The sequence below is a fragment of the Limnoglobus sp. genome (assembly GCF_059499385.1).
Map to the genome: position 1 here is coordinate 1 of NZ_JCABYM010000043.1, position 43,899 is coordinate 43,899.

Genomic DNA, 43,899 nt, shown 5'->3' on the forward strand with positions numbered 1-43,899 from the left:
GCTCACCCCCCTCCCTAACCCTCCCCCCCAAGGGGGGAGGGAACAAAGCCAAGACGCGGCCCGCCGCGGCGACCACCAACATCGCCACCAGCAACAGCGCGAGAAAATAGGCAACATACACCGTGCAGTAAACCTGCCCCACCCACCCGAGGACGACGCCGAGTAGCCGCCTTGCCGTCGGCGCGTGGAGGAGCTGCCAGAACAGCACGACCACGACCGGCACGAAGTACCGCGGCGCGAGTTGCGCGTGGTTCGCGCACGCCATCTGCGCCGGGCCGAACGTGAACGCCACGGCCGCGACCGTCGCCCCGAGCCACGTCGCGTCGAGCCGCCGCATCGCCCAGAGCGTCGCCGCGTAGGTCAGCGCGAACGTCGTCAGCCACCAGAGCTGGAAGGACCGTTCCGGCCCGGCCCCGGCGAGCCGGAAGGCCGTGTAGATCGGAAGGTTCCCCAAATGATTGTCGGACGAAGCCGTGAACCACCGTGCCGGGTAGCAGAACGGCGCGTGCCAGAAGCTCACCTCTTGCCCGGTGAGGTAGCGGAAGCCGTGTTCGAGCATCACGACGTTCAGCCGCGCGTCTACAAGGTCGCCGGGCATGTGAGAGAGGTCGCCGCCGACGAACGGCCTCACCGCCACGGCGAACCCGAGCCAGAAGCCGACGAGCGGGAGCAAGTATTCTCGGCGCAGCATGTCTGAACTGTCCCGGCGAACGCCGCCCGCCGTCAAGGGCAACCGCTACAACAACCGCACCCGTTCCCCCCGAGGTTCCGACCATGCGCTCCCTCCTCCTTCTGCTACTCCTGGCCGTGCCGGTATTCGCCGACCACAAGCCGCTGTTCGACGGCAAGACGTTCGACGGCTGGGAGGGCGACACCGCGAAGACGTGGCGGATCGAGGACGGCGCGATCGTCGGCGGGTCGCTGGAGGCGGCCGTGCCGCGGAACGAGTTCCTCTGCACGACGAAGACCTACGGCGACTTCGAGCTGAAGGTCACGTTTAAGCTCCTCGGCGACAAGGCGAAGGCGAACGCCGGCATCCAGTTCCGCACGAAGCGGATCCCGAACCACCACGAGGTCAGCGGCTACCAGGCCGACATGGGCCAGCAGTACTGGGGCGCGCTGTACGACGAGTCGCGGCGGAAGAAGGTACTCGCCCAGCCGGAGAAGGGCGCGGTCGAGAAGGTGGTGAAGCTCGACGACTGGAACGAGTACACGATCCGGTGCGAGGGGCCGAAGGTTCAACTGTGGCTCAACGGCACGCAGACTGTGGACTACACGGAAGCGGACGAGAAGATCGAGCGGGACGGGGTCGTCGCCCTCCAGGTCCACGGCGGCGGGAAGACGAAGGTGCTGTACAAGAGCGTGACGATTGACGAGTTGCCGGCGAAGAAGTGAGGGTTGCCCGTGCCGTCGAAGCCGAAGAAGACGCTGATCGTCCTCGACGCCCCGCCGGGCGAACGCGCCGCCGCCGCCGTATCGCTGTTCGCCGGCGTCGCGGGCAAGATGGGGCTGCCGTGGGCCGCCGTCGCGCGCGGGTTCGACGTTCCGCCGACGGAACTGGACGCGGCCACGCGGATCGTCTCCGTCGCGGAGGTGCCGTCGCAGGTCCCGGCGGACCGCGTCGAGCAGTGGCCCACGTCCGGCCCGCTGGACGAAACCGTGAACACGTTCGTCGCCACGCTCCTCGGCGGCGGGTTCGTCGCCGTGCCGCCGCCGGCCCCGCCCCCGCCGCCGGCGGCGAAGAAGCTCGGCACGGCGAAGGTCGGCCGCGAGACGGCCGGCCGCAAGGGGAAGGGCGTTACCGTCGTCTGGGACCTGGGGCTGTCAGAGGATGAGCTTCAACAGTTGGCGACGACGTTGAAAACGAAGTGCGGGACCGGCGGCACCGCGAAGGACGGTCGGATCGAGATTCAGGGCGACCACCGCGACCGGGTCGTGACGGAGTTGGAGAAGATCGGGTACAAGGTGAAGCGGGCCGGCGGGTAAGGGGTAGCCTCGCCCCCGGGACCGCGGGCGTCCCGCCCGCCACGGCCCCAGCCGCGAAAGATTGATCCCGGCGTCTGGAAGGTGGGCGGGCGGGACGCCCGCGGTCCCAGATCGCAAACGAAAGCGGGGCGGCCGGGAGGCCGCCCCGCCCGGAATCACTTCGCGGTTACTTCTTCAGCAGGCAGCAGTCCGGGCCGGTGCAGCAGTCCGAACCGGGGAAGCAGCAGTCCGGCGTGGCGGCGGCGGCGGCGTCCGATTGGAACACGCCCACCTTCAGGCAGCAGTCGTCCCCGGCGCAGCAGTCCGACCCGGCGAAGCAGCAGTCGGGCACGCTCGCCGAAGCGACGGCGTCGCCGGGGCAGTTCGCGGCCGACATCGCGCAGCAGCTCGACTTGGCCGAGCAGCCGTCCGTGTCCTGCGACGTGAGGCCGAGTGCCGCCAGCGGGCAGCAACTGCCGGACTTCGCGGACCCGGCGTAGAACGTGTACCCGCCGATGCCGACGGCGACGACCGCGACCAGGGCGGCGAGAGCTTTCGCGAACATGGAATCATCCTTTCGGAATGGGAATGAAGTTCGAGTCATGCGCCGGGAGTTTTCCGGCGCGGCGATTACAGTTTAGGCGACCCGCCGGGCCGATTAACAGCGCAAAACGTGGTGAACGCGGAGTCGGGTTTCCGCCGTCAGGAACGGCATCTCATTCACCCGCGGCCCGACGACGACCGGGGTGGAGACGAGCGGGACGGTTTCGCCGAGAATCTGGAAGTCGGTGTTGATCGCGTCGATGGCGTCGCCGGTGTCGGAAGCCGGCGGGACGGTCAGCGGGGCGAACGCCAGCCGCTCCTGCCACGGGCACGGCTTCGGCGGGGCAGTCGGCGACGAAGTCTTCGCCGCGTCCTCGGCCTCTTCCTGGCAGTGCGGGCACGTCACCGTACAAGTGGTCGCGGTCGGGACGGCCGCCGTCGCCGGCTTCGCGGACCCGAGCACGGCCGCGACGCCGCAGCAGCACAGCCACGGGCCGGCCGCGTTGGCGAGGGCAGCGATGACGGCGAGCGCGAAACGCAACGGACTGCTCCGGAGGAATTGCTACATATTCTATCGACAGGATACCCGAACCCTTACACCGAATCCAGTTCAAAGATGACCATCGACCCATTAACCCTGCTCCGCCCCCGCCGCCGGATCACCGGCATCTCGGCGATCTTGTTGCCGTTCCACGCGGACGGGTCGATCGACTGGCCGGCGTTCGCCGCCCACGTCCGTCGCACGGCCGACGCGGGACTGGCCCCGGCCGTGAACATGGACACCGGGTTCGGCAACCTCCTCGACGACGCCACGAAGTTGGCCGTCCTCGAACGGACAAAGGCGGAACTCGGTGGCCGGCCGTTCGTCGCCGGGGCGTTCGTGAAAGACGCGCCGGGGGCGAAGTTCGCATTCGACGCCTACGCCCGCGCGATGGAGCCGGTCGCGGCGCACGGCGGCACGCCGGTCATCTTCCAGAGCTACGGCCTGACCGGACAGCCGGACGACGCGATCGTCGCCAGCTACGCGAAGCTGGGAACGGTGTCGCCGTTCATCGGGTTCGAGTTGGGGACGATGTTCGCCCCGTTCGGCAAGATTTATTCGCTCGACGTGTACCGCGGCCTCCTCGGCGTGACGGCGTGCCTGGGGGCGAAGCACTCGTCCTTGAACCGCGAACTCGAGTGGCAGCGGATCGTCCTGCGGGACCAGACGCGGGAAGACTTCAAGGTCTACACCGGCAACGACCTGGCCATCGACATGGTGATGTACGGCAGCGACTACCTGCTCGGCCTGAGCACGTTCGCCCCGGACCTGTTCGCGAAGCGGGACGCCTACTGGCTGGCCGGCGACCCGCGGTTCTACGAGCTGAACGACCAGTTGCAGTACCTCGGGTTCTTCGCGTTCCGCGGCCCGGTCCCGGCGTACAAGCACTCGGCGGCGATGTTCCTGAAGCTCCGCGGCTGGCTGGCGTGCGACGACACGCACCCGCGGTCCCCGACGCGGCCGGACAGCGACCGGGCCGTACTGGACGGGATTCTGGGAATGATGGGTGCGACAAAGTAGTAGGCACACGGAGTGTGCCGTCGGCTGAGCGCCGCGGCGGCTCGGACGAACTCCCCGCGGCCGATCATAGTAGTAGGCACACTCCGTGTGCCGTCTGCTGTCGGTCGCAGCGACTCGGGCGAACTCGCCGACGCGCCGAGGAAACGGCACACGGAGTGTGCCTACTACTATGATCGGCCGCGGCGACTCAGACGAACTCACCGCGACGAGGAGGGGACGGCACACGGAGTGTGCCTACTACTTTGGTTTTGATGCTGCATTTCCCCGCGCCCCACGCTACACTTCAACTACCTGCCGACCCGGTTCCCCCGCGAACCGTCCCGCCGACCCGCCGACATGAAATTCGCACTCCCACTCCTCCTGCTGTTGTCCGCCGTCGCGTCCGCGGCCCCGCCGACGTTCGAGCGGCACGTCGAGCCGATCCTCACCCGGTACGGGTGCAACCAGGGGGCGTGCCACGGCAAGGCCCGCGGGCAGAACGGGTTCGCCCTGTCGCTGCTCGGGTTCGACCCGGACTTCGACTACGCCGCCATCGTCACCGAGGGCCGCGGCCGCCGGCTGTTCGCCGCCGACGTGGACTTCAGCCTGTTCCTGCGGAAAGCCGCCGGCGAAGTTCCCCACGGCGGCGGCAAGAAACTGCCGAAGGATTCGGCCGAGTACCAGTTGCTCAAGGCGTGGATCGTCGCCGGCACGCCGCGGACGCCGAAGGACGCGCCGACGCTCGCGAAGATCACCGTCGCGCCGACCGAGAAGCTGCTCAAGTTTAACGAGGCCGTTCGACTGACGGTGACGGCCCACTTCACCGACGGCAGCACCGAGGACGTGACGAAGTTGGCCGCGTTCCAGTCGAACGACGCCGGGTACGCGGCCGTGGACGCGAACGGCGTCATCACCGCCGGCCCCATCGCCGGGGAGGCCGCGGTCACCGCCCGGTTCATGGACAAGTTTTCCGTCGCGAGCGTCCTCATCCCGCTGCCCGGCGCGGTGGACCCGAAGCTCTACGAGAAGCTGCCGCGCAAGAATTTCATCGACGGCCACGTCTGGGCGAAGCTCAAGCAACTCGGGCTGACGCCCTCCGAATCGGCCAGCGATGCCACGTTCCACCGCCGGGCCTTCTTGGACATCATCGGCCGACTGCCGACGCCGGACGAGACGCGCGAGTTTTTGAAGAACCCAGACCGTGAGAAGCTGATCGACCGCCTCCTCGACCGGCCGGAGTACGGCGACTTCTGGGCGAACAAGTGGGCCGACCTGCTGCGGCCGAACCCGTACCACGTCGGCATCAAGGCGACGTTCAACTTCGACTCGTGGATCCGCGAGTCGTTCCGCAAGAACAAGCCCTACGACCAGTTCGTGCGGGAAATCATCACCGCGTCCGGCAGCACGTTCAAGGACGGGGCGACGGTCTTCTACCGCAACCGCCGCGAGCCGGAGGAACTCGCGCCGATGGTCAGCCAGCTCTTCCTCGGCGTGCGGCTCGACTGCGCGAAGTGCCACCAGCACCCGTCCGAGAAGTGGGGCCAGACCGACTTCTACAGCTTCGCCGCGTTCTTCGGCCGGATCGGGCGGAAGGGGACGGGCATCTCCGCCCCCATCTCCGGCAGCGAGGAGATCGTCTACGCGGCGGAGGCCCCGCCGACCGGCGGCCGTCGCCGTCGCGGGGGGCCGGTCAAGCACCCGCTCACCGGCGAGGAGATGACGCCGACGCCGCTGCTCGGCCAGCCGATGGAGATCCCGCCGGAGGTCGATCCGCGGGCGGAACTGGCGAAGTGGGTGACGTCGAAGGGGAACCCGTTCTTCGCGAAGGTGATCGTCAACCGCGTCTGGGCGGACCTGATGGCCCGCGGCCTCGTCGATCCCGTGGATGATTTGCGGGACACGAACCCGCCGACGAACCCGGCCCTGCTCGACGCGCTGGCCGCCGACTTCCGGGCGAGCGGCCACGACCTGAAGAAGCTGATCCGCCGCATCGCGACGAGCCACGTTTACGGGCTGTCGTCGTTGCCGACCGACCGGAACGTCGGCGACACGCGGAACTACTCCCGGCACTACCGGCAGCGGCTGCGGGCCGAGGTGCTGCTGGACGCCGTGACGGACGTGACCGGCGTGGCCGAGAAGTTCGACGCGATGCCGGCCGGGTCGCGGGCGATGGAGGCGTGGACGGTCCGCGGGGAGTCGAAGTTCCTGGACAGCTTCGGCCGCCCGGACCCGAACCAGGACCCGCCGTGCGAGCGGACGACGGACACGACCGTGGTGCAGGCCCTGCACCTGATGAACGCGCCGAACCTGAGCCGGAAGATCACCGCCGACGACGGCCGCGCCGCGAAGCTCGCCGCCGGCAAGCTCTCGAGCGCCGAGGTCGTGGAGGAACTGTACCTGCTAGCGTACTGCCGCCCGCCGACGGACGCGGAGAAGGCGGCGTGCGTGTCACGGTTCGAGAAGGTTGGCGCGAAGCGGCGGGAGGCGGTCGAGGACCTGATGTGGGGCCTGCTGAACACGCCGGAGTTCGTGTTCGGGGATTGAGATATGATAAGGGTGGAGGGCTTGACATGAACGGAACAAAGAGAATCGTGCATTCCGACCCGGAGATCATGGGCGGGACGCCAGTGTTCGTCGGCACACGAGTGCCACTCAAGAATCTGCTGGACTATATCGAGGGGGGTGAAACACTCGACGAGTTCTTGGATGACTTCCCGAGTGTACAACGCACCCAAGCGGTGGCCGCCTTGAAGGCCGCAGGTGAACTCTTGGTGGCCGATGCGTGTACTCCTTGACGAGTGCGTGCCGCGAAAACTGCGGCGAGAGTTGCCCGGCCACGAGGTTCATACCGTGACCGGCATGGGGTGGGCCGGCAAGAAGAACGGCACGCTCCTGTCGGCAATGGCCGCCGCCGGCTTCGAGGTGCTACTGACCGTTGATCAGAACCTGCGGCATCAGCAGAATTTGGCAGTTCACGGAGTAGCCGTTATCGTGTTGATCGCGAGCAGTAACCGCCTGGGCGACTTGACGCCCCTGATGCCTACGACACTTGCTGCCCTGGTCAGCGTTCAACCGGGAGACGTGATAGAGATTACAAGCTGAGAGTTCCATCTTACCTAATGGGAATTGGCTATGACGTTCGACAGCTTCGACCAACTCGGGTTAGCCGTCAAGAAAGAGGCTCGCGCACATCCGGAGTGCGTTCGACTCAACGGACTTACTGGCGAGGAGCGGTCTGGGGACCAAAATGCTTGGGCGTTCTTCAAACACAACAACGTCGTGTGGAAAATCGACGCCGATACGAAACTGTTGCTTCTGATCGAAGCTCACAACTACTACCAACGCACCGGCCAGGATCCGTTTAACCAAACTGGCACCGAAAAACGCGACTGCCTTGTCGTTGTGCCCGCCGTAACGGAAGCTTTGGTTCAACATGACCCCAAGTATCGCCGGTACAAATACCACTACATCTATTCCGATAAGTAGGGGCCTATAAGCTTTTGCCTTTTCGACATTCGCGCCACCAGCGTTGAGGTCATAGGATGATGAATCGTCAAACCAACTGCGCCGGCGTCACCCGCCGGGACTGCCTGCAACTCGGGCTGACCACGCTCCTCGGCGGCGGCCTCGCCAACGCCCTACGGGCGTCGCCGACCTCGCCGAAGGCGGCCGCCAAGTCCGTCATCCTTATCTGGATGGACGGCGGGCCGACGCACTTCGAGACGTTCGACCCGAAGCCGGACGCGCCGGCCGAGTACCGCGGCGACTTCAAGACCACCGCCGCCAAGACGCCGGGCGTCTTCTTCTCCGAACACATGAAGCGGCTGGCCGGGATGTCCGACAAGCTCGCCGTCGTCCGGTCGATCCGCCACGACCAGGGGAACCACGGGGCCGGCAACCACTACATGATGACCGGCGCGCCGCCGCGGATCCCGGTCGGGTGCGGGGCGTTCGTCAGCTTCCACCCCAGCCTCGGGTCGGTCGTGTCGCACCAGAAGCCGGCCCCGGTCGGGCTGCCGTCGTACTTCACCATGCCGAGCATGTCGCGGTCCGGCGGGCCGAACTTCCTCGGCGCGCGGCACGCCCCGTTCGTCTCGGACGGCGACCCGAACAGCGCGAGCTTCCGCGTCCGCGACGTGGCCCTGCCGAGCGGCATGACCGAGGGCCGGTTCGCCGACCGGACCGACGTGCGGGCCGAGGTCGATCGCTTCCAGCGGCTGCTCGACAAGACCGCCGGCGACCCGGCCGTCGCGCTCGACGACCACTACAAGCAGGCGGCGGACCTGATGCGGTCGAAGGAGGCGCAGGCGGCGTTCGACATCAACCGGGAGCCGCAGAAGGTCCGCGACGCCTACGGCCGCAACGGGTTCGGACAGCGGTTGCTGCTCGCCCGCCGGCTGGTCGAGGCCGGCGTGCCGTTCGTCACCATCAACGACGGCGGCTGGGACCACCACTCGGACCTGTTCGACGCCTGCCGCAAGCGGCTGCCGAACTGGGACAACTCCGTCGCGACGCTCATCGCCGACCTCGACCAGCGCGGGCTGCTCGACAGCACGCTCGTGATCGCACTCGGCGAGTTCGGCCGCACGCCGAAGATTTCCACGCTCGCCGGGCAGTCGAAGGCCGGCCGCGACCACTGGGCGAACGCGATGAGCGTGCTGTTCGCGGGCGGGAAAATCCCCGGCGGGCAGGTCGTCGGCGCGACCGACCGCAACGGGTTCGCGGCCGTCGAGCGGGTACTGTCGCCGGAGAACTTCGCGAGCACGATCTACACGAAGCTCGGCATCGACCCGAACACGATGCTGTACACCCCGCAGGGCCGCCCGACGCACATCGTCAGCGACGCCACGCCGATCAAGGAACTGATGGGGTAAAGCAGAAAACCGATTTCACCGCAGAGGGCACGTGAGAGCACATGAGAAAAGACATGAAGAAGAGACTTCAGTTCTTGGTTTTTTCTCTCGTGCTCTCATGTGCCCTCTGCGGTGAATCGTTTTCGGCTCCCCCTTCCATGACTTCTCTCTTCCCCGCCGGCGGGCAGGTCGGCACGACGGTCGAAGTGACCGCGGCCGGCAGCTTCGACAAGTGGCCGGTGACGGCGTGGGCCAGCGACAAGGCCGTCACCGTCGCGGCCGGGAAGGACAAGGGGAAACTCAACGTCACGATTGCGGCCGGCGCGACGCCCGGCGTCGTGTGGTTGCGGATGGCCGACGAGAGCGGCGCGAGTCCGCTGCGGCCGTTCGTCGGCGGCGTGCTGCCGGAGGCGATGGAGAAGGAGCCGAACGACGAGGCGGCGAAGCCGCAGGCGGTGGCGGGGTCGTGCGTCGTCAACGGCAAGCTCGCGAAGGGCGGCGATGTCGATGTGTTCGCCGTCACGCTGGCGAAGGGGCAAACGCTCGTCGCGTCGCTGGAGGCGAACCACCGGCTGCGGTCGCCGATGGACGCGGTGCTGCAAGTCGCGTCGGCCGACGGGTTCGTCCTCGACCAGGACCACGACCACCACGGCCTCGACCCGCAGGTCGCGTTCACCGCGCCGAAGGCCGGGACGTTCCTCGTGCGCATCTTCGCGTTCCCGTCCCAGCCGGACAGCAGCATCCGGTTCTTCGGGTCCGAGGCGTGCGTCTACCGGCTCACACTCACGACCGCCGGGTTTGCCGACTTCCCCGCCGTGCTGGCGAAAAAGAAGGGCGAGAAGTTGAAGGTGGAAACGGTCGGCTGGAACCTCTCGACCAAGCCCGTCGTGCCGAGTCGGGTCGCGGTCCGGGAAGAAGACCACCCGTGCTTCGACTTCACGAACACAACCGCTGACAGCCCGCTGTCACCGCCGTTCACGCTGACCGGACGGGTGAAGGAGCCGCAGGCCGCGAACACGTTCCCGATGAAGGTGACGAAGGGGAAGCCGGTCACACTCCAGGTCGAGAGCCGGGCGCTGGAACTGCCGCTGACGCCGGTGCTGCGGGTCGTGGACGAGGCCGGGAAGCAGCTGGCCCGCGCGGAGCCGGCGAAGCCGAACGCGGACTGCGAGCTGACGCTCGCCCCGACGAAGGACGAGACGGTCCGCGTCGAGGTCCGCGACCTGTACCACGCCGGCGGGCCGCGGTTCGTCTACCGGCTGCGGGCCGTTCACGCCGAGCCGGACATCGAGGCGACGGTGGCGAGCGACCGGTTCGCGCTGACGCCCGGCACGCCGCTGGAACTGCTGGTCACGGTCAACGTCAAGGGCGGCCTGCTCGCGGTGCTGGCGGGCGACTACGAGTTGAAGGCCGAGGGCCTGCCGCCGGAGGTGAAGCTCGAACTCGTCCCGCAGGACGCGAAGGCGAAAATCCCGGCGAAGGTCCGGCTGACGACCACTGCCGCCAACCTCTCGACGGCCTTCCGGCTGAACGTCGTCGGCACGTTCAAGGACGGCACGAAGTTGGTCCGCCCGGTGCGGGCGGCGCTCGCGGACTTCGAGACGGCGACCGCCGACCTGTGGCTGACCGTCGGCGCGGACGCGAAGGTCGCCCCGCCGATGCCGAAGAAGAAGAAATAGCCGCAGCCGATCCCCTGGGACCGCGGGCGTCCCGCCCGCCACGCTCCCAGCCGGTTGAGACGGATCCCCGTGCGGGGAAGGTGGGCGGGCGGGACGCCCGCGGTCCTAGGACCGGCTCCGCTCAACCGATCCTTCTACCCGCAACCCACCCTTATATTGACAGAATGGCTACCCCCGTCACCGCCGTGCCTCGGCTGCCGCCGCGCGACCCCGACTCGCACAAGGGGACCTACGGCCGCGTCCTCGTCGTCGCCGGCAGCCTCGGCATGAGCGGGGCCGCCGTCCTCGCGGGCAGCGCGGCTCTCCGCGGCGGCGCGGGGTTGGTCACGGTCTTGTGCCCGGAAGAGATTCTGGCCGTCGTCGCGGCCGGGAACCCGTGCTACATGACGCGGGGCTACGGCGACCCGAAAGAGGTCGCCGACGCGACCCCGAACTCCGACGCGATCGCCGTCGGGCCGGGGCTGGGGCAAAGTCCCGACACGGCCGGCCTCGTTCGCTCGCTGCTCGCGGTCGCGGAGCCGACCGTCCTTGACGCCGACGGGTTGAACAACCTGCAACCCGGCCTTCCCGAACTGCGGGGCCGCACGGCCCCGCTCGTGATGACGCCGCACCCCGGCGAGTTCGCGCGGCTCGTCGGCAAGACCACGGCCGAGGTACAGGCGAACCGCGAACAACTCGCCGTCACCTTCGCCAAGACGCACGGCGTCGTCCTGCTCCTGAAGGGCCATCGCACGATCGTCACGGACGGCGACCGCGTGTACACGAACGCCACCGGCAACCCCGGCATGGCGACCGGCGGCTGCGGGGATGTACTCACCGGGATCATCGCCGCGCTCGTGGCCCGGAAGCTGCCCGCGTTCGACGCCGCATGCCTCGGGGCGTGGGCCCACGGCCGGGCCGGCGACCTCGCGGCCGCCGACATCGGGCAAACCGCGCTCGTCGCCGGCGACCTGCTCGACTATCTGGGCAAGGCGTTCCAAGAAGTCGGCGGCTGACGCGAACGCCCCTTCATACCGTCGGTAAAGTTCGTACCATTCCCGCGACCCCCAACCGAGGCTCGCACGTGAAACAGCTCTGTCCCGAGTGCCTGAAGACCGTCGAAGTGCCGGACACGGCCGCGGGAACCGACTTCCCGTGCCCGGTGTGCGGCAGCCCGATCGCGGTGCCGAAGAACTACGCCCCGAGCGTCGCCCCCGCGCCGCCGATGGTCGTGGACCGGCCGCCGCCGCCGCCCGGCCTCGCCCCGCCGGGCGGGACGCCGACGCTCCCGCCGGTGTCGGCGTCGCATGGGGACGGCAAGGAGGTCGGGTTCGGCCTCTCGTCCCGCGTCGTGGACTGGGTCGCGCCGGTGTGCCTGACGCTCGCGTTCGTCCTCACGTTCTTCTTCTGGGTCGGCTCCTACCCCGGCGGCCACCGGCTGTTCGCGCAGTCCGCGTGGGACGCGCTCGGCGGGAACGTCGAGCCGAACCTCGTGCCGGCCGAGTTGGGCGACGTGGAGACGAGGCTGCCGGCCCTGACCGGCTGGGACTGGCCGATGCTGCCGTACATCGTCCTACTGATCGCGACCGTGATGCTCGCCTGGGGGGAGCGGTTCGTCCACGAGATCGACCCGGTTCGGTCGCCCGGCGCGTTCGCGTGGCTGTCGTCCATCTGGCCGCAGCGGTTCCAAATCCTGACGGCCCTTAGCGTGGTCCTGCTCGTGCTATTCATGCTCCAGGCGTGGCGGGGGTTCGGGCTGGAGCGGGCCGTCTACCGGTACGCGGCCGAGAAGCACGTGGAGGAGGCGAAGGCGGCCGACACGCAGGCGAAGAAGGTAGCCGTGCAGGTGAAGGCCGGGCAGGAGGTAGGGAAGTTCGCGGTGCAGGGGACGACGTGGTTCCGGCTCGCGTTCCTGGCCCACCTGCTGGCGGTGCTGGCCCTGCTCGTCCGGCTGTGGCTGACGGCCCGCAAGAGGAAGCCGGCCCCGCGGTTCGTCCTGCGGTATTGAGACAGTGGGGCACTCGCTCCGCGCGTGCCCTGGACTTCACTGCCCGGCAAACGCTCCGGGCACTCGCGGAGCGAGTGCCCCACTTTCATTTCCCTCGCCCGATTGTTTGTGTTTCCGCCGGCCGTCGGCTATCATCTCTTCACCACGCGACTCGCGGCGTGGTGCCCACGTCGCCCGCCCATTTCTCCCGTTGGAGGGCTTGCCATGTCGATTTCGGTCAACAGCCCGGCGTTCGCCGAGGGGCAGACCATCCCGAGACACTTCACCGGCGACGGGATGGACGTGTCGCCGCCGCTGAACTGGAGCGCCCCGCCCCGCGGCACGAAGAGCATCGCCGTCCTCTGCGACGACCCGGACGCCCCGCGGGGAAACTGGGTCCACTGGCTGCTGTACGACCTACCGCCCGTCACCCGCGAGTTGCCGGAGGCGCTGCCCGCGGACCCGGACCTGAACGACGGCAGCCGGCACGGGGTCAACGACTTCGGGTACGTCGGGTACGGCGGCCCGGCCCCGCCGCGGGGCACGCCGCACCGGTACTGCTTCAAGGTGTTCGCGCTCGACGCCGAGTTGGGGCTGCCGTCCGGCGCGACGCGGAAGGAACTGCTGGACGCGATGCACGGGCACGTGCTGGAAGAGGGGCAGCTCGTCGGCGTCTACGCCCGCTGAGCGGCGGGCGGCCGGTACCAGGCCATCGGCGTGCCGGGGTCCACGGTCACGAACGGCACGCCCGTCTGCCGTCGCAGCTCGCCGGCCAGCGGGCTGTTCGGCCGCGAGCTGACGAGGATGCGGGCGCACCGGTTGCTCCGCCGGCGGAAGGCGTCGGCCGGCAGTGCCGCGGTGTCCGCCGTCGGCTCGGCTTCCGCGAGTAACGCCAGCGCCGCCCGCCCGAACCCCTCGGTCGCGCGGCCGGTCCGCGCCGCCGCGGACCCGGCGACGATCAGTGTCGCCTCCGGCATCTCGTCCCCGTGGCACCACGACCAGAACACGGACGCCGCCAGCCGGAACGTCGCCTCGACGGTTTCGAGTTCCTGTTCCGACGGGTACTTCGGAACCCACGGCTCCACGACCATGAGCAGGTCGAGCGGCTCGGTGCTGTCGTACTCGCGGACCATGAGTTCGCCGTGCTTGGCCGTCGTCCGCCAGTGGATGTCCCGCGGCGAGTCGCCCGGCCGGTAGCCGCGGACGCCCCGCACGTCGGCCGCCTGGTTCGACTGCCGGCGGACCGGCCGGCGGTTGAAGTTGTCCCCCGCCCCGACGCGGATGAGCCACCGGCGGAGCATCGACCCGTCCACCGTGCCGAGCGTCGGCAGCACGACGAGCACGTCCGCCGGTTCCGCCGGCACGGTGTAGTTGACGAGGCCGAACGGGTAACCCGCCGTGACGAACATCGGCGTCGTCGGGTACCGGCCGCGTTTCTCGGGACGGATCGTCGCCAGCACGTTGCGGCCCTCGCCGGGGGCCAGCACGGGAACGAACACCTCGACCCGGTGCGCGTCCGACGTTTCCAGCACGGTCACGGACGCATTCCGGTGGGCCGTGTTCGTGACGGTGACGAGCCGCCCGGCCTCCGCCCCGGCGAAGACGGGTTCGCTTCGCCCCCGTTGCAACCGCACCCGGTACGCCGACCGCCGCGCAAGCCACGCGTTGATGGCGATCATGACGAGCATGAAGTAGCCGAGCAGGATGAGTAGGTTGATGAGCTTGTACGACCCGGCGAACACCATCGCGAGCGCCGCGGCGGCCCAGAGGACGCCCTCGCGGGTGGGGCGGAAGCGGAACGCGGATCGCGGATCGCGGACCTCAAGACCGGGCTGTCGGGCGTGTCCATGCTTGCGTTCCGCGATCCGAGTTCCGCGATCCGGGTTACACACGAACCTTCGTCTTCGCCAGGATGTCGCGGATGATCGGCGTCGCGTCGTCCCGGCCGCCCTGGTCCCACGCCTTCGTCATGATCCGGTGGGCGAGGACCGGCACGGCCAGCTCCTTCGCGTCGTCCGGGCGGACGTGGTCGCGGCCGCTCACCTTCGCCAGCGCCTGGCACGCGCGGTAGAACGCCAGCGCCCCGCGGGTGCTGGACCCGAGCTTCACGTCCGGGTGTTCCCGCGTCGCCGTGACGATGTCCAGGAGGTACTCCGTCACCGGCTCGGACACGGTCACGTTCCGCGTCGCCCGCTGGAGGGCGACCACGTCCGAAGGGGAAAGGACCGCCGACAGGTTCTCGACCGGCTCGCCGGCGCGGTGCTGTACCAGGATGTCCCGCTCCGCGGTACGTTCGGGGTAGCCGATCTTCAACCGCAGCAGGAACCGGTCGAGCTGGCTCTCCGGCAGCGGGTACGTCCCCTCGTACTCGTAGGGGTTCTGCGTCGCGAGGACGAGGAACGGCGGGCCGAGCTTGAACGTCTCGCGGTCCACCGTCACCTGCCGCTCGCTCATCGCTTCGAGGAGGGCGGACTGCGTTCGCGGCGTGGCCCGGTTGATCTCGTCCGCGAGGACGATCTGCGACATGAGCGGGCCGGGGTGGAACGTGAACGTGCCGTCCTTCTGGTTGAAAATGTTCGTGCCGATGAGGTCGCCGGGGAGCAGGTCCGGCGTGGCCTGGATGCGGTGGAACGAGCAGCCGAGGCTGAGGGCGAGGGCCTTCGCGAGGAGCGTCTTGCCGACGCCGGGCACGTCTTCCAGTAGCAAGTGCCCCTCGGCGAGGAGGGCGACGAGCGCGAGCCGGGTCACGTCCGGCTTGCCGAGGAACACGGTCGCGACGTTGTCCCGCAGCTTGGCGAGCAGCGAGGCCAGGTCCTCGGTCGGGCGCACAGGCGGTGCGGTCATGCGGCGTGCTTCTCTCTGGGAGGGAAGTTGTTCTATGGGCATACGAATCGGCCGGGGACCGGGTTCGGGCGTTTTCCCGGCACGGTGCTTGCAGGAGGAAAGGGTTCCAACACTCGAAGGAGGCGCACCCATGCTGTACGCACATAGCGAGCCGCCGCACCGCCAACGGAGTGCCCGGACCGACCCGACGATGCGGGACGGCGACTCCGGGCACGGCAACCCCGGCGAGCCGGCCGGCGACCTGTTCGCCGTCGATTCCGACACCGACGTGGGCGACACGGAGGAATTCGACCGCGGCCTCGACGAGGAGCAGGAACTGTCCGGCGTGAACAAGGAGTCGCTGAAGGAGTTCCGCGAGTTGCAGGAAGAGGTCGCGGACAACGACAAGTATTCGGACGACGCGGCCGTGGACGCGACGATCCTCAGCCAGGAGCGGGAGGCGCTAGGCGACACGAAGGAAGACGCCGGCGGCGTGACCCAGCCGACGACCGAGGCCGCGCTGCCCCTGACCGACTACGGCAACCTGACGGTCAAGGACATTCTCGACCGCGTCCGCGAGATGTCGCCGACCGACGTGTCGGCGGTCTTGGAGTACGAGCGGGCGAACCGCAACCGCAAGACGCTGGTGGCGGGATTGGAGCGGCAGATGGAAGGCCGCACGCGACCGCGGCGGCAACACGCCTGATGTTCAAATATATAGCCGCCGGCTTGCCGGCGGGGTTTGGCGGTATCCAAAACCCCGCCGGCAAGCCGGCGGCTATATAAATCGTTCACCCAATCTCGAACCGCACGGCCCCGCCGCCGATGCCGCCGCGGAGGTTGCCGGTCGGCTTGCGGTTCGCCAGCCGCTCGGCCGCGGCCGCCTTGTCGGCCTCCGCTTCCGCCGTCGCCGCCGCGTCCTCGGCCGCTTCCGCCTCGGCGACCATCGCCTTCAGCGACAGCGCGATCCGCCGGGCCTCCGTGTCGATGCTCAGAATCTGCACCGTCACGTCCTGCCCTTCCTTGATGACATCGCGCACGCGGTTCACCCGGCCGGTGGACAGCTCCGAGACGTGGATCAGTCCCTCGATGCCGGGGGCGATCTCGACGAACGCGCCGAACTCCATGACGCGGGTGACCTTCCCCGGAACCCGCAGGCCGGGCCGGTGCTCGGCCGCGAACGTCTCCCACGGGCTGGTCTGCATCGCCCGCAGACTCAGGCCGATCTTGCGGGCCTCCGGGTCGAGCCGGGCGACCTTCACCTCCACCAACTGCCCGACCTTCAGCACCTCCTCGACCGTGCCGACGCGGGACCAACTCAACTCGCCGATGGGGATGAGGCCGTCGGCCCCGCCGAGGTCCACGAACGCGCCGAACGGCTTGATCGACTTCACGATCCCCTTGTGAACGTCCCCCTCCTTGATCGTCGCCCAGAACTCGACGGCCTTCCGCTCGCGTTCCGCCTCCTGGATCGTGCGGCGGCTGACGATCAGGTTCCGTTCTTGCGGGTCGAGTTCGATGACCTGCACCTTCTGCTTCGAGTTGACCAGCGACTCCGGCTGCTCGATCCGGTACATGTCCGCCTGGCTGAGCGGCATGAACCCGCGGATGCCGTTGACCTCGACCGTGTACCCGGTCTGGTTCTTGTTCATCCCGGTGATCTTCGCCTCGACGACCATGTTCAGCTTCACGCTCGACCAGTCGGTGACCTGCTTGGCGGCCCCCTCCTTCGTCAGCACGAGCAGGCCGTTGGCGGAGTCGTAGTGGTCCACCAGGAACTCGATCTCGTCGCCGACGTTGGGCCGCTTGCCCTCGAACTCGTCGAGGGAAATCATCCCCTCGCTGCGGCCGCCGGGGATTTCGACGAACACGTCCTTGCCGTGGATGCTGAGGACGCGGCCCTTCTTCCGGCCGCCCTCGCCCTTCGCCCCTTGCGGCTTGTCGGCGTCCATCGCCTTCAGGTCCGTGCCGGCGAACGCGGCGGCCATCTCGGCCTCCATGTCCGCGTCGAGCGCCCGCTTGTTCGGCTTGAACTCGCCGAACGTCCGCGGCACGGCGGCGTCCGGGTTCGGCTTCGCCTTCGGCGGGCCGCCGCGCTGCCACTTGTCCGGGATCGGCTTGCCGCCGGCCTTCGGCGGGGCCGGCTTCGGCGGCTGCGGGGCGGGCGGCGCGGCCGGGGTTTCGGGCTTCGGGGCGTCGGGAGTATTTTCGGCGGACATCCTATTCATCCTCGGTGGCCCGCTCGCGCGCGGGCCAGACTGTTAGGCTAGTGTGCCGTAGGGGAACGGCCATAGTAGTAGGCACACTCCGTGTGCCGTCTCGTTCATGCTCCCGGGGCGTTCGCCCGAGTCGCTGCGGCCGACAGCAGACGGCACACGGAGTGTGCCTACTACTATGCCGCGGCGAGCGGCACCAAGTCTTTGCGACCGGCAACCGACGGTACACGGAGTGTGCCTACTACTTTGTCGTCCCTACAATCTCCGTCTATGTCGCCATCCCGCAAGCGGCTGTGGCTGGCCGCGCAGGTCGTCCTCGCCGTCGCCATCCTCGTCGCCGTCGGCCGACACTTCTGGAAGCTGCTCGACGACCAGTCCCTCGCGTCCGTCACCGTCGGCGACCGGTGGTGGCTCCTCATCCCCGCCGGGCTGCTCTACCTGTGCGCCCACACGATCTGGGGCACGTACTGGTGGGAGTTGCTCCGCTACCAGAAGGTCCAGGTGACGTGGGCGGCCGGCGTGCGGGCGTACTTCGTCAGCCAGTTCGGGAAGTACGTGCCGGGCAAGGTGTGGGTGCTGGCCCTCCGCGTCGGGCAGTTGCGGAACGTGCCGGGGGCGACCGTCCGCGTCGTCGGGCTGACGGCCGCTTACGAGACGCTCATCAACATGGCCGCCGGCGCGATGCTCGCCGCCGTGCTCATCCCGCACACCGGCATCGGCGGCGAGTACGCCTCCGGGCAAGGCCCGATCATCGCCGGGATCGCGGCCCTGCCGGTCGGGTTGTTCCTGTTGGTGCGATTGGTCAACCGCGTCACCCGCCTCCGCAAGGGGCCGGATGCGCAAGCCGTGTCGAACACGCCGCTCTGGTTGCTGGCCGTCGGGCTGCTCCAGGCGGCCGTCGGCTGGTGTCTGCTCGGCGTGAGCTTACGATTAACGGTGTTGGCGATTCTGCCGGGCTTCCCGTGGAACTACCCCGGCGACCTGGCGAGCGTGACGGCGTCCTACGTGGTGGGGTTCGTCATCGTCGTCGCCCCCGGCGGGCTGGGGCCGCGGGAGTTCGTGCTGGTGAAGTGCCTGGAGCCGCGGCTGGCCGACCTGACCGCGAACCCGGCCGGGCAGGCCGTCGTAATCGCGCTCTTGCTGCGGCTGGTGTGGACGGGGTTCGAGGTCGTGTTCGCGGGCGGGCTGTATCTGTTGGGGAAGGTCGGGACGGCGCGAACGATCCAACCTGAGTTGCCGCAGAATGCCGAGGCTTTGCGAGGCGGTCTTCATTCCCTCCCCCCTTGGGGGGGAGGGTTAGGGAGGGGGGCGGAACCTTCCCCCGACGGGAGAAACGTCTCGGATTCGGTGACGCCCTCGACCCCCCTCCCCAACCCTCCCCCCCAAGGGGGGAGGGAGCAAGAGGGTTGAAATCCTCGCAATGGTCCCCTTGCGGTGGGCTTGCGACAGCGACTGTGCGGAGACACCATGACACGACCGGCCCCCGTCGCGGACTTGCTCTCGCTCGTCATCCCCGTTTACAACGAGAAGGACAGCCTCCAGACGCTCCACGCCGAGATCGACGGAGCCGTCCGGGCCGCGAACCTCAACGTCGAAATCCTGTTCATCGACGACGGCAGCCGGGACGGGTCGTGGGACATGATCCAACACCTCGCGGCCCAGGACACCCGCGTCCACGGCGTCCGGTTCCGCCGGAACTTCGGCAAGGCCGCCGCCCTCAACGTCGGCCTCCGCCGTGCGGCCGGCGACGTGGTGATGACACTCGACGCCGACCTGCAGGACGACCCGAAGGAAATCCCCCGGTTCATGGAGATGGTGAAGGCCGGCACGGACGTGGTCAGCGGGTGGAAGAAGGTCCGGTACGACCCGTGGCACAAGGTCTTCCCCAGCCGCGTGTTCAACTGGATGGTGTCGAAGCTCACCGGCGTGAAGCTGCACGACCACAACTGCGGGTTCAAGGCGTACCGCGCCGACGTGATCCGTGAGGTCCGGCTGTACGGCGACCTGCACCGGTACGTCCCGGTCCTGGCGAACGAGGCCGGGTTCACCGTCGGCGAACTCGTCATCAACCACCGGCCGCGGAAGTTCGGCCACTCGAAGTTCGGCGCGCGCAGGTTTCTCAAGGGCTTTCTCGACCTGATCGCCGTCTGGTTCCGCACGACGTTCGGCTACCGGCCGATGCACGCGTTCGGCACGGCCGCCGTGCTGCTCGGCTTTGTCGGGATAATGACCCATCTCTTGCTGACGTTCGTGCCGGTGGGTAACACAATCCAGGGACTGTTCGGACTCGTACCGGTCCTCTGCCTCGTGTTCGCCGCCCAATCCGTGTTCACGGGCTTGCTCGCCGAGTACGTCCTGGCGCGCTCGACGCCGGACGACCCGTACCGCGTCGCCGAGATGACCCTCGACCCCACGCACCGGACGAAATGACCTCCACCCACGACCCGACGGCGGCGCTGCGCCGGTCGATCTACCTCATCCTCACCTGCGTGGCCGTCGCCGTCGCCGGGGCGAAGGTGATCGGCCTCGAACTCGTCGTCGAGCCGAGCAAGCACAAGCCGCCGCCGGGGAAGTTCGGCTCCGACCGCGACCCGCTGGCGATCCCGACGAAGGCGTGGCCGGCCGAGCGGCCGGAGCCGACGCCGATGATGAGTTCCAACGACCGGTCCCGGTGGGCGACCGTCCGGGCGCTCGTCGATGACGGCACGTTCGTCATCGGCCGGCGGAAGAATCACGACGCGAAGGAGCCGCCGTTCCAGGACGAGGGGATCATCTTCGAGAGCGGCTGGGAGGCCGTCGATAAGGTGATGGACCCGGCCACCGGGCGGTTCTACTCCACGAAGCCGCCGCTGTTCGCGACGATGTTGGCGGCCGAGTACTGGGTGCTTCAGAAGGCGTTCGGCTGGCAGTTCAACCGCGACAAGTGGCCGATCGTGGTGACGATCCTTCTCACCGTGAACGTCCTGCCGTTCGCGGCGTACCTGATCCTGCTGGCCCGGCTGATCGAGGACCACGGTACGAGCGACTTCGCGAAGATGTTCACATTCGCCGCCGCCGCGTTCGGCACGTTCGTGACAACATTCTCCGTGACGTTGAACAACCACACGCCGGCCGTGTTCTGCGTGCTGTTCGCGCTCTACCCGCTTTTGCGAAAACGACCGCCGGGGGCCAACGAATCACCCCTGGAGTTGTTCTTCAGCGGGTTCTTCGGCGGGCTGGCCGTGACGTTCGAGCTGCCGGCGCTCGCGTTCGCGGCCGGGCTGGCGGTCCCGCTACTGATCTCGCAACCGAAACGAACGCTGGTATTCTTCGTACCCGGCGTGCTGCTGCCGCTCCTGGCGCTGCTCGGCAGCATGTACGCGGCGATGGGGTCGTTCCTGCCGGCCTACGGGTCGTTCGGCGGGCCGTGGTACCTCTACCCCGGCAGCCACTGGAACAAGATTCTGGACCCGAACGCCCGCGGCATCGACTTCAACACGCAGGGGACGCCGGTGTATGCGTTCAACCTGCTGCTCGGCCACCACGGGTGGTTCAGCCTGACCCCGGTGTGGCTGCTCGGGCTGTGGGGGCTGGCGAGGACGGTGAGCCTGGGCGAACTGCGGGCGGTGTTCAAACGTAAACCTACGGAGGTGGTGACGCTGGAGCCGAGTTCGGGGTCGTCGATCTTCCACAACGTCAAGCGGGTTCCGACCGAACAGCCGGTCTGGAACGTGCGGCTCCTGGCCCTGTTCACGCTCGCGGTGTCGGCGGTGGTGTTCGCGTTCTACCTGGCGCAGACGAGGAGCTACAACTACGGCGGCAACACGGCCGCGGCCCGGTGGCTGGTCTGGTTAACGCCGCTGTGGCTGTTCGGGTTACTCGCCGGGGCCGAGCGGGTGGCGTTCTCGAAGGCCGGCCGCGGGGTCGCGGCGGCGCTGTTGGCGTTCTCGGTCGTGTCCGTGTTCTACCCGGCGTGGAACCCGTGGCGGTCGCCGTGGCTGTTGCAGCTGGCCGAGTACATGGACTGGGTGCATTACGGGTGAACCCCGACTTCCGAAGTCCGGCTTCGACTTCGGAAGTCGAGCGAAGCCGGAAGGCCGTGCGGACCCGGCGAAGCGGTTGGCTTTGTTCGACTTCCGAAGTCGAAGCCGGACTTCGGAAGTCGGTCGCATTCTTGACAACTCACACGCGGGAGGCGCGGGGGCGGCATGGCGGACTCTCCGACCGGGTATCTCGTCGCGTGCCTCGACGGCGGTTACGGGGACGCCCTCCCGTTGCTGCCGGACGTGCGGTACACGCTCGGCCGCGCGCCGTCCAACCGCATCCCGCTGCGGGACGACATGTGCAGCCGGGAGCACGCCGAAATCTACTGGTTCGACAACGGCTGGCACCTCCGCGACCTGAGCAGCCTCAACGGGTCGCACGTCAACGACGAAAAAGTCACCCGCGAGTACCCGCTCGTCTCCGAGGACCGCGTCCGGTTCGGGAACAGCCGGTTCCTGTTCCTGGTAGACCTCGCCGACCTGCCGACGACCACGCCCGGCGACGGCCGGGCGGCGAACGGCGAGTTGGCCATCAAGTCCCGGCTGGTGGACACGAAGTACATCGCGAACAAGGTCCCGTTCGCCGACGCGGTGACGGCCGAGCTGTCCACGCGGGCGCGGCACGTCTCCCAGACGGAAGCCGTCGCGCTCCTGTACAAGTTGGCCATCGACTCGGCCGCCGCGACGACGCCGACGGAGTTGGCCGAGACGGTCGTGGCCGCAATCTTCGGCGGCACACCGGCCGAGGTCGCCGCCGTCCTGACCGTCGCCACCGGCCGGGACGCCGAACTCGTCGCGTACCGCACCCGCAACGCCAGCCAGAAGACGTACCACAAGGTGTCGCAATTCGTCAGCACCGAGGTCATCACGACGAAGCAGGCGATCCTCGCCGAGGACGTGTCGGCCGAGAAGAAGCTGAAGAACCGCGACAGTGTCAACGAGTTGAAGGCCGCGAGCCTGATCTGCGCCCCGGTCCTGCACGACGGCGAACTGCTCGGCCTGATCCACGTCTACAGCAACGTCACGAACCGGCGGCTGAACAAGGACGACCTCGAGCTGACGCTCGCCGTCGCCCGGCAACTCGGCATCGTCTGGCACAACCTGCGGCGGGAGAAGGGCCTGTCCGCCGAGGTGAAGGACCTCAAGGGCCGGTTCCACCTGGACAGCGAGATCGTCGGCCGCAGCAGCGGGATCAAGACGATCGAGACGCAAATCCTCCGCGTCGCCCCGATGAAGACGACGGTGCTGATCCGCGGCGAGAGCGGCGTCGGCAAGGAGTTGGTGGCACGGGCCGTCCACAACTCCGGCCCGCGGAAGGACGGGGCGTTCATCTGCCTGAACTGCGCCGCCCTGACGGAGACGCTGCTCGAAAGCGAGTTGTTCGGCCACGAGAAGGGGGCGTTCACCGGCGCGACGGAGCGGATGATCGGCAAGTTCGAGTCGGCGGACGGCGGCACGATCTTCCTGGACGAGATCGGCGAGATGACGGTCGGAACGCAGGCGAAGCTGCTCCGCGTACTGGAGGGGCAGCCGTTCGAGCGGGTCGGCGGGAACACGCCGATCCGGGTGGACGTGCGGGTCGTGGCCGCGACGAACCGGCCGCTGGAGGACGCCGTGCGGGAGGGGACGTTCCGCAAGGACCTGTTCTTCCGCCTACAGGTCGTGCAGATCGACGTGCCGCCGCTCCGCGAGCGGGCGGATGACGTGGGCCTGTTGGCCGAGCACTTCTTCCAGCACTACTCGAAGGAAACGGGCCGGAAGCTGAAGGGGCTGACGCCGGCCGCGATGAAGAAGCTGACGACGTACCACTGGCCGGGCAACGTCCGCGAGCTGCGGAACGTGATCGAGCGGGCGGTCGTGCTGTGCGGCGGTCCGGTAATCGAGGACGCGGACATCTGGCTGTCGCCGCTGGAGGCGGCGTCCGCCGCGGCCGTGGCGGCTTACGAGCCGGTGACGCTGGAGGAGATGGAGAAGCAGCACATCGGCCGGACGCTCGACCACACGGACTGGAACAAGTCGCGGGCGGCGGAGATCCTCGGCATCGAGCGGTCCACGCTCGACCGCAAGATCAAGGGGTACGGGCTGAAGAAGTAAGCCCGCCCGCTACAACCGGCAAACCCCGCCCCGGTCCCGCGACGGAAACGCCTTCGCCACGCCCCCGCCCTTCCCGCGGCGCGGGTAAGATGACGGACACGTCCGGAGAACGCCGATGTCCCCCTCCCGCCGCGGCTTCACCCTCATCGAGCTGCTCGTCGTCATCGCCATCATCGCGATCTTGATCGGCCTGCTCCTCCCGGCCGTCCAGAAGGTCCGGGCCGCGGCGGCGCGGATCAAGTGTACGAACAACCTCAAGCAGCTCGCCCTCGCGGCCCACAACTACGAGGGCACCTACGGCGAGTTCCCGCCCGGCCTCGCCCACCCGGCGCGAAACGGGCGGTACACGTCGCTGTTCGTCGAGCTACTCCCGAATCTCGAACAGCAGCCCCTGTACGCCGCGTGGAACTTTACCAGCCCGATGACGAACTACGCCGCCGCCGGCTCGACCGGGGCGACGCCGCTGCCCGTCTTCTACTGCCCGATGGAGTCGATGGACGTGAACCCGGCGACCGTCGCCGGCGTGACGGCGGCGCGGTCCACCTACGCCGGGAACGGCGGCACGAAGGCCTTCCCGCCGAGCCAGGCCACGGCCGACGGCATGTTCCACGAGACCGGGCCGAGCGGCCTGCCGGCCCCGAACCGCCCGGCCGTGCGGCACCAGGACGTGCGGGACGGCACGTCGAACACGCTGCTGTTCGGCGAGCGCGTCCCGGAAGACGGGGCGATGAACTCGTGGATCTCCGCGAACATCATGCCGGCCCCGACGCCGCCGCTCCAGAGCCTGAACGCGTACATGTTCTGGTCCGCGCCGCCGTCCCAGTGGGCGGTGGCCCATGTGACGTGCGGCGCGACCGGCCCGTTGAACGGGACGTTCCCGAAAATGTACGACCCGGCGTCGTACTTCCCGAACCCGCCGCCGATCATCCCGTGGTCCGAGCTGTCCATGGACTGGTGGTCGCGGGTGTCCGCGTGGGGCAGCCGGCACACCGGCGGGGCGAACTTCGCGCTCGCCGACGGCGGCGTCCGGTTCGTCCGCGACGGCCTGCCGACGACGACGCTGCAAGCCCTGAGCACCCGCGCCGGCGGCGAGGTCGCGGCGGTCGAGTAACCCTCAGCCGACGAGGATTTCGGCCTCGGCCTCCACGGCGACGGCCGCGACGTACCCCGGAAGTGGCGACCACGCGGCGAGTCGCCACGCCCCGACTTCCGCCGGGTGCTCGAACCGCACGACCGCCGCCGGCCGCCGCGGGTCGAGATCGACGACGCACTTGTCCACGTTCTGGATGCCGGTCCCGACGGCCTTCAGCAGCGCCTCCTTGCCCGTCCATCCGCGGAAGAACCCGGCGAGTTTCAGCTCGTCCGGCAGCGCCGCGAACTGCTCGCGTTCCTCCGGCCCGAAGAACCGCTCGACCAGCCCGGCCGCGTTCGGCATGTCGCGGAGCTGCTCGAGATCGACGCCGATGCGTCTGCCCGCGACCGCGATCAGCCCCCAGGCGCCGGAGTGGGTGACGTTGAAGTGCAGGCCCGATCCCGACACGACCGGCTTGCCGTCGGGTTCGGGGACGAGTTCGACCGCGGCCGGCGAAACACCGAGGTAGCGGCCGAGAAGTTGACGGAGGTTCCCGCGGGCGGCGACGAACTGCTCGCGGGGCCGGTCGAACTTGTACCGCGCGGCACGGTCGCGCTCGTCCGCCGACAATGACTCCCAGAAGCGGGCCGTCGGCGCGAGCGGGAAGGACCAGACGTGGCACTCGCCGGCCGGCTCGGGGAGGGCGTCGCTTCCCGTCAATGGTCTAACACGAACCAGCATGGAGGAGCCCAAAACCTGACTTCCGAAGTCCGGCTTCGACTTCGGAAGTCGATCCCACGCGGGGAGCAAATGCCGCATTAACGGCGAAAAAAAAGCGGTCGCTGCCGGTTCGACTTCCGAAGTCGAAGCCGGACTTCGGAAGTCAGGGGTTCGGGTTGACCGGTCCCGGCCGGGACAGTACGACCCCCGCCATGAACACGATGCTAGGGGTTCTTTTACTCGCCGTCACGGCCCCGCCGCCGGCGCTGACGGCCGACGCCGCCACCGTGGACCGCGGCGACGTGACCGGCGGCACGATCCTCAAGCAGACGTTCCGCGTCACGAACCGCGGGGCGGAAGCCGTCATCCTGACCGGCCTCGATTCCGGGTGCGGTTGCCTGCGGCGGTCGGTGTCGAAGAACGACCTGAAGCCCGGCGACGCGGCCGACGTGACGCTGGAGATCAACACGCTCACGCAGCCGGACGGCCCGCAGGCGTGGCTGGCGAAGGTCAAGTACCGGCCCGCGGCCGCGGCGAAGATGACCCCCGACGACGTGTTGGAGCTGCGGCTCGTCGCGAAGCTGAGCCGGCAGGTGAGCGTGACGCCTCCGATGCTGTCCGTGTCCACCGAGGGCGAGGCGGCGACGAGCATCACGATCGCGGACGCGCGGAAGACGCCGTTCGCCGTGAAGAAGGTCGCCAGCAGTTCGCCGCACCTCACCGCCAAGCTGAAGCCGTCCGCCGACGCGGGCAAGTTCGTCCTCGACGTGGCCGTCGCCGACGCGCTGCCGGTCGGCACGCACGACGAGACGCTGATCGTCACGACGACCGACCCGGAGTACGCCGAGCTACAAATCCCGGCCCGGATCGTGAAACGAGGCAAGAACGCGGTGACGGCCTACCCGGAATCGCTCGACATCGAGGGCGGGGCCGGCGTGGTGCAGTTCCGCCGCGGCGGGAAGCCAGTCGCCATCGCGTCCGCCGAGTGCGTGACGCCTGGCGTGACCATGACGACATCGAGTGGTAGCGGGGCCGTGGCGACGCTGAAGGTCCGCGTCTCAACGAAAGCGGGGAAGGCCGACGTGCGGGTAAAATTTAGCGAACCGGCCGAGACAGAACTGGTCGTGCCGGTGAAGTGGGGACAGGATTAAGCGACCGCGCGGATCGTCACCGTTCCCGGCGTTCCGATTTTCCCTTCGCAGCGGATGTCGCGGTCTACGAACCGGCGGACCGTGTCGATGTTCGTGAGCAGGTGTTGCGTCACCTCGGACACGCGGAACTCCGACGCCGCGTCCGCGAACGCCAGCGGCAACAAGAGTTGGTCCGCCGAGTGCGGGTCAACCGGGCAACCACTTTCGCGGAACGCGATCGCTTGCTCCGCCGCTTCGTCGGCGACCGCCTCGGCCGGCTTCCCGCGTTCGCCGAGGCCGAGGAACAGCGGCGGCACGGCGAGTTGGCGGAAGAGCACCGTGCATAGCGCCGCCGGGCCGTTCTCCCACTCTTCCTGCTGAATGTGGCTCTCGACGCCCGCCATCTTCAGCTTGTGCGTCAGCCGCCGGGCCATGTCCTTCGCGATCCGCTCCGGCAGCCCGGCCACCGTCGCGAACCCGCCGGCCGTCGTCAGCTCCGGGCACGCCGTCAGCGTCAGCCCGCGGACCTGCTTCGCCGGCTGGATCGCCGCGCGAATCTCGCCGCCGCCGCGGGGGTAGAAGCCGGGGCGGGTCATCGCCAGCTTCACGTCGATGCCGATGCGGGCGAGGTGGCCGGCCCACGTCGTCTGGTTGAAGTGGAAGCTCGGGCTGTGCGTGACGTGCGTACCGCCGGTGATCGTCAGGTTGCTCGTGATGTCCCCCCGCAGGGCGAGCGGCAGGTAGACGGTGTGCAGCACCAGCCCGGTCGCCCCGGCCGTGCCGATGGCGAACGTGTAGTCCCCGGCCTTCAGCCCGCCCGGCTCGAAGAACAGCGTACTCGACCCGATGCTGCCGCCCTTGTAGCTCGCGCCGCAGACCGTGGCCGCGGCCCGGACGGACGCCAAGTGCTGCGGCGCGAGGCCGGGCTTCGGCCGGTTGGCGCGGACGTTGATGAGGCGGAAGGATCGCTTCGTCAGGATGGACAACGCGAGGGCGGAGCGGAGGATTTGCCCCCCGCCTTCGCCTTGCGAGCCGTCGATTTCCACGAGATCGGACATGGCCGGGAGACACGCAGGAGGGAGGAAGGTTCGGTCATAGTAGTAGGCACACTCCGTGTGCCGTCTGCTGCGGGTCGCAGCGACTCGGACGAACTCGCTGGGAGCGTGAAGGAGACGGCACACGGAGTGTGCCTACTACTATGATGCCACCTTCTCCAACTCAATCACCGTTTCGCGCGGGTTCGCTACGGCCTCTTGTTTCTGCCGCACGAACCGCCGCTTCACCCAGTTCGTCAGGTCGTCCCAGATCGAGTACGCCACCGGTGTCACCAACAGCGACAGCAGCAGGCTGAGCAGTTGCCCGCCGAGGATGACCTTCGCCATACTCGCCCGCGCCGACGCCCCCGGCCCCTGGCCGGTCGCGATCGGGATCATCGCCGCCACCAGCATGATCGTCGTCATCAGGATCGGCCGCAGCCGCTTCTCGTTCGCCTGGAGGATCGCCTCGTTGCGTTCCAGCCCCTTCGCCCGCAGGACGTTCGTGTAGTCCACCTGGAGGATGCCGTTCTTCTTCACGATGCCGAACAGCATGAACAGGCCGATCATCGCGTACACGTCCAGCGGCGTTTGTAGCATGAGCAGCGACAAGAGCGCGAACGGCAGCGTCAGCGGCACGGCCAGCAGGATCGTCGCCGGGTGGACGAGCGACTCGAACTGGGCCGCCAGGATCATGTACATGAACAGGAACGCGAGGACGAACGCGATGGCGAAGTTGTCGTTCGAGTCCTGCATGAGCTTCGCCTCGCCGAGGAACTCGTACCGATACTCCGGCGGCAGGTCGAGCGTCTTGATGAACGCTTCCACCTCCGGCAGCGCGTTGCCGAGGGCGAAGCCGGGGGCGAGGTTGGACGTGACCGTGACCTGCCGCTGGCGGTTGTACCGCTCGATGTTCGCCGGGCTACGGGCGGTACTCAGGTCCGCGAGGTTGTCCAGCTCCACGAGCTGCCCGCCGTTGGACCGCACGGTCAGCCCGCGGACGGCCGCCTCCCGGTCGCGGTTCGGCAGGTCGGCCCGCAGCCACACGTCGTACTGGTCGGCCCCCTCCTTGAACTTCGACACCGGCTCCCCGCCGACGAGGACGCCGAGCGTCGTCGCCACGCTCATCACAGGCACGTCGAGGGCGGCGGCCCGGTCCCGCTGGATGAACACCTGCAGCTCCGGCGTGCGGTTCGACGCGTTCGTGTCCACGTCCGTGTAGTTCGCGTTCCCCTTCAGGAACTTCTGCACCTTCGCCGCCGCGTCGTTCAGCTTGTCGATGTCCGGCCCGCGGAGGCTGACTTCGAGCTGCACGTTCTTGAACGCGGACGAGCTGAACAGCTTCACCTCCTGCACGTTCGCCCGCAGGTCTGGGTACTCGGCCAGCACCTCACGAGCCTTCGCCATCACACTCGCCTGCGAGAACTTCCGCTCCTTCAGGTCGATCATCCGGCAGTAAACGTTCGCGATGGTCACGTCCCCCTGCCCCTTCGCGGCCTTGCCGTTCGTCTCGCCGATGGTCGTGAACACGTTCGTCACGCCCGGCAGCTTCGCGAGCTTCTTCTCGATCTCCAACAGGGTCCCGTTCGCCCGGTCGAGCGTGTAGCCTTCCGGCAGGTTGATGGCGACCTCGAACTCGCTCTGGTCGTCCTTCGGGACGAAGTCCGTGCCGACGGCCATGAACAGCGCCGGGGTCGTCATGAACACGCCGATGGTGGCGAGAACGATGACCCACCGATGCCGCAGCGACCACGCGAGGATGCCGACGTACCGCCGCGTCACCCAGCCCCAGAACCCGCCGGTCGAGTGCGACCCGTGCGGCAGCGGCTTGAGGAACTTCGCGCACAGCATCGGCGTGAGCGTGAAGCTGACGGCCATGCTGAGCAGGATGGCGAACCCGACGACGAACCCGAAGCTGTTGAAGAACCGCCCGACCTGCCCGGACATGAACGCGATGGGGGCGAAGATGACGGCCAGCGACAGCGTCGTCGCCAGCACCGCGAGCGCGATCTCCTTCGTCGCGACGCTCGCCGCCTCGGCCCCGGTGCGGCCGTACTCCTCCATGTGCCGGAACACGTTCTCCAGCACGACGACGGCGTCGTCGATGACGATGCCGACGGCCAGGATCAGGCCGAGCAGCGTCATGTTGTTGAGCGAGAACCCCATGAAGTCCATGAACGCGAACGTGCCGACGATGCTGGTCGGCACGGCGAGCGCCGCGATGATCGTCGTCCGCCAGTCGCGGATGAACAGGAAGATCACGCCGCTGACCAAGACGGCCGCGAGGAGCAGGTGGAACTTCACCTCCTCGATGGAGCCTTTGATGAACTTCGACTGATCGCGGATGACTTCGAGCCGGATGTCGGCCGGCAGCGTCGGCTGAATCTTCTCCAGTCGCGCCCGGATCGCGTCGGCGACCTTCACCGTGTTGCCGCCGGACTGCTTCTGCACGACCAGCGACACCGCGATGTCGCCGTCCAGCCGCGACAGGCCCCGCTGCTCCTCGACGCCGTCCTCGACGCCGGACTCGGGCCTTCCGTCCGGCCCGGTGACCACGTCCCGCAGCCGGGTCAGCGTGCCGTCGCGGTTCGCGACGATGATGTCCGGGAAGTCCGCGACCGTCTTCATCCGGCCGACGATGCGAAGCCCCTCCTCCTTCGCCCCGCCGTGAATCTTCCCGCCGGGCAACTCGACGTTCTGCTCGACGAGCGCCTTCCGCACGTCTTCAATCGCGAGCTTGCGGCCCTTGAGCTTCACCGGGTCGGCCCACACGTTCACCGTCCGCGTCTGCCCGCCGACCAGCACGACGGCCCCGACGCCGGGCACGCCCTCCAAATCCTCCTTGATGAGCTTCTTGGCGATCTCTGTCACTTCCCGCAGCGACCGCTTGCCGGACACGGCGACCGTCACCACCGGGGCGGCGTCCAGGTTGAACTTCTCGACCTTCGGCTCGTCCGTGCCGATGGGCAGGTTCTGCTTCATGGTCGAAATCTTGTCGTTGATTTCCTGGGCCGCGATGTCGCCGTTCTTCTCCAACTTGAACCCGACCACCAACTGCGACAGCCCCTCCTTCGTCGTCGAACGCAGCTCGTCGATGCCGGAGACGGTGTTGACGATCTCCTCGATCGGCTTCGTGACGGACGCCTCCATCTCCTCGACGCTCGCGCCCTTCAACGTCGTCGTGACGACGACGACGGGGATGTCCACGTTCGGGAAGAGTTCGACGCCGAGCCGGTTGTAGGACGCGAGGCCGAGGACGACCGGCGCGAGCACCAACATGCAGGTGAAGACCGGCCGCCGGATGCAGATGTCCCAGATCATGTTCGTTTCCTAAAGAATGGCCCGCAGATGACGCAGACTTCGACGCAGATGAAAGGGACAAAACCGTGCCGGTCTTATCCAGTTTTCATCTGCGCTCTTATCCGCGTCATCTGCGGGCCGTTTCCTCTTCTCGGATTTTCACGAGCCTGCCGTCTACGAGTTGGGTTTGGCCGCTGGTCACGACGGTGGCGGACGGCGGGAGCGGACCGCGGACTTCGACCCAGGTTTTTTCGCGGGTGCCGATCTGGACTTCGATGGCCTTTGCCTTGTCGCCGTCGAGGATGAAGACCTTGTTGACGCCCGCGAAGGTGACGATGGATTCCGGCGGCACGGTCGGGACACCGGGTTCGGTGCGGGTGAGGATCGCTGCCTTCGCGAAGCCGCCGCACTTCAGTTGGCCGTCCGCGTTCGGCACTTCGATCTCGACCTGGAACGTGCGGTTCGTCGGCTCGACGCTCGGATTGACGCGGACGATCTTGCCGGAGAAGGTTTTGCCGGGAACGGCGTCGGCGAGGATGTCGGCGGGCTGGCCGACCTTCACCTCCGGGGCGTACCGCTCCGGGACGTTGACCCGCAGCTTCAGCGCGTGGGCGAGGACGAGCTTGAACGCATTCGTCACCGGCATGGCGCGGACCATCGTGCCTTCCGTCAACATCCGCTCGGCGATGGCGTACTTCACCTGCGTCGGGGCGGCCGTCGTGCCGACCGGCGTGGGAACCGTCAACTGACAGTCGCGGAGCTTCTGCTCGGCGAGGTCGAGCGACGCCTTCTTCAGCCGAGCCGCCGCGAGGATGGCACGGGCTTCGGTGACAGTCTGCACCTTCGTCGCCTCGGCGAGGCGGACCTCGGTTTCCGCCACGTCGTACTCGTCCTTCGACGCGGCCTTCGTCTCGTACAGGTTCTTCTTCTGCTTGAACTTCCGCGTGGCGTCCTCGAGCGCGACCGACATCTTCTTCACGGCCGGGACCGTCTCGACATCGAATTCGCCGGCGGGAAGTGCCGTCAGGCCGAGCTTCGCGAGTTCGGCGTTGAGGGCTTGCTTCGCCTCGACGATGGCGAGTTCGTAGTCGGCCGTTTCGAGTTCCAACAACGTCGTGCCGGGGGCGACCACGTCGCCCACGTCGGCGCGGATGGCGATCACGCGGCCGTCCACCTTCGGCGCGAGGACGACTTCCTCGTACCCGTTGAGCGTGCCGACGACGGACACGGTGCGGCGGATCGCCTGCGGCTTCACCGGCGCGACCGTCACCGCCACCGGCTGCGGTTCCGTCGAGGTCGCGGCCTCCTTCTTCGGGGCGCAGCCGACGAGAACGACGAGCAGGAACGGCAGGAAGCGGGTCACGGCTTGGCCCTCCGGTGTTGTTTCTTTCGCTCGGGGTCGCTGAGGATGCCGTGGAACAGCACGTCCACGACGGCGGCGGCCTGGGCCGCAGGGTCGGCCGGGCGGCCGGACAGGTGGTTCGACAGGACCGTGCCGAACAGCAGGTCGCCGACGACGGTGAGCAGGTGCTCGACCGGAACCGGGCGGAGGCGGCCGGCCGCCATCAACTGGGTCAGGAACGCCTCGTCGCGGGACTGGTGTTCGCACATGCCGGCGAAGTACCGCGGCGTCTCCCGGCCGTGGAACGCCACCCGCTCCTGAAAGAACAGCTCGGTCAACTGCGGCCGGTTGGCGAAGAACGCGAGGTACGTCTCGAACGCCTTGCGGATCATGTCGATCGGGTCGAGCGATTCGTCGGCCATGATCGCTTCCATCGCGACCGACAGGTCGGCGAGGCCGCGGTCCACGGCGGCCAGGAACAGGTCCTGCTTCGTGGGGTAGTAGCGGTAAACCGTCCCCTTGCCGACGCCGAGGATGTCCGCGACGACCTGCACGTCCGTCTCCGCGTACCCGGTGCTCGCGAACGCCCGCTCGGCGGCGTCGAGGATTTCCGCCCGCCGGCGGCTCTCCAGGTCCGGGTTCTTCGGCCGGCCCGGCTTGCGGGCCGCCGATTCCATCGCGCACATGGTTCACCCAATTAATTAACGGACTCGTCCGTCAGTTAATTGAGAATAATCTCAGCCCGCGACTTTGACAAGAGGAAATCGGCAAAGGTTCGCGCAACGGACGAGGCACGTCTGAACGATCAACGGGGCCGCGGTATAATTTCTGAACCTACCTTGAAAGGATCGTTATGCCGCTCGACTGGTCGCCGCTGGTCGATCTCATCCGCCGACACCAGACGTTCCTCCTGATGACGCACGTACGCCCGGACGCCGACGGCCTCGGGGCGCAACTCGGCCTCGCCGACGCGCTCGGGCGGATCGGCAAGACGGCGCACGTCGTCATCGCCAGCAAGCTGCCGCCGCGGTACGCGTTCCTCGACCCGAACCGCGAAACCATCGAGGAGTTCGCCGCGTCCAACGAGAAGTACCGCAAGGTGGACGCGATCCTCGTGCTGGACACCGGGACGTGGGGGCAACTCGGCGAGTTCGGGCCGTTCATGCGGTCGATGACAGTGCCGAAAGTCGTGATCGACCACCACCGCACGCAGGACGACCTCGGCGGGCTGGCGTTCGTGGACACGACCGCCGAGGCGTGCGGCCGCCTCTCTTACGAAGTCATCCGCGCCCTCGACGCGCCGCTGTCGCCGAAGGCGGCGCACCACCTGTTCATGGCCCTCGCGCTCGACACCGGCTGGTTCCGGCACGCGAACACGACGGCCGCGACGTTCGCCCTGGCGGAGGAACTGGTCGCGGCCGGGGCGAACCCGACGCCGCTGTACGAGCAACTGTTCGAGTGCGCCCCGATGGGCCGGCTCAAGCTCGCGGGCGTGGCGCTCGGCCGGCTCCAGGTGCGGGCGGGCGGGAAGATCGCGTTCACGGAAGTGATGCTGAAGGACTACGGCCAGACCGGGGCGGTCCCCGGCGACACGGAGGACCTCATCAACTACCCGCGGAGCATCGACGGCGTGGAGGTCGCGCTGATCTTCATCGAGCAGACCGACGGCGGCACGAAGGTCAGCTTCCGGTCGCGGGCGGCGGACGTGTCGAAGCTGGCCGAGCAGTTCAACGGCGGCGGCCACAAGCTGGCGTCCGGCGCGCGGCTGCCGGACCCGCTGCCGGTGGCCCGCGAAAAGGTGCTGGCGGCCGCCGAGAAGTTGTTGCTCGCGCCGGCCGCGGCCGGTTAATCTGGATGAACCTACCCCCACGCGGCCGGTCCGATCGCCCGCGTCCGACGTATACTCCGCTGATGCACCTTGTGGCCGGAGAACTGCCATGACCGATGCCCCCCCGCGGTTCAGCCTGCGCGACCTCCCGCTGCCCGCGAAGCTGGTCGTCACCTGCTTCCTGCTGGCCGTCGGCCTCGGGTACTTCTCGGCGATGGTGCAGCTGCACCTCCAGCACTCGTCCCGCAACGGCGAGCCGCTGCCGAGCGCCGCGGACGTGGTGGAAATCTTCGCCGGGTGGAAGAAGGCGACCGACGAGGACCGCGGCCCGCCGCGGAGCAAGCTGCAGAAGCTCATCACGGGGCCGCGGGAAGGAGCGGCATTTAACGGTTCGGGCACGATGGCCCCGGCGTTCTTCACCCGCGACGACGACGGCGAGTTGAGCGAGAAGTACAACTCGCTCATCAAGAAAGACCCGACTGCAAAGGCCACTTTGGACGCCGAACGGACGGGCGAGCAAATCGCGCTCGACGAATGGCTCAAGTTGCCGATCGACGACCGGGAGGCGGCGTACCAGACGGACCGGCTGCCGATTCCAGACGCCTTGAAGGACAAGACGATCACGCCGAAAGCCCTCACCGAGGACAAGCGGCACGTCCGCGTGAAGTTCATCATGGACCAGCGGTGCGCCCGGTGTCACAAGAAGGGCGAGGCCGTTGAGAAGTACCCGCTCGAAAATGTCGAACAGATCGCGAAGTATTGGATCGCCCCGGACAAGGTCGAGATCGTCAACGACATGGTCCGCAGCGACCGGCAGATCGGCATCGAGAAGCTGACGCAATCGACGCACGCCCACCTGCTGAGCTTCGCCATGCTGTTCAGCCTGACCGGGATCATCTTCGCGTTCACCAGCTACCCGACCGGCATCCGGTGCTTCCTCGCCCCGATCGTGGTCGTCGCGCAAGTCGCGGACGTGTCCTGCTGGTGGCTGGCCCGGATCGACGGCGTCGGCCCGACGTTCGCGCTGACGATCATTGCCACCGGCGCGATCACCGGGTTCGGCCTTCTGCTGCAAATCTTCGGCAGCCTGCTCAACATGTGGACCGGGGTGTCGCGGGTCGTCCTGGCCCTCGTCCTGCTCGCCGGGCTGGTCGGGATCGGCGTCCTCGCGGTCAAGGTTTTGAAGCCGGCGCTCGACGCCGAGAAGCAACCCGCGGCGAAGAAGGCCGAGGATAAGCCGGCGACCCCGGCCAAAGCCCCGGCCCCGAACGTCGCGGCGAAGAAGGCCGACCCGCCGGCCCCCGCCCCAATGCCGATGGCGCAGGTGTCGCACCTGGAGAAGCTCATCATGGGGCCGCGGAAGGGGGAATCGTTCAACGGCAACGGCAGCATGGCCCCGGCGTTCTTCGAGAAGGGGGACAAGAAGTACAAGGAACTCGTGGCCATGCGGCCGGAGGTCGAGCAGGAGCGGGACGGCGAGCGGCTGGTCCTGCAAGCCTGGCTGAGGACGCCGATCGCCGAGCGGCGGAAGGCTTACGACGCGGACAGTTTCCCGCTGCCGTTGGAGCGGACCGGCAAGCCGCTGACGGCCGATTTCCTCGCGGCGGATAAGAAGGCGGTGAAGGTGAAGTCGATCATAACCGCCCGGTGCGTGAACTGCCACGGGCCGGACGGCGACGCCGACGGGTTCCCGCTCGACACCTGGACCGCGCTGGAGGCGTATTTCGGCAAGCCGCCGGAGTAAGGCAACTCGTAGAACCCTGAGCGGAAGCGACGGGGTGTTGCGCCTCTACCCCGTCGCTTCCGCTCAGGGTTCCACAAAACCGGACCTCAACACGAGGCGTGCATGAAGAAGCTGCTGCTCGTCATCGGCGACGCCGCCGAAGTGCTCGACACGTTCTACCCGCTTTTCCGGCTGAAGGAGGAAGGCTGGCAGGTGGACGTCGCCGGCCCCGCGGCGCGGACGTACCACCTCGTGCAGCACGACCGCCACCCGGACTGGGACATCACCGTCGAGTCGGCCGGGTACAAGATGCGGGCGGACGTGGCGTTCGCCGACATCGACCCGGACGAGTACGACGGCATGGTCATCAGCGGCGGCCGCGCCCCGGAGTACCTGCGGTACGACGCGGACCTCATCCGCGTGACGCAGGCGATGTTCGCGGCGAACAAGCCGGTCGCGTCCGTCTGCCACGGGATCGAGATTCTCGCGGCCGCAGACGTGCTGAAGGGCCGCGAGGCGACGACGGTGGCGAAGTGCAAGTTCGACTGCGAGTTCTCGCACGGCAAGTACGTAGACCGCGAGGTGTGCGTCAGCGGCAACCTCGTCACCGCCCGGACGTGGCACGACAACCCGGCGTGGATGCGGGAGTACGTGAAACTTCTAAAGGCAAAGTGAACCACGTCTTCATATAGCCGCCGGCTTGCCGGCGGGGTTTTGCGACACCCAAAACCCCGCCGGCAAGCCGGCGGCTATATAGTTGAGTGACCCGCCCTTCTTCCGGTGACATGTCATGGCCGACGACCCCGTCCCGAACACCGCGTTCGAGTCCATTCTCGAATCGGACACGCCCGACCCGGTGGTGAAGTCGCCGACCGCGGACATCGACGAGTACGTCCGGCAAATCCAGGAGACGGCCGAGAAGCTCAAGAAGGACGGCTGCGGCCGCGGGGACGCGAAGCTGCTCGCCACCGCGTTCAAGGAGCTGCGGCACAGCTTCCGGGTGTTCGCCGCGTACCGCGGGAAGCGGAAGGTGACGGTCTTCGGCTCCGCCCGCACGAAGCCGGACCACCCGGCGTACCAGGCCGCGGTCGAGTTCGGCCGGCAGATGGCGGCGGCCGGGTACATGGTCATCACCGGGGCGGCGGCCGGCATCATGGAGGCCGGGCACGTCGGGGCCGGGCGGGAGAACAGCTTCGGCCTGAACATCCTGCTCCCGTTCGAGCAGGCGGCGAACCCGGTCATCCTGGCCGACCCGAAGCTGATGAACATGCGGTACTTCTTCACCCGCAAGCTGGCGTTCGTGAAGGAGTCGGACGCGATCGCGCTGTTCCCCGGCGGGTTCGGCACGCACGACGAGGCGTTCGAGTCGCTGACCCTCATCCAGACCGGCAAGACGCACGTCTTCCCCATCGTGTTGGTGGACGAACCCGGCGGCGACTACTGGCGGAGCTGGGAGCGGTTCATCGAGGAAGGGTTAATGAAGCGGGGCTACACGTCGCCGCAGGACCGGGCCTTCTACCGCATCACGGACTCGGTGGATGAGGCGGTGCATGAGGTGACGAACTTCTACAAGGTCTACCACTCGATGCGGTACGTGCGGAACGAGTTAGTGCTGCGTCTCCAGAAGCGGCTTTCGGACGAGGCGATGGAGAAGGTCCAGACCGAGTTCGCGAACCTGCTCGTCGGCGGAACGTTCGTGCAGTCGGACGCGCTGCCGGCGGAGCGGAACGAGCCGGACATCGCGGCGCTGCCGCGGCTGCGGTTCCGGTTCGACCGGCACAACCACGGGCGGTTGCGGCAGTTGATCGACTTCATCAATCAGAACGGGTAGGATGCGGGTGGGAGGGTGAAACGATGGTCGTACTTTACGTGGCGGGTCAGCGGATCGGAACGTCGTCCGACCTCGACCGGCTGTTGCCCGAATACCTCGCGAAGCGGGTCGAGATCGAACTGCGGGACGACGAGGGCAAGTGGCTCGGGCGGATCGTGCCGGACGCCGAGCCGATCATCCCGTGGCATCCCGAAATCACGCGGGACGACATTACCCGCATGATCGAGAAGCGGGACGGCGTGCCGTTGGCCGAAATCTGGAAACGGCTCGGTGCGAAATGAACTTCCAGGTAACGTGGCTGCCGTTAGCCAACAACGACCTGGCCGAAATCTGGATGCGAGCCCCCGACCGGAACGCCGTGACGTTCGCCTGCGACCGGGTCGATCAACGCCTCGCCGTCGATCCGTTGAACGAAGGCGAGTCCCGGTTCGGCAGCATCCGCATCACGTTCGAGTTGCCGCTCCGCGTCGTGTTCGACGTGTGGGAGAACAGTCGGGAAGTGTTCGTCATCTCGGTGGGTCTGGTTGAGAAGCGAAGCTCGTAGACCCGGCGGCCATCCGCCTGACTGCCCTTGTAATGAACACCGCCCCGATCAACGATGGCCCGAACACGTACACCCATACCTGCCATTCGCCCACGCCGAGGATCGGGTTCGTGGCGAAGAACCCGCTCCACGCGCCGATGTAGGACGCCCCCATCAGGATCAGATGCCACCGCAACCGCCGACCGGCTTCGGCGAAATCTCCGCGGGCCTGTGCTTGTCTTGCAAAGCCCGCGTCCCGCCACCCTTGAACCACGACAAGGAAGGTCATGACGCCGAGCGTCATCAAATAGGTACTGTCACGGAAGTACGCGAGGGGTACGCCCAAGAGGCAGGCTATGGCGATGAGGCTCGCGTAGAGCCGACCGAGGGCACGATGCCAACGAGCATTGCGGCCGAACTTCGGCAGCAACATCACGACGAGGCCAAGCCCCACGGCCGCGAACCCGCACGCGAGATGGAACCAAACGCCGATCGCGTGGGGAGTCATTTGAAATGTCTACTACTTCTTCGCCCGCAGCTCCTTCTCCACGGCCGCCGCGATCGCCTTCACGTCGTCGTCGCCGAGTGGCTTCTCCGTCGTGAACGTCCACCGCTGGAGCACCTTCATCTCGCGGTAGAACACCACCGTCAGCGTGTCCTTGTCGCCGATGCCCCAAGCCGTCACCTGCTCGGACTTCCCGGCCGCCACCGCGAACGGCACGGCCAGCGTCTTCAGTTGGGCCGACAGGTCTTTCGCCTGCTTCGCCGCCTCGTCCCGCTTCTCGTCCTCCGGGTACTCCTTGCCGAGCGTCAGGAACGCGACGAACGCGCCGAGCCGCCCGGCCTTCAGCTCCTTGTCCGTGGCCAGCTCGTTCAGCTTCACGGCCAGCTTCGACACCTCCGGCGTCGCCCCCGGCGGCTGGCGGGAGAACACGGCCACGACCGGGTTCAGGGCGTTGTCCGTCACCAGGTCGTGCATCTTGTCGGCGCGGTTCCGCGGGCTGCCCTTCTCGTACCGGTCGTCCGCGGCGACGAACGCCCGGAACCCGGTCGGGACCATCGCGGCCTTTTCCTGCGCGAATGCGACGGAGAGCGAGCCGGCCGTCAGGGCGAGCAGTCCGAACACGCGGGCGAATCGTCGGCGGGTCATGGCAAGCTCCGGCGCAGGGGTTCAGCCTTTAGCCTGACGGCCGGAGCGGGGTTCGTCAAGTCGGCGCTCGCTCTCTCCCGCCCCCGCACGGTCGGAACGGCCGGCACGCCCGCGCCAGCCGGTCCGGTCGATTTTCGCCGCGGCCGTGACCGGCCCGGCAATATCGACTATGATTCCCCTGACGACCCTTCTCTCTCGCGAATGCCGGAGCGGCCCCCCGATGGCCTACCAAGCGCGTTGCCCCGAGTGCCAGGCGAAGCTCAACCTCGACGAGGCCCCCGCGGCCGACGAGTTGATCGAGTGCCCGAAGTGCGGCAACCAGTTCGCCCCGGCAGCCGCCGCGAAGGCGGCGAAGAAGGCCGCGGTTGGGGCCGGTGTCGGCAAGGCCGACGGCCGCCCGGAGAAGAAAAAGAAGGACAAGAAGGGGAAGGCCGGCAAGGGCGGGAAGGGCGAGGGCGGCGTCAAGCGCCGCAAGATGAAGCAGAAGAAGTCGAACCGGACGATTCTCATCTTGATGGTACTGGGCGGGCTGACCATCCTCGGGGCGGTCGGCGGCATCGGGTACTACGTCCTCGGGCGGGCCGGCAAGGTCGAGGAGATGCTGTCCCACGTGCCCGGCGACTTCAACGTGATCCGCGGCATGAACGTCGGCCTCATCAGCCGCTACCCCGGCTACCTGCCGCAGTTGGACCCGCAGTACAACAACGCCGTCAAGAACGTGGCCGACGACCTCGCCACCGCCGTCGGCGAGGCGGACGGCATGGCGCTGGTGGACTACGCCGTCCACGCCAAGCGGAAGCAGGGCGGCACGACCGGCGAGGTGTTCGTCATCCGCACCAAGACCACCTTCGACCCGACCCTCCTCGCCAACAAGTACGGCGCGGCCCAGAACGCGGACGGGCAAACGTACCACAAGGCTCCCGCCGGAAGCGCGCTCCGCGGGGCCATCGTGTACTCGCCGAACAACCGCATGATCGTGGTCGTCAGCGCCGTCGGCCAGCAGGACGGCATCTTCCGCACGAGCGCCGGCGGTATGAAGCAGAAGGAGAACAGCTTCGCCGGGAAGATGAACGCGACGATCAAGAAGGTGACGGCCGCGCACATCTGGACGCTGGTGTACGCATCCGGCGACCACCAGAACTACCTCAGCGCCATGGCCGACCTGGTCAAGCCGGACTTCCCCGTCCTCGGCAACCAGATGGCCAAGTCGAAGGTTTACGGCGTGTACCTGACGTTCGGCACGAAGGTGAAGTGCGGGGTCGCGTTCGAGTGCGAGTCGAAGGACGCGGCCAAGGAGGTGGCGACCAGCCTCTCCGAGGGGCCGCTCGGCAAGGGGGACGACTCCGAGATTCCGAACAAGTCGAAGAGCCTCGTGTCGTTCTCCGGGTCGAAGGAGTTCAAGTCCGAGTACCTGGCGAACATCAAGTACTCGTACACCGGGGAGTGCGCCTACGCCGAGAGCACGCCGTACTTCCCGAAGTCCGGGCAGATCATCACCGCGTTCAACAACCCGTTCATGGGCGATGGCGGCACCGGGTTCCGCCAGTAACGGCCGAGGGCACGGATTGGCTACGCACCCCTGGCCGCCGGCGGCCCCGACCGCCCCGCTCGCGGTCCTCGTCAGCGGCGGCGCGGACAGCGCCGTCCTGCTCGCCGAGGCGGCGGCCGTCTACCCGGCCGTCCACCCGATCTTCGTCCGCGTCGGCTCCGTCTGGGAGGACGCGGAGTTCGCCCACCTGACCCGGTTCTTGAAGGCGATCCACTCCCCGCGGCTGCGGCCGTGCGTGGTGCTCGCGCAGCCGGTGGCGGACCTGTACGGGCCGCACTGGAGCATGACGGGCGAGGGCGTGCCGGGCCGGGACGCGCCGGACGAGGACGTGTACCTGCCGGGCCGGAACGTGCTGCTGTTGGCGAAACCGCTCTTGTGGTGCCACTTGAACGGCGTGCCGGAAGTGGCGACCGCGCCGCTCGCCGGGAACCCGTTCCCGGACGCGACGTCGGGGTTCTACGACGCCTTCGCCCGAACCGTCGGCGAGGCCGTGAAGGGGCGGGTTCGCGTGCTGCGGCCGTATGCCGACCTGGGACTTCACAAGGTCGATGTCCTGCGCCGCGGGCGGCACCTGCCGCTCGGCCACACGTTCTCGTGCAACCGGCCGGTCGGCGGCCGGCACTGTGGGGCGTGCAACAAGTGCGGCGAGCGGATGCGGGGGTTCGCGGCCGCCGGGCTGCCCGACCCGACGGAGTACGCCGCGTAGCAAGGGGGTGCGGATGTTTCGTGTATCGAAGGAAATCTGGTTCTGCTACGGCCACCGGCTGTTGAACTACAACGGCAAGTGCGCCCACCTGCACGGGCACAACGGGAAGGCCGTCATCACACTGGAGGCCCCGTCGCTCGACCAGTTGGGCATGGTCGTGGACTTTACGACGGTGAAGCAGCTCGTCGGCCGGTGGATCGACGAGTACCTGGACCACAAGATGCTGCTGCACCGCGACGACCCGATCATCCCGGAGCTGCGGCGGCTGGGCGAGCGGTTCGTGACGCTGGACGTGAACCCGACGGCGGAGTGCATCGCGAAGATGATCTACGACCACGCGGTCAGCCAGGGGCTGCCGGTGGTGGAGGTGACGCTGTGGGAGACGGAGAACTCGTTCGCGACGTATCAGGGCATCGACCCGACGGTGGCGATCTGACCTGACTTCCGAAGTTCGGCTTCGACTTCGGAAGTCGATCGCGCGGTGACCTGCACGCGGCACAGTGTTCTTGCCGGTTGGACTTCCGAAGTCGAAGCCGGACTTCGGAAGTCGGGCGTTACTTGATCCCGCCCGCGGGGACGATGTCCTGAATCCGCGCCCGCGGCTTCGTCAGGTCCACGAGTACCGGGTTCGGCGTCGTCACCTCGCTCTTGTTCCCGGCCGCGTCCCACGCCGTCACCTTCAGGTAGACCTTCGCCGCCACCTTCTCCGGCAGCTTCCACGCGAAGCTGCCGGTGTCCGCCAGCCGCACGGCCGCGTCGATCCCGGCCCCGGCCACGACGGTGGAAGCGGCCTCCGGGCCGACCGCCTTCCACGGACCGGCCGGCGTCTCGCTCCACGCGATCGCCACCCCGTCCTTCGCCGGGTTCTTGTCCTTCACCTCCCACTTGAGCGTCAGCGTCCCCGGCCGGGCGGCGTCCGCCTCCGGGGCGTAAACCTTGATGAGCGGCGGCGTCAGATCGACCAGTACGCGGAAGTCCGGGGCGCTGCCTTCTGTTGGCGGGACCTCACTGATGCCGGCCCCGCTGATCGGTACGAGCCGGAACCCGTAGCTTCCTTCCGGCTGGGCGTTCGACCGGGCGTCGAGCGCCACCCGCAGCGGCTTCTGGTCGCCGTCGTGGACGCTCCACTTGGCCCACGTCTTGCCGTCGTCGCGGGTGACGTACATCTCGATCTTGCTGATCCCGGACGGCCCCGCTTCGAGTTGATACGGCACGTCGAACTTCAGGAAGTTGACGACCTTCACCCCCGGCGTTTCGCTCGCGGCGGCCGCCGGTGTCGTCGTCGAATTCAGCCCGGACCCCATCGCGATGGTCGAAGTGCCGGGCGTATTCGCCTGCGACATCGGGGCGGCCGCGCTCGGCGGCGGGGTCACGAACGCCGGCACGGGCGTCGGGGCCGGCGGCGTGCTGGTCAAGGACGGCGGCGCGATCGACGGGAACGCCGGCTTCGGCAGTTCCGCGACGGGCTTCGTCAGGTCGGGCGCGGGAATCGACGCTTTCGAGGCCGGGGCCGAGCCGGCCGGGGCGAGGGTCGGCAGGACGATGCCGCTTTCACCCGTCGTCGGCGACTTGAGGTCCGGGGCCGGAATCGCCGCGCTCGTCGCGGAGCCGAGAATGTCCTTCGTCTCCGTCGTCTTGTTCCCGGCCGCGTCCTCGACCGTGACGCGGACCGTCACCCCGGCAGTCGTGCCCGGCGAGAACGCCGCCGACCGGCGGTCCGGCGTGCCGATGGCGACGGCCTTCCACGCGAGTTCGGAATCGCCGAGTGGCTTCCATTCGAGCTTCGTCTTCGCGTCCGCCGGGTTGCGGTCGTCGATGCTCCACGCGACGCGGATCTCGTCCCCCTTCCGGTCGGCCGTCTTGATCCGCACGACCGGGGCGGTGGCATCGACGATGAGTTTCTGGAGCGGCACGGCTTTCGTCACGTCGGCCGGGTCGCGGACGCCGCTCTTGTAGACGATGACCATGTTCACGAGGTAGACGCCGTCCTCCTTCGCGGCGTAGGGGATCGACTTCGCGTCCGGCGTGGCCGTCGCGCCGAGTTCCCACACGCCGCCGGGGTCGCGGCTGACGTACAACTCGATGGAGTGGATCGCGCTCTTCTGGTCCGCATCGACGTTCAGGTCGAACGCGAGGTTCCGCGACTTCATGACCTGGGCGTCGTCGGCCGGCCGGCCGACGACCGGCGGGGGGTACGCGAACGCGCCGACGGCCGCGGGGACAAATAAAACGAGTGCGTATAGACAGGGTCGAGTTTCGCCGACTCCGCCCGCGAAATCCGACCGCTGGG

The 43,899-nt window shown here is 68.0% G+C and carries 40 protein-coding genes and 2 pseudogenes; 28 read left to right on the top strand and 14 right to left on the bottom strand.

Annotation, left to right across the window (positions count from 1 at the left end):
• Positions 1-691: pseudogene (locus AC5JJ2_RS07525) on the bottom strand (hypothetical protein); the annotation flags it as partial.
• Between the two features lie 83 nt (positions 692-774).
• On the opposite strand from AC5JJ2_RS07525, the gene AC5JJ2_RS07530 reads away from it, so the two are divergent.
• Positions 775-1,395, top strand: coding sequence for a 3-keto-disaccharide hydrolase (locus tag AC5JJ2_RS07530; RefSeq protein WP_495857357.1), 621 nt, complete (start codon positions 775-777; stop codon positions 1,393-1,395).
• 9 nt (positions 1,396-1,404) lie between these two features.
• Positions 1,405-1,986 carry a translation initiation factor gene (locus AC5JJ2_RS07535; RefSeq protein WP_495857358.1) on the top strand — a complete coding sequence of 194 codons (582 nt, stop codon included), beginning with the start codon at positions 1,405-1,407 and terminating at the stop codon, positions 1,984-1,986.
• Positions 1,987-2,152: 166 nt separating this feature from the next.
• Here AC5JJ2_RS07535 and AC5JJ2_RS07540 read toward each other — a convergent pair whose 3' ends face one another.
• Both AC5JJ2_RS07540 and AC5JJ2_RS07545 read right to left on the bottom strand, forming a co-directional pair.
• Positions 2,153-2,530 carry a hypothetical protein gene (locus AC5JJ2_RS07540; protein ID WP_495857359.1) on the bottom strand — a complete coding sequence of 126 codons (378 nt, stop codon included), beginning with the start codon at positions 2,528-2,530 and terminating at the stop codon, positions 2,153-2,155.
• A gap of 93 nt (positions 2,531-2,623) precedes the next feature.
• Positions 2,624-3,049, bottom strand: coding sequence for a hypothetical protein (locus AC5JJ2_RS07545; protein ID WP_495857360.1), 426 nt, complete (start codon positions 3,047-3,049; stop codon positions 2,624-2,626).
• A gap of 75 nt (positions 3,050-3,124) precedes the next feature.
• Here AC5JJ2_RS07545 and AC5JJ2_RS07550 point away from each other — a divergent pair, with 75 nt between their 5' ends.
• The 10 genes from AC5JJ2_RS07550 to AC5JJ2_RS07595 all read left to right on the top strand — a co-directional run bounded on the left by AC5JJ2_RS07550 (position 3,125) and on the right by AC5JJ2_RS07595 (position 13,233).
• Positions 3,125-4,069, top strand: a complete 945-nt coding sequence (locus AC5JJ2_RS07550; RefSeq protein WP_495857361.1) for a dihydrodipicolinate synthase family protein — start codon at positions 3,125-3,127, stop codon at positions 4,067-4,069.
• Between the two features lie 336 nt (positions 4,070-4,405).
• The gene (locus tag AC5JJ2_RS07555; protein ID WP_495857362.1) at positions 4,406-6,592 is read left to right on the top strand and encodes a DUF1549 domain-containing protein; all 2,187 of its coding nucleotides are present in this window, start codon (positions 4,406-4,408) and stop codon (positions 6,590-6,592) included.
• Between the two features lie 26 nt (positions 6,593-6,618).
• On the top strand, positions 6,619-6,843 hold the full coding sequence (locus AC5JJ2_RS07560; protein WP_495857363.1) for a DUF433 domain-containing protein: 225 nt from the start codon (positions 6,619-6,621) through the stop codon (positions 6,841-6,843).
• Entirely contained in the window at positions 6,827-7,150 is a 324-nt protein-coding gene (locus AC5JJ2_RS07565; protein WP_495857364.1) for a PIN-like domain-containing protein, read from the top strand. Before AC5JJ2_RS07560 ends, AC5JJ2_RS07565 begins: the two co-directional genes overlap by 17 nt.
• 30 nt (positions 7,151-7,180) lie before the next feature.
• Complete coding sequence (locus tag AC5JJ2_RS07570) at positions 7,181-7,534, top strand: hypothetical protein (RefSeq protein WP_495857365.1); 354 nt, start codon at positions 7,181-7,183, stop codon at positions 7,532-7,534.
• 56 nt (positions 7,535-7,590) lie between these two features.
• Positions 7,591-8,922, top strand: a complete 1,332-nt coding sequence (locus AC5JJ2_RS07575) for a DUF1501 domain-containing protein (protein WP_495857366.1) — start codon at positions 7,591-7,593, stop codon at positions 8,920-8,922.
• Between the two features lie 137 nt (positions 8,923-9,059).
• A complete protein-coding gene (locus AC5JJ2_RS07580; protein WP_495857367.1) occupies positions 9,060-10,580 on the top strand; it encodes a PPC domain-containing protein in 1,521 nt (506 codons plus the stop codon).
• Positions 10,581-10,744: 164 nt separating this feature from the next.
• A complete protein-coding gene (locus AC5JJ2_RS07585) occupies positions 10,745-11,575 on the top strand; it encodes an NAD(P)H-hydrate dehydratase (RefSeq protein WP_495857368.1) in 831 nt (276 codons plus the stop codon).
• A gap of 68 nt (positions 11,576-11,643) precedes the next feature.
• Positions 11,644-12,567, top strand: coding sequence for a hypothetical protein (locus tag AC5JJ2_RS07590; RefSeq protein WP_495857369.1), 924 nt, complete (start codon positions 11,644-11,646; stop codon positions 12,565-12,567).
• A 204-nt stretch (positions 12,568-12,771) separates the two neighbouring features.
• The gene (locus tag AC5JJ2_RS07595; protein ID WP_495857370.1) at positions 12,772-13,233 is read left to right on the top strand and encodes a YbhB/YbcL family Raf kinase inhibitor-like protein; all 462 of its coding nucleotides are present in this window, start codon (positions 12,772-12,774) and stop codon (positions 13,231-13,233) included.
• Here AC5JJ2_RS07595 and AC5JJ2_RS07600 read toward each other — a convergent pair.
• Complete coding sequence (locus AC5JJ2_RS07600; protein WP_495857371.1) at positions 13,221-14,438, bottom strand: DUF58 domain-containing protein; 1,218 nt, start codon at positions 14,436-14,438, stop codon at positions 13,221-13,223. The two genes, AC5JJ2_RS07595 and AC5JJ2_RS07600, sit on opposite strands and share 13 nt — an antisense overlap.
• Complete coding sequence (locus AC5JJ2_RS07605) at positions 14,431-15,390, bottom strand: AAA family ATPase (RefSeq protein WP_495857372.1); 960 nt, start codon at positions 15,388-15,390, stop codon at positions 14,431-14,433. The genes AC5JJ2_RS07600 and AC5JJ2_RS07605 overlap by 8 nt, the downstream gene beginning before the upstream one ends.
• Positions 15,391-15,520: 130 nt before the next feature.
• Between AC5JJ2_RS07605 and AC5JJ2_RS07610 the strand changes: the two genes are divergently transcribed.
• Complete coding sequence (locus AC5JJ2_RS07610) at positions 15,521-16,075, top strand: hypothetical protein (protein ID WP_495857373.1); 555 nt, start codon at positions 15,521-15,523, stop codon at positions 16,073-16,075.
• Positions 16,076-16,160: 85 nt separating this feature from the next.
• Here the strand turns inward: AC5JJ2_RS07610 and AC5JJ2_RS07615 are convergent, their stop codons facing one another.
• Positions 16,161-17,588 (bottom strand): 30S ribosomal protein S1, encoded by a 1,428-nt coding sequence (locus tag AC5JJ2_RS07615; protein ID WP_495857374.1) that lies wholly within the window; start codon positions 17,586-17,588, stop codon positions 16,161-16,163.
• Positions 17,589-17,855: 267 nt separating this feature from the next.
• Between AC5JJ2_RS07615 and AC5JJ2_RS07620 the strand changes: the two genes are divergently transcribed.
• From AC5JJ2_RS07620 to AC5JJ2_RS07640, 5 genes are all read left to right on the top strand, one after another.
• Positions 17,856-18,995 (top strand): lysylphosphatidylglycerol synthase transmembrane domain-containing protein, encoded by a 1,140-nt coding sequence (locus tag AC5JJ2_RS07620; RefSeq protein ID WP_495857375.1) that lies wholly within the window; start codon positions 17,856-17,858, stop codon positions 18,993-18,995.
• Between the two features lie 57 nt (positions 18,996-19,052).
• Positions 19,053-20,015 carry a glycosyltransferase family 2 protein gene (locus AC5JJ2_RS07625; RefSeq protein ID WP_495857376.1) on the top strand — a complete coding sequence of 321 codons (963 nt, stop codon included), beginning with the start codon at positions 19,053-19,055 and terminating at the stop codon, positions 20,013-20,015.
• Positions 20,012-21,607: a hypothetical protein gene (locus AC5JJ2_RS07630; protein WP_495857377.1), complete on the top strand. Its 1,596-nt coding sequence runs from the start codon at positions 20,012-20,014 to the stop codon at positions 21,605-21,607. Before AC5JJ2_RS07625 ends, AC5JJ2_RS07630 begins: the two co-directional genes overlap by 4 nt.
• Positions 21,608-21,772: 165 nt before the next feature.
• On the top strand, positions 21,773-23,701 hold the full coding sequence (locus tag AC5JJ2_RS07635; protein ID WP_495857378.1) for a sigma 54-interacting transcriptional regulator: 1,929 nt from the start codon (positions 21,773-21,775) through the stop codon (positions 23,699-23,701).
• A 115-nt stretch (positions 23,702-23,816) separates the two neighbouring features.
• Positions 23,817-24,812 (top strand): DUF1559 domain-containing protein, encoded by a 996-nt coding sequence (locus AC5JJ2_RS07640; protein WP_495857379.1) that lies wholly within the window; start codon positions 23,817-23,819, stop codon positions 24,810-24,812.
• Positions 24,813-24,815: 3 nt separating this feature from the next.
• Here AC5JJ2_RS07640 and AC5JJ2_RS07645 read toward each other — a convergent pair whose 3' ends face one another.
• Complete coding sequence (locus AC5JJ2_RS07645) at positions 24,816-25,493, bottom strand: 4'-phosphopantetheinyl transferase family protein (protein ID WP_495857380.1); 678 nt, start codon at positions 25,491-25,493, stop codon at positions 24,816-24,818.
• Positions 25,494-25,705: 212 nt separating this feature from the next.
• Between AC5JJ2_RS07645 and AC5JJ2_RS07650 the strand changes: the two genes are divergently transcribed.
• Positions 25,706-26,644 carry a DUF1573 domain-containing protein gene (locus AC5JJ2_RS07650; protein WP_495857381.1) on the top strand — a complete coding sequence of 313 codons (939 nt, stop codon included), beginning with the start codon at positions 25,706-25,708 and terminating at the stop codon, positions 26,642-26,644.
• Here AC5JJ2_RS07650 and rtcA read toward each other — a convergent pair.
• The 4 genes from rtcA to AC5JJ2_RS07670 form a co-directional block, all read right to left on the bottom strand.
• On the bottom strand, positions 26,641-27,681 hold the full coding sequence (gene rtcA / locus AC5JJ2_RS07655; RefSeq protein ID WP_495857382.1) for an RNA 3'-terminal phosphate cyclase: 1,041 nt from the start codon (positions 27,679-27,681) through the stop codon (positions 26,641-26,643). The two genes, AC5JJ2_RS07650 and rtcA, sit on opposite strands and share 4 nt — an antisense overlap.
• Positions 27,682-27,819: 138 nt before the next feature.
• Positions 27,820-30,978, bottom strand: coding sequence for an efflux RND transporter permease subunit (locus AC5JJ2_RS07660; RefSeq protein ID WP_495857383.1), 3,159 nt, complete (start codon positions 30,976-30,978; stop codon positions 27,820-27,822).
• A 106-nt stretch (positions 30,979-31,084) separates the two neighbouring features.
• Positions 31,085-32,320, bottom strand: a complete 1,236-nt coding sequence (locus AC5JJ2_RS07665) for an efflux RND transporter periplasmic adaptor subunit (RefSeq protein WP_495857384.1) — start codon at positions 32,318-32,320, stop codon at positions 31,085-31,087.
• On the bottom strand, positions 32,317-32,985 hold the full coding sequence (locus AC5JJ2_RS07670; RefSeq protein ID WP_495857385.1) for a TetR/AcrR family transcriptional regulator: 669 nt from the start codon (positions 32,983-32,985) through the stop codon (positions 32,317-32,319). Before AC5JJ2_RS07670 ends, AC5JJ2_RS07665 begins: the two co-directional genes overlap by 4 nt.
• A gap of 167 nt (positions 32,986-33,152) precedes the next feature.
• On the opposite strand from AC5JJ2_RS07670, the gene AC5JJ2_RS07675 reads away from it, so the two are divergent.
• The 6 genes from AC5JJ2_RS07675 (at position 33,153) to AC5JJ2_RS07700 (ending at position 38,225) form a co-directional block, all read left to right on the top strand.
• Complete coding sequence (locus AC5JJ2_RS07675; protein WP_495857386.1) at positions 33,153-34,148, top strand: DHH family phosphoesterase; 996 nt, start codon at positions 33,153-33,155, stop codon at positions 34,146-34,148.
• Between the two features lie 88 nt (positions 34,149-34,236).
• The gene (locus AC5JJ2_RS07680; RefSeq protein ID WP_495857387.1) at positions 34,237-35,871 is read left to right on the top strand and encodes an Aq_1264-related membrane protein; all 1,635 of its coding nucleotides are present in this window, start codon (positions 34,237-34,239) and stop codon (positions 35,869-35,871) included.
• A gap of 102 nt (positions 35,872-35,973) precedes the next feature.
• On the top strand, positions 35,974-36,525 hold the full coding sequence (locus tag AC5JJ2_RS07685) for a DJ-1/PfpI family protein (protein ID WP_495857388.1): 552 nt from the start codon (positions 35,974-35,976) through the stop codon (positions 36,523-36,525).
• A gap of 115 nt (positions 36,526-36,640) precedes the next feature.
• The gene (locus AC5JJ2_RS07690) at positions 36,641-37,681 is read left to right on the top strand and encodes an LOG family protein (RefSeq protein ID WP_495857389.1); all 1,041 of its coding nucleotides are present in this window, start codon (positions 36,641-36,643) and stop codon (positions 37,679-37,681) included.
• 23 nt (positions 37,682-37,704) lie between these two features.
• Positions 37,705-37,962, top strand: a complete 258-nt coding sequence (locus tag AC5JJ2_RS07695) for a hypothetical protein (RefSeq protein ID WP_495857390.1) — start codon at positions 37,705-37,707, stop codon at positions 37,960-37,962.
• A gap of 53 nt (positions 37,963-38,015) precedes the next feature.
• Positions 38,016-38,225: a hypothetical protein gene (locus AC5JJ2_RS07700; protein WP_495857391.1), complete on the top strand. Its 210-nt coding sequence runs from the start codon at positions 38,016-38,018 to the stop codon at positions 38,223-38,225.
• Here the strand turns inward: AC5JJ2_RS07700 and AC5JJ2_RS07705 are convergent.
• Positions 38,188-38,712: a DUF2306 domain-containing protein gene (locus tag AC5JJ2_RS07705; RefSeq protein ID WP_495857392.1), complete on the bottom strand. Its 525-nt coding sequence runs from the start codon at positions 38,710-38,712 to the stop codon at positions 38,188-38,190. The two genes, AC5JJ2_RS07700 and AC5JJ2_RS07705, sit on opposite strands and share 38 nt — an antisense overlap.
• A 12-nt stretch (positions 38,713-38,724) precedes the next feature.
• Positions 38,725-39,354 carry a hypothetical protein gene (locus AC5JJ2_RS07710; protein ID WP_495857393.1) on the bottom strand — a complete coding sequence of 210 codons (630 nt, stop codon included), beginning with the start codon at positions 39,352-39,354 and terminating at the stop codon, positions 38,725-38,727.
• 220 nt (positions 39,355-39,574) lie between these two features.
• Here AC5JJ2_RS07710 and AC5JJ2_RS07715 point away from each other — a divergent pair, with 220 nt between their 5' ends.
• From AC5JJ2_RS07715 to AC5JJ2_RS07725, 3 genes are read left to right on the top strand one after another with little or no spacing between them, the layout of a single operon-like run.
• Positions 39,575-40,903 carry a zinc ribbon domain-containing protein gene (locus AC5JJ2_RS07715; RefSeq protein ID WP_495857394.1) on the top strand — a complete coding sequence of 443 codons (1,329 nt, stop codon included), beginning with the start codon at positions 39,575-39,577 and terminating at the stop codon, positions 40,901-40,903.
• Positions 40,904-40,919: 16 nt separating this feature from the next.
• Positions 40,920-41,609: a 7-cyano-7-deazaguanine synthase gene (locus AC5JJ2_RS07720; protein WP_495857395.1), complete on the top strand. Its 690-nt coding sequence runs from the start codon at positions 40,920-40,922 to the stop codon at positions 41,607-41,609.
• Positions 41,610-41,622: 13 nt separating this feature from the next.
• Positions 41,623-42,045, top strand: a complete 423-nt coding sequence (locus tag AC5JJ2_RS07725; protein WP_495857396.1) for a 6-pyruvoyl trahydropterin synthase family protein — start codon at positions 41,623-41,625, stop codon at positions 42,043-42,045.
• A 118-nt stretch (positions 42,046-42,163) separates the two neighbouring features.
• Here the strand turns inward: AC5JJ2_RS07725 and AC5JJ2_RS07730 are convergent.
• A pseudogene (locus AC5JJ2_RS07730) lies at positions 42,164-43,899 on the bottom strand (hypothetical protein); the annotation flags it as partial.

What these genes read in the sequence shown, in the direction of transcription:
- AC5JJ2_RS07530 (WP_495857357.1), top strand. Translation starts at nt 775, where the DNA reads ATGCGCTCCCTCCTCCTTCTGCTACTCCTGGCCGTGCCGGTATTCGCC.
- AC5JJ2_RS07540 (WP_495857359.1), bottom strand. Translation starts at nt 2,530, where the DNA reads ATGTTCGCGAAAGCTCTCGCCGCCCTGGTCGCGGTCGTCGCCGTCGGC.
- AC5JJ2_RS07550 (WP_495857361.1), top strand. Translation starts at nt 3,125, where the DNA reads ATGACCATCGACCCATTAACCCTGCTCCGCCCCCGCCGCCGGATCACC.
- AC5JJ2_RS07555 (WP_495857362.1), top strand. Translation starts at nt 4,406, where the DNA reads ATGAAATTCGCACTCCCACTCCTCCTGCTGTTGTCCGCCGTCGCGTCC.
- AC5JJ2_RS07560 (WP_495857363.1), top strand. Translation starts at nt 6,619, where the DNA reads ATGAACGGAACAAAGAGAATCGTGCATTCCGACCCGGAGATCATGGGC.
- AC5JJ2_RS07565 (WP_495857364.1), top strand. Translation starts at nt 6,827, where the DNA reads ATGCGTGTACTCCTTGACGAGTGCGTGCCGCGAAAACTGCGGCGAGAG.
- AC5JJ2_RS07570 (WP_495857365.1), top strand. Translation starts at nt 7,181, where the DNA reads ATGACGTTCGACAGCTTCGACCAACTCGGGTTAGCCGTCAAGAAAGAG.
- AC5JJ2_RS07575 (WP_495857366.1), top strand. Translation starts at nt 7,591, where the DNA reads ATGATGAATCGTCAAACCAACTGCGCCGGCGTCACCCGCCGGGACTGC.
- AC5JJ2_RS07580 (WP_495857367.1), top strand. Translation starts at nt 9,060, where the DNA reads ATGACTTCTCTCTTCCCCGCCGGCGGGCAGGTCGGCACGACGGTCGAA.
- AC5JJ2_RS07585 (WP_495857368.1), top strand. Translation starts at nt 10,745, where the DNA reads ATGGCTACCCCCGTCACCGCCGTGCCTCGGCTGCCGCCGCGCGACCCC.
- AC5JJ2_RS07595 (WP_495857370.1), top strand. Translation starts at nt 12,772, where the DNA reads ATGTCGATTTCGGTCAACAGCCCGGCGTTCGCCGAGGGGCAGACCATC.
- AC5JJ2_RS07605 (WP_495857372.1), bottom strand. Translation starts at nt 15,390, where the DNA reads ATGACCGCACCGCCTGTGCGCCCGACCGAGGACCTGGCCTCGCTGCTC.
- AC5JJ2_RS07610 (WP_495857373.1), top strand. Translation starts at nt 15,521, where the DNA reads ATGCTGTACGCACATAGCGAGCCGCCGCACCGCCAACGGAGTGCCCGG.
- AC5JJ2_RS07615 (WP_495857374.1), bottom strand. Translation starts at nt 17,588, where the DNA reads ATGTCCGCCGAAAATACTCCCGACGCCCCGAAGCCCGAAACCCCGGCC.
- AC5JJ2_RS07620 (WP_495857375.1), top strand. Translation starts at nt 17,856, where the DNA reads ATGTCGCCATCCCGCAAGCGGCTGTGGCTGGCCGCGCAGGTCGTCCTC.
- AC5JJ2_RS07625 (WP_495857376.1), top strand. Translation starts at nt 19,053, where the DNA reads ATGACACGACCGGCCCCCGTCGCGGACTTGCTCTCGCTCGTCATCCCC.
- AC5JJ2_RS07630 (WP_495857377.1), top strand. Translation starts at nt 20,012, where the DNA reads ATGACCTCCACCCACGACCCGACGGCGGCGCTGCGCCGGTCGATCTAC.
- AC5JJ2_RS07635 (WP_495857378.1), top strand. Translation starts at nt 21,773, where the DNA reads ATGGCGGACTCTCCGACCGGGTATCTCGTCGCGTGCCTCGACGGCGGT.
- AC5JJ2_RS07640 (WP_495857379.1), top strand. Translation starts at nt 23,817, where the DNA reads ATGTCCCCCTCCCGCCGCGGCTTCACCCTCATCGAGCTGCTCGTCGTC.
- AC5JJ2_RS07650 (WP_495857381.1), top strand. Translation starts at nt 25,706, where the DNA reads ATGAACACGATGCTAGGGGTTCTTTTACTCGCCGTCACGGCCCCGCCG.
- rtcA (WP_495857382.1), bottom strand. Translation starts at nt 27,681, where the DNA reads ATGTCCGATCTCGTGGAAATCGACGGCTCGCAAGGCGAAGGCGGGGGG.
- AC5JJ2_RS07660 (WP_495857383.1), bottom strand. Translation starts at nt 30,978, where the DNA reads ATGATCTGGGACATCTGCATCCGGCGGCCGGTCTTCACCTGCATGTTG.
- AC5JJ2_RS07670 (WP_495857385.1), bottom strand. Translation starts at nt 32,985, where the DNA reads ATGTGCGCGATGGAATCGGCGGCCCGCAAGCCGGGCCGGCCGAAGAAC.
- AC5JJ2_RS07675 (WP_495857386.1), top strand. Translation starts at nt 33,153, where the DNA reads ATGCCGCTCGACTGGTCGCCGCTGGTCGATCTCATCCGCCGACACCAG.
- AC5JJ2_RS07680 (WP_495857387.1), top strand. Translation starts at nt 34,237, where the DNA reads ATGACCGATGCCCCCCCGCGGTTCAGCCTGCGCGACCTCCCGCTGCCC.
- AC5JJ2_RS07685 (WP_495857388.1), top strand. Translation starts at nt 35,974, where the DNA reads ATGAAGAAGCTGCTGCTCGTCATCGGCGACGCCGCCGAAGTGCTCGAC.
- AC5JJ2_RS07690 (WP_495857389.1), top strand. Translation starts at nt 36,641, where the DNA reads ATGGCCGACGACCCCGTCCCGAACACCGCGTTCGAGTCCATTCTCGAA.
- AC5JJ2_RS07695 (WP_495857390.1), top strand. Translation starts at nt 37,705, where the DNA reads ATGGTCGTACTTTACGTGGCGGGTCAGCGGATCGGAACGTCGTCCGAC.
- AC5JJ2_RS07700 (WP_495857391.1), top strand. Translation starts at nt 38,016, where the DNA reads ATGCGAGCCCCCGACCGGAACGCCGTGACGTTCGCCTGCGACCGGGTC.
- AC5JJ2_RS07705 (WP_495857392.1), bottom strand. Translation starts at nt 38,712, where the DNA reads ATGACTCCCCACGCGATCGGCGTTTGGTTCCATCTCGCGTGCGGGTTC.
- AC5JJ2_RS07710 (WP_495857393.1), bottom strand. Translation starts at nt 39,354, where the DNA reads ATGACCCGCCGACGATTCGCCCGCGTGTTCGGACTGCTCGCCCTGACG.
- AC5JJ2_RS07715 (WP_495857394.1), top strand. Translation starts at nt 39,575, where the DNA reads ATGGCCTACCAAGCGCGTTGCCCCGAGTGCCAGGCGAAGCTCAACCTC.
- AC5JJ2_RS07725 (WP_495857396.1), top strand. Translation starts at nt 41,623, where the DNA reads ATGTTTCGTGTATCGAAGGAAATCTGGTTCTGCTACGGCCACCGGCTG.